Origin of the sequence: Arenibacter amylolyticus, from assembly GCF_002150785.1 — a bacterium.
In the GTDB taxonomy this organism is placed as follows: domain Bacteria; phylum Bacteroidota; class Bacteroidia; order Flavobacteriales; family Flavobacteriaceae; genus Arenibacter; species Arenibacter amylolyticus.
The window spans coordinates 115,343-173,013 of the sequence record NZ_MTAZ01000007.1 but is presented as its reverse complement, the minus strand read 5'-3'; the positions used below and the strand labels follow the sequence as shown (position 1 = coordinate 173,013).

General features: G+C 43.2%; 36 protein-coding genes and 1 pseudogene (2 of these 37 running past the window's edge). 33 read left to right on the top strand and 4 right to left on the bottom strand.

The genetic code is table 11. The features are described 5' to 3' along the window. The 3 genes from BV214_RS04840 to BV214_RS04830 all read left to right on the top strand — a co-directional run. Positions 1 to 1,461 carry the 3' end of an efflux RND transporter permease subunit gene (locus BV214_RS04840; protein ID WP_086476346.1) on the top strand. 2,340 nt of this gene lie to the left of the window's left edge, so 1,461 of the gene's 3,801 nt are visible here — the last part of the coding sequence; its start codon lies off the left edge, out of view; the stop codon is at positions 1,459 to 1,461. Positions 1,462 to 1,467: 6 nt separating this feature from the next. Next, positions 1,468 to 2,706 carry a TolC family protein gene (locus tag BV214_RS04835; protein WP_245806747.1) on the top strand — a complete coding sequence of 413 codons (1,239 nt, stop codon included), beginning with the start codon at positions 1,468 to 1,470 and terminating at the stop codon, positions 2,704 to 2,706. A 149-nt stretch (positions 2,707 to 2,855) separates the two neighbouring features. Further along, positions 2,856 to 4,598, top strand: a complete 1,743-nt coding sequence (locus BV214_RS04830; protein WP_086476345.1) for an efflux RND transporter periplasmic adaptor subunit — start codon at positions 2,856 to 2,858, stop codon at positions 4,596 to 4,598. Between the two features lie 109 nt (positions 4,599 to 4,707). Here the strand turns inward: BV214_RS04830 and BV214_RS04825 are convergent, their stop codons facing one another. Next, positions 4,708 to 6,603: a CHAT domain-containing protein gene (locus tag BV214_RS04825; RefSeq protein WP_086476344.1), complete on the bottom strand. Its 1,896-nt coding sequence runs from the start codon at positions 6,601 to 6,603 to the stop codon at positions 4,708 to 4,710. Between the two features lie 3 nt (positions 6,604 to 6,606). Continuing rightward, positions 6,607 to 7,344, bottom strand: a complete 738-nt coding sequence (locus tag BV214_RS04820; RefSeq protein WP_086476343.1) for a hypothetical protein — start codon at positions 7,342 to 7,344, stop codon at positions 6,607 to 6,609. A gap of 355 nt (positions 7,345 to 7,699) precedes the next feature. Between BV214_RS04820 and BV214_RS04815 the strand changes: the two genes are divergently transcribed. Next, positions 7,700 to 8,845: a patatin-like phospholipase family protein gene (locus tag BV214_RS04815; RefSeq protein ID WP_086476342.1), complete on the top strand. Its 1,146-nt coding sequence runs from the start codon at positions 7,700 to 7,702 to the stop codon at positions 8,843 to 8,845. 9 nt (positions 8,846 to 8,854) lie between these two features. Then, positions 8,855 to 10,852 carry a tetratricopeptide repeat-containing protein gene (locus BV214_RS04810; protein WP_086476341.1) on the top strand — a complete coding sequence of 666 codons (1,998 nt, stop codon included), beginning with the start codon at positions 8,855 to 8,857 and terminating at the stop codon, positions 10,850 to 10,852. A gap of 22 nt (positions 10,853 to 10,874) precedes the next feature. On the opposite strand, the gene BV214_RS04805 is transcribed toward BV214_RS04810, so the two are convergent. After that, positions 10,875 to 12,083, bottom strand: coding sequence for a toll/interleukin-1 receptor domain-containing protein (locus BV214_RS04805; protein WP_086476340.1), 1,209 nt, complete (start codon positions 12,081 to 12,083; stop codon positions 10,875 to 10,877). 467 nt (positions 12,084 to 12,550) lie between these two features. Between BV214_RS04805 and BV214_RS04800 the strand changes: the two genes are divergently transcribed. From BV214_RS04800 to BV214_RS04670, 28 genes are all read left to right on the top strand, one after another. After that, positions 12,551 to 13,663, top strand: a complete 1,113-nt coding sequence (locus BV214_RS04800) for a toll/interleukin-1 receptor domain-containing protein (RefSeq protein ID WP_086476339.1) — start codon at positions 12,551 to 12,553, stop codon at positions 13,661 to 13,663. Positions 13,664 to 13,790: 127 nt separating this feature from the next. Further along, on the top strand, positions 13,791 to 14,804 hold the full coding sequence (locus BV214_RS04795; RefSeq protein WP_086476338.1) for a hypothetical protein: 1,014 nt from the start codon (positions 13,791 to 13,793) through the stop codon (positions 14,802 to 14,804). Positions 14,805 to 14,837: 33 nt separating this feature from the next. Further along, entirely contained in the window at positions 14,838 to 15,251 is a 414-nt protein-coding gene (locus BV214_RS04790; protein WP_086476337.1) for a hypothetical protein, read from the top strand. Between the two features lie 263 nt (positions 15,252 to 15,514). Further along, positions 15,515 to 16,204: a response regulator transcription factor gene (locus tag BV214_RS04785; protein WP_245806746.1), complete on the top strand. Its 690-nt coding sequence runs from the start codon at positions 15,515 to 15,517 to the stop codon at positions 16,202 to 16,204. A 286-nt stretch (positions 16,205 to 16,490) separates the two neighbouring features. Next, positions 16,491 to 17,099: a DUF4255 domain-containing protein gene (locus tag BV214_RS04780; RefSeq protein ID WP_176328456.1), complete on the top strand. Its 609-nt coding sequence runs from the start codon at positions 16,491 to 16,493 to the stop codon at positions 17,097 to 17,099. After that, positions 17,096 to 18,238: a hypothetical protein gene (locus tag BV214_RS04775; RefSeq protein ID WP_140157721.1), complete on the top strand. Its 1,143-nt coding sequence runs from the start codon at positions 17,096 to 17,098 to the stop codon at positions 18,236 to 18,238. The genes BV214_RS04780 and BV214_RS04775 overlap by 4 nt, the downstream gene beginning before the upstream one ends. A gap of 14 nt (positions 18,239 to 18,252) precedes the next feature. Next, positions 18,253 to 20,064 (top strand): phage tail sheath family protein, encoded by a 1,812-nt coding sequence (locus BV214_RS04770; RefSeq protein WP_086476334.1) that lies wholly within the window; start codon positions 18,253 to 18,255, stop codon positions 20,062 to 20,064. Between the two features lie 24 nt (positions 20,065 to 20,088). After that, positions 20,089 to 21,540, top strand: a complete 1,452-nt coding sequence (locus BV214_RS04765) for a phage tail sheath family protein (protein ID WP_086476333.1) — start codon at positions 20,089 to 20,091, stop codon at positions 21,538 to 21,540. Between the two features lie 46 nt (positions 21,541 to 21,586). After that, entirely contained in the window at positions 21,587 to 22,015 is a 429-nt protein-coding gene (locus tag BV214_RS04760; RefSeq protein ID WP_086476373.1) for a phage tail protein, read from the top strand. 5 nt (positions 22,016 to 22,020) lie between these two features. Next, on the top strand, positions 22,021 to 22,470 hold the full coding sequence (locus BV214_RS04755) for a phage tail protein (protein WP_086476332.1): 450 nt from the start codon (positions 22,021 to 22,023) through the stop codon (positions 22,468 to 22,470). Positions 22,471 to 22,483: 13 nt separating this feature from the next. Further along, positions 22,484 to 22,654, top strand: a complete 171-nt coding sequence (locus BV214_RS16720; RefSeq protein ID WP_176328454.1) for a DUF5908 family protein — start codon at positions 22,484 to 22,486, stop codon at positions 22,652 to 22,654. Next, positions 22,654 to 23,358, top strand: a complete 705-nt coding sequence (locus BV214_RS04750) for a CIS tube protein (protein WP_086476331.1) — start codon at positions 22,654 to 22,656, stop codon at positions 23,356 to 23,358. Before BV214_RS16720 ends, BV214_RS04750 begins: the two co-directional genes overlap by 1 nt. Positions 23,359 to 23,367: 9 nt before the next feature. After that, entirely contained in the window at positions 23,368 to 25,119 is a 1,752-nt protein-coding gene (gene vgrG / locus BV214_RS04745) for a type VI secretion system tip protein VgrG (RefSeq protein ID WP_086476330.1), read from the top strand. Positions 25,120 to 25,131: 12 nt separating this feature from the next. After that, a complete protein-coding gene (locus BV214_RS04740) occupies positions 25,132 to 25,422 on the top strand; it encodes a PAAR domain-containing protein (protein ID WP_086476329.1) in 291 nt (96 codons plus the stop codon). A 3-nt stretch (positions 25,423 to 25,425) separates the two neighbouring features. Then, on the top strand, positions 25,426 to 25,860 hold the full coding sequence (locus tag BV214_RS04735; protein WP_245806745.1) for a GPW/gp25 family protein: 435 nt from the start codon (positions 25,426 to 25,428) through the stop codon (positions 25,858 to 25,860). Then, the gene (locus tag BV214_RS04730; RefSeq protein ID WP_086476328.1) at positions 25,857 to 29,213 is read left to right on the top strand and encodes a baseplate J/gp47 family protein; all 3,357 of its coding nucleotides are present in this window, start codon (positions 25,857 to 25,859) and stop codon (positions 29,211 to 29,213) included. The genes BV214_RS04735 and BV214_RS04730 overlap by 4 nt, the downstream gene beginning before the upstream one ends. Before the next feature lie 15 nt (positions 29,214 to 29,228). Next, the gene (locus BV214_RS04725; protein WP_140157720.1) at positions 29,229 to 33,944 is read left to right on the top strand and encodes a hypothetical protein; all 4,716 of its coding nucleotides are present in this window, start codon (positions 29,229 to 29,231) and stop codon (positions 33,942 to 33,944) included. Between the two features lie 11 nt (positions 33,945 to 33,955). Then, positions 33,956 to 37,699: a peptidase associated/transthyretin-like domain-containing protein gene (locus BV214_RS04720; protein ID WP_086476326.1), complete on the top strand. Its 3,744-nt coding sequence runs from the start codon at positions 33,956 to 33,958 to the stop codon at positions 37,697 to 37,699. A gap of 42 nt (positions 37,700 to 37,741) precedes the next feature. After that, entirely contained in the window at positions 37,742 to 39,163 is a 1,422-nt protein-coding gene (locus BV214_RS04715; RefSeq protein ID WP_140157719.1) for a contractile injection system tape measure protein, read from the top strand. Next, a complete protein-coding gene (locus BV214_RS04710; RefSeq protein WP_217868593.1) occupies positions 39,130 to 40,509 on the top strand; it encodes an ATP-binding protein in 1,380 nt (459 codons plus the stop codon). Before BV214_RS04715 ends, BV214_RS04710 begins: the two co-directional genes overlap by 34 nt. Before the next feature lie 22 nt (positions 40,510 to 40,531). Then, positions 40,532 to 41,578 carry an eCIS core domain-containing protein gene (locus BV214_RS04705; protein ID WP_086476324.1) on the top strand — a complete coding sequence of 349 codons (1,047 nt, stop codon included), beginning with the start codon at positions 40,532 to 40,534 and terminating at the stop codon, positions 41,576 to 41,578. A gap of 344 nt (positions 41,579 to 41,922) precedes the next feature. Then, positions 41,923 to 45,381 carry an eCIS core domain-containing protein gene (locus tag BV214_RS04700; RefSeq protein ID WP_245806744.1) on the top strand — a complete coding sequence of 1,153 codons (3,459 nt, stop codon included), beginning with the start codon at positions 41,923 to 41,925 and terminating at the stop codon, positions 45,379 to 45,381. 293 nt (positions 45,382 to 45,674) lie between these two features. Further along, positions 45,675 to 47,180: a toll/interleukin-1 receptor domain-containing protein gene (locus BV214_RS04695; protein ID WP_086476323.1), complete on the top strand. Its 1,506-nt coding sequence runs from the start codon at positions 45,675 to 45,677 to the stop codon at positions 47,178 to 47,180. Continuing rightward, the gene (locus BV214_RS04690; protein ID WP_086476322.1) at positions 47,177 to 49,300 is read left to right on the top strand and encodes an nSTAND1 domain-containing NTPase; all 2,124 of its coding nucleotides are present in this window, start codon (positions 47,177 to 47,179) and stop codon (positions 49,298 to 49,300) included. Before BV214_RS04695 ends, BV214_RS04690 begins: the two co-directional genes overlap by 4 nt. A 211-nt stretch (positions 49,301 to 49,511) precedes the next feature. After that, positions 49,512 to 50,468 carry a uracil-DNA glycosylase family protein gene (locus BV214_RS04685; protein WP_086476321.1) on the top strand — a complete coding sequence of 319 codons (957 nt, stop codon included), beginning with the start codon at positions 49,512 to 49,514 and terminating at the stop codon, positions 50,466 to 50,468. A gap of 3 nt (positions 50,469 to 50,471) precedes the next feature. Continuing rightward, entirely contained in the window at positions 50,472 to 53,804 is a 3,333-nt protein-coding gene (locus BV214_RS04680) for an amidohydrolase family protein (protein WP_086476320.1), read from the top strand. 399 nt (positions 53,805 to 54,203) lie between these two features. After that, positions 54,204 to 55,379 (top strand): helix-turn-helix domain-containing protein, encoded by a 1,176-nt coding sequence (locus BV214_RS04675; protein ID WP_176328453.1) that lies wholly within the window; start codon positions 54,204 to 54,206, stop codon positions 55,377 to 55,379. A gap of 279 nt (positions 55,380 to 55,658) precedes the next feature. Beyond that, complete coding sequence (locus BV214_RS04670) at positions 55,659 to 56,594, top strand: BspA family leucine-rich repeat surface protein (RefSeq protein ID WP_086476318.1); 936 nt, start codon at positions 55,659 to 55,661, stop codon at positions 56,592 to 56,594. Between the two features lie 201 nt (positions 56,595 to 56,795). Here the strand turns inward: BV214_RS04670 and BV214_RS04665 are convergent. Then, positions 56,796 to 57,671: pseudogene (locus tag BV214_RS04665) on the bottom strand (IS1634 family transposase); it runs 629 nt beyond the window's last position.

The window sequence follows — 57,671 nt, the reverse complement described above, 5'->3', positions numbered from 1 at the left end:
AGATTAGTCGAAAATCCCAATAGAAAGTCGAGCGTTGATGTCCATGACGGGAATTCACAATATGCAGATCCCTCTAATGTGGAGATTCAGCACCTGATTCCAGACCAGGATGGGGAGTTTTATAGAAACTGGCGACCCGAAATAAAATCCTCGGACGATATTTGGAATGAAATAGTACGTGTAACTAAACTTCCGGGGGTTACTTCCGCGCCTAAATTACAACCTATTGAAACCCGTTTGGTAATGCTGCAGACAGGAATGCGGGCCCCTATGGGTATTAAGGTGATGGGGCAAGACCTTCGGAAAATTGAAGCCTTCGGGATAGCCTTGGAAGAAATTCTAAAACATGCTGAAGGGGTTAAGGTAGAAGCCGTTTTTGCAGATCGTATAGTGGGAAAACCCTATATGTTGGTAGATATTAAAAGAGACCGACTGGCCCGTTATGGGGTATCTATAGAAACTGTACAGGAAATTTTGCAGGTAGCAGTAGGTGGTATGCCTTTAACTCAGACCGTAGAAGGCAGGGAACGCTACTCGGTCAGAGTTAGATACCCCCGCGAGCTAAGGGCACACCCAGAGGATCTTAAGAATATTTATGTACCGGTGGAAAAAGGCAATCCGGTGCCCTTGGGAGAGCTGGTAGAAGTGCGGTACGAACAGGGTCCACAGATGATTAAAAGTGAGGATACCTTTTTGGTGGGCTACGTTTTATTTGATAAACTCGATGGGTTTGCTGAGGTGAATGTAGTAGAGAATGCACAGGCCTTGATTCAAGAAAAGATTGCCAGTGGAGCACTCATTGTTCCTAAAGGGATCAATTATGAGTTTACGGGTACGTACGAGAATCAGTTGCGTGCCGAAAAAACGCTATCGATCATAGTGCCTTTGGCCCTGACGATTATTTTCCTGATCCTTTATTTCCAATTCCGTTCGGTAGCTACCTCCCTAATGGTGTTTTCTGGGATTGCCGTAGCCTTTGCCGGTGGTTTCCTAATGATTTGGTTTTATGGCCAGGACTGGTTCTTAAACTTCAACTTCTTTGGAGAAAACTTACGGGATATGTTCCAAATGAATCCCGTGAACCTAAGTGTAGCGGTATGGGTTGGGTTTATTGCCCTCTTTGGTATTGCCACGGACGATGGGGTAGTGATGGCCACCTACCTCACCCAGACCTTTGATAGGAATAATCCAGAGACCATAGCAGAGGTACGTTCTTCAGTAGTGGAAGCGGGAAGTAAAAGAATTCGCCCGGCTTTAATGACCACGGCCACAACCTTACTGGCCCTGTTGCCCATTCTAACCTCTACGGGGAGGGGAAGTGATATTATGATCCCTATGGCCATCCCTAGTTTTGGTGGGATGCTAATTGCACTGATTACCCTTTTCGTTGTTCCAGTTTTGTTCAGTTGGAGAAGGGAAGCAAAATTGAAAAGACAACTAAGTACTCTTAATAATAAATAAGAAATAATGGAATTTATAATTAATACAAGACTTCGTTATCCCATAGCGAAGGTGCTAAGAGGAGGGATGCTCCTTGTGGTTCTGCTGTTTTTTAGCGGAGTTGTGCAAGGGCAAGAGTTGCATACGTTTATAGAGGAGGCCGTAAGGAATAATCCCACTATCCAGGCCTTTGAAAAAAGATATGCCATTTCCACGGAAAAAATATCCGAGGTAAACTCCCTGCCCAACACCCAGTTTTCCGGGGGATTCATGGTAGGTGAGAACCATATGCCTATGGCGATGCCAGACGGTGAGTTTACCGTAATGCAAATGTTTCCATGGTTCGGAACCCTTGGGGCGCGTGGTAATTATGCCACGGCCATGGCGGAGGCCGATTTTGTGGAGATTGAAATCGCAAAAAGAAAAATTGCGATGTCTCTGTCCCAATCCTATTACCGATTATATGAATTGGCAAAAAAACAACAGGTATTGGATGCCAATCAACAGCTCTTAAAGGTTTATGAGGAGTTGGCGCTAAGCTCGGTAGCGGTGGGGAAGGCATCTGCGGTTTCGGTATTGCGACTCCAGATGCGGCAGAATGATCTTAGCGAAAGAAAATTAGTGCTAGCGCAGGAGTATGAGGCAGAATTGGTCACCTTCAATAAAATTCTGAACCGTGAGAAAATCTCGGGGATTACATGGACGGATAGTTTAACACTTCCAGAACAGGAGGTAGCAATAGATTTTGCCAGTCTTAGCCTACATCCAGAACTGACCAAATTTGAGGAATTGCAGAAGGTAGTGCAGCAGTCAGAAGCACTCAACAAAAAAGAAAGTGCGCCAGATGTTGGGGTAGGGGTCAACTATATGCTATTTAACGAGGCGCCCAATATGATTATGCCTATGGTGTCTGTCTCCATCCCAATTTTTAATAAGAAGTATAAATCCGTCACTAGGCAGAATACGCTAAAGCAGGAGGAGCTAAGCATTCAGAAACAAGCGTCCAAAAACACCTTAGTGGCCCAATTGCAAACGGCTATAAAGAAGAGGAACGCCGTGCGTATAAGTTTAAATACACATGAAAAAAATCTTTCACAAGCACGGAATGCCACAGAAATATTGTTCAAGAATTTTGAAACGGGCACTATAGATTTTAGAGAGGTACTAGAGGTGCAAGAGCTGCAGCTGAATATCGAGATCAACCAAATAGAAGCTATTGGAGAATATTTTAAACAGCAAAGTATTGTTGATTATTTCATCAAATAAATAAAGTACAAGAAATATATAATTTAATATTATGGCGCTCGGGCGGGCTTTTCGCTATATCTTTTTAAAGGAAAAAAGGATGCCGCTGCAATCCCTAGCGCAAAACATACAATCTGCGAGCTGCAGGGGAAAAATTAAATAAGATTATCATGAAAAAATATATTTATTATATCGCAATTTTAGCTCTGGGACTCGTCTTGGGCTATGTGTTTTTTGGAACTACCAATGAAGGGGGAGACTCGCACGCCTCTCATAATATGGAAAGCACAGAAACAGAGGCTCAAATGTGGACCTGTTCTATGCACCCCCAGATTATGCAACCAGAACCAGGGGATTGTCCCATTTGTGGGATGGACCTGATACCTGCGGAAGCAGGTGCAGAAGGACTTGCAGCAGACGAAATACGAATGACAAAGAATGCCATGTCCTTAGCCAATATTCAAACCATGGTAGTGGGCAATGCCGCTGAGGCGGGAGGCAACTCATTAACTCTTTCGGGGAAAATTATGCCTAATGAAGAGGCGAATGCGGTACAAGCCAGTTATTTTGAAGGGCGGATAGAAAAACTGAACGTTAGTTTTACAGGAGAAACCGTCCGGAAAGGGCAGTTGTTGGCAACCATTTATGCGCCAGCACTTGTTGCGGCACAGCAGGAACTGCTAACCGCAGCTACTATTAAAGATTCTCAGCCAGCACTCTACAAGGCGGTGAGGAATAAGTTGAAACTGTGGAAACTATCTGAAAATCAAATCAAGGAAATAGAAACATCGGGAAAAGTACGTGAAAACTTCCCTATTTATGCCACGGTTTCTGGTACAGTCTCCGAAAAATTGGCCGAGGAAGGAGACTACGTCAGCCAAGGTCAGCCCATTGTTAAGGTCAGTAATCTGGAAACGGTATGGGCTATTTTTGATGCCTATGAACATCAGCTAGCCCAGTTGAAGGAGGGACAGAAAATAGCGATTACCTCCAATGCCTACCCCCAAAATGAATTTGAAGCAGCCATTTCTTTTATAGATCCGCGACTTAATACCCAATCCAGAACCGTTGCCGTTAGAGCAACCTTAAAGAACAACGAGGGAATTCTTAAGCCTGGGATGTTTGTGGTAGGTACGGTAAAAGGAGTTACAATGGCCTCGAGTGAAACACAGCTAAGCATTCCCGCATCGGCAGTGCTTTGGACGGGGAACCGATCCTTGGTATATGTGAAAACAAATCCGGACGAGCCCATTTTTGAAATGCGAGAAGTAGATCTAGGCGCTAAGAGTGGGGATAAGTATACCATTTTAGGCGGACTTACCCCAGGGGAGGAAGTGGTGGTCCATGGGACTTTTACGGTAGATGCTGCGGCACAGTTACAGGGGAAAAAGAGTATGATGAATGCTGGTGGGGATTTAGAGATGGATGCTACAGAGCAGTTGGCGGCCTTGGAGCGAGTAGCGGTTCCCGCTAAATTTCAAGCTCAATTGAAAGCCGTTTTTGATGCGTATATGGTAATAGAAAATGCCCTGGTCCAAGACAATGCAGAAACCCCTATGAAGGCGGCCAAGGAATTGCTTAATAGCATCCAGAAGGTAGATATGAAACTGTTAAAGGAAGCGCCTGCCCATAGCCACTGGATGTTGTTGGATAAGGAACTTCAAGAAGCTGCACTTGCGCTATCCAAGACCTCCGATATTAAAATTCAAAGAGATCATTTTGAGCACCTTTCTATCTATTTAATCAATGCGGTGAAATCTTTTGGTATCAATCAAAAGGTATATGTGGATTACTGTCCCATGGTGAACAATGATGCTGGGGCGTATTGGCTAAGTACAGAAGAGGGGATCTTAAACCCGTATTATGGGGCAAGCATGCTGCGTTGCGGAGAAGTTTCGGAAGTCATAGATTAAAGATTTAACCAACGGGGAAATACCGCTGCTTATGGAAGGTGGGAAGGAATTGAGACCTTCGCACCTTCCTAAAACCATATATTCCTATAGTAACGCGAATAGCTTTTCTTTATCGGCCTTCTAAGATATTTATGATCAATTGTAAAAAATCCCGATTTTTTACAAGCGACTCCCCAGGAATCTTAAACACTGGAGAGTTCCACCAATCCCTATAGCGAAGCAGCTGATGCTTTGTAGTGCTAATAGCCTCCTGTTTATTGATGGTTTTGGCGTTTTGGACCAATTCCTCTGTTAGCTCCACAATTTGTGCGCTAAAATCTTTTTCACTACTAGCTCTGCCTATCAAATAAAGCTCCAATAAACTACCGTAGGCCCAGACACTCTTTTTATCCTGAGCATGCTGGGTGGCAATCTCCGTAAATGCCGCCAATCTTGCCGCATACCAATAGTCTACCTTAGTGGCAATAGTACCTTCCAAAATATAAGCCAAGGAAAGGTATTGTACAATACTCCAATGATGTGATAAATTACGATCAGCGGCTTTCTTATACCATTTCTGGGCCGTTTGTAAATATTCTAGCTGTTTTGAGGTGGTGTCCACCTCAAAAATTTGAGATTCCCTAAACTCAACTTCTGCCAATCGCTTAAAGGCACTCGCCAATAGTCCGCTGTTTTCCAAGAAGGCCTGTTCCTTACTGCTGTCATTTTCAATTGCCTTTAGCTGTTCCCCCAGATCCCTAATGGATGCTTCTATCTGTACTTTAGCCCGTATAAAATCGTCTTTGGTGAGCTGGTGTTCCTTATTTGTCCTGAAAGTGCTGTTGGTTATACTGTTTAAAATTTTGAGCTGATATTCCATTTTCAACATCAATAGTTGAAATTCGTAATCGTTGGGTAGGTTGGTATAACTGACCAAGCTTATCCAATCATGCCGATACTCCTGTTCTGCGGAATATAATGTTGCTCTAATATCCCCTAAAATAGTACGAATATCCTCTGCCCGAAACAACCGCTTGTACAATTCCTTGGTAATTAAATTGGCCCCCTTCATGGATAATGGGAATTGAGATCCCAGAACTATGGGGACCCCGGCTTTAAAGGTAGCGTGTACCGGGTTGCGGTCCGGTTTGCTGCCATTGGTGAAATTGGCACCATCGCAAATCATATAATTCACCATAAAGGGCAAATTGTCCAAGGATTCAAATAGAAATTTAATTTCTAGAGCCGTAGTAGGCCTGTAGTCATTTTCTATTCCATCCTTGGAATGGAAGGCAATTCCATATTCGAAGTTGGAAGGTCGTTTGGGGTCAAATAATAAGGACCCATGCGCCAATAGATGGATATGGGTAAAGGGTTTATTTGTCTTATCCGCTTCCCGGACAAGTGCGGAGAACTCTTTAAAGGTAGGGTTGGCCAAGACCATGGGTTGGTGGTCCAACCCCCAATGGCGCAGGGCATAATTAAGGGATTGTTCGTGATTCTTAAAGGGAATGTCCGGAAAGGGAAGCCCCAAGTAATTTTTATGATCTGGCTTGGTATGTACAAATAATACCCGGGGAGTATGCGGAACTGAAATCTGGGGAGCGGTTTCCCGACGGAAATTACGGGTCAAAACCAACGGTTTGCCATTTCCAGAGGCAAAGATTGGTTTGTCCTTAGCGTCTAACAGCAATTCAAATGGAATTAAGGCCAATTCCGAAGGGTTTAGAAAAAGTTCCAGATGGGAAATACCTTCTAGCAGCCCATCCAGGTTATAAAATAAGGTGCGTAACTGATCACTGCATTTTTTTATGGCCTCCCATTTTTCTTCAGTAGTTCTTACAGTAGTCCCTTCGTACCTAAGGTGGTCCGCTAATTCCTCCAGTAGATCCAATTGTCCCATGGGGGTGTGTACCTGCTGTAAGGAGTTAAAATCCCCGTGGGAAAGTATATAGGGCTTGTTACCCATCAGGATTCCGGTCTGGAGATCGTCAAAACGGATGTATTCGATCTTAAGCGATTTCATGGTTTAAAAATCGTCCTGGATATCCGAATCAAAATTGTCTTCAATAGAAATATCGTCTTGGGTAAGTTGGTCGTCCCCAAGCAATTTAACTTTGTTGAAAAGGTTGATCTTAAAGAGCCTCACTCCAACTACGCCAGATTCTCCTATTACATCGTATGTACTAGCATTGGAGGACGACGTTTCAAATCCGCCCTCAGCCTTACCGCCTTCTATCGCCCCCAGAATGTGGGCGCTTCCCTTTATGCTAAAGTCGGATCCTGCCTCCCTTGCACAGATTATAAGGCAGTTTTCGCCAGTGTAGACGGCAGAGACTACCTTGTACTTTTTCCTCCAGTTAGACTTTGCGGCCAAGGCCAAGGCTACCTCATCTATATTTTGTAATTGGGCCACCGTTACCTTTTCTGCCTTTATGACCAGGGAGTTTTCCTTTTCAAACTTAAATTTCAACGCTGCCTCTGCATCCCCCAAGGCCGCAAAGGAATCGGTGGTTTTTCCGTCTGCACCCAATCGGGTGACCCGGGTTCCTTGGGTAGTGAAATTTACTTTGGTGGCAGGTCCGGGAGCGATGTCTAAAGTAATCTCCGGGTATTTGTTTTTTAGGTTGCCCAATGAGCGGAATACTCCGCCTTCAAAATAACCAAAATCCCCCACCGCGAGGGTATTGGTCACCGGTAACCAGGCCGCATGTGCACCGAGTTCTTTTTTTATGGCCTTTTCATAACTACGTGCTAATCCGCTCATAATACAATAGGTTTTAGGGTTATACGCTTACAGGTGTTGAGGCAGGCCCAATACCATTTATCGGCTTTTAACAGCTTTAAGAAAAAAAGGGGAGAGGATTATATCTTCTTAAAGTTATGAAAAATCTTGGGGATATAGCAGAAATCGACTGCCTATTATTGCGGAATTGGAAATAAAACTTTAACTTGTTAAGGCGTCCTTCATAGCCCATGGCTTCCTAATCCTTAGGACAGAATGTTATAAGGACCCTTCCCCCAAGCATGTGTCTCCCCACGCTAGTACTGGAACATTTTTGACAATGTAATGAACTGCTCAACAGCCTTTTCTTTACCGTCAAACTAAATAAAAGACCGCTATGCCAACTACAAATCCTTCCCTTTGGGGAAATCTGTCCCAGCGCTATGAAAAATCCCAAACGCGGAAGATCCTCGCTTTGGACGGTGGGGGAATTCGGGGTATTATCACCTTGGAAATACTATTGAAATTAGAACAGGATCTAAGAAGAAAGCTCAATAGAAAGGACGACTTCCGATTGTGCGACTTCTTCGATTACTTTGGTGGCACCAGTACGGGAGCTATTATTGCTGCCGGACTCTCCATAGGGATGTCTTCCCAAGAGTTGTTAGATTTTTACACCGATAAGGGGAAAGACATGTTCGATAAATCCTGCTTGCTAAAAAAATGGAAGTCGCTTTATGAATCCGGACCTTTATTGGAAATGTTGCAGGATACCTTTGGGAAGGATACCAATATGGACATTGCCAATGGAAAATTCAAGGCATTACTAACCGTAGTGACGATGAACCGGAGTACGGATTCCCCATGGCCGATTAGCAATAATCCCCTGGCCAAGTACAATGATAAAAAAAGACCCGACAATAATCAAAACGTAAAACTTTACCAGTTGGTAAGGGCAAGTACGGCCGCACCCGCCTATTTTCCACCGGAGACTTTGGAATGGGATGCCGCCGATCCCAGTAAAACCTTTGTGTTTGTGGATGGTGGGGTAACCCCCTATAACAATCCAGCATTTCTACTGTTTCGGATGGCAACACATCCTGGGTATAGGCTCAATTGGGAAAAAGGGGAAGATAAACTGTTGGTAGTCTCCGTGGGTACCGGAAGCGCCCCCTCTGGAGGGGAATATAGAAACCTGGGTAACACCTTATTGCAATTGCCCTCCAACCTTATGTATGCCATTCAGGTAGATCAGGATATCAATTGCCGTACGTTCGGTAGATGTGTTTTTGGGGATAAAATAGATCGGGAATTAGGGGATATGGTCAGCACCGATACCAAGGAGAGCAGGGACTTCCTATATGTTCGCTACAATGCCGATCTAAGTGAGGAGGGACTCAAAGAAATGGGGTTGGGACATATAGATCCGGAAAAAGTAGGGAAAATGGATTCGGTAAAACATATCAGCAACCTGCGGCAGGTGGGAGCCCAGACAGCCATATCTCAAGTAAACCTAGATCATTTGGGGCCTTTTGTAAAATAGAATAAAAGTATGGAAGCGTTTATTGTTAGGCCTTTTGGAATAAAGGAGGGAATTAATTTTGATGAAGTCCAGGAGCGCTTAATTCTCCCAGCCTTGGAAAAGGCCAAGATTAAGGGGTATACAACGGGGGTTATTTTGGAGGCGGGAAACATTCGTCAGGATATGTTTCAATTGTTGCTTACCAGTGAGGTGGTTGTTGCCGATATTTCTATCCACAATGCCAATGTCTTTTATGAATTGGGAATTCGCCATGCCCTTAGGGAAAAGAAAACGATCCTGATACGATGCCGAAAAGACGAAGTGCCCTTCGACCTAAAGACAGATCGGTACATAGCCTATGAACAGGATAATTTGGAATCCAGTGTAGAAGTGCTCGCGGAGGCCCTTAAACAAACCCTAATTTCCAATAGGACCGATAGTCCGGTATTCCTTATGCTTCCCAAACTTACTGCCCAAAATCCAGAACATTTTTTGGCAGTTCCGCTAGACTACCGCAAGGAAGTATTTTTGGCAAAAGAAACGGGACATAGGGGAAAATTGTCCCTGTTGGCTGCCGAAGCTAAGTTCTTTTCATGGCAAATACCGGCCTTAAGAATGGTAGGAGACATTCAATATAGATCCAAGTATTATACCGAAGCCAAGGAGGTATGGGAACATATCCGAAAAAAAAATCCGAATGACTTGGAAGCCAATGAATATTTGGCCACTATATACCATCGATTGGGAGATATAGAGGTGAAACAAAATTCGGATATCGCCCATCAATTACTGGCTAAATCGGAATTGGCCATCAATAGGCTGTTCGATCAATTTTCAATACTGAATAGGAATAAAAGAGCAGAGGCCTATGCCCTTAGAGCGCGTAACGAAAAAACGAAATGGGTGAGGCGTTGGATTATGCTGAAACCAGAGGAAATGGGAAAGGAAGCAATCCGATCGTCTTCCTTGCTTAAGGCTTATAAGAATTATTCCAAGGGCTATGATGAGGATTTAAATCACTTCTATTCCGGTGTAAATGCGCTAGGTCTCCTTAAAACATTAATAGCATTGGCACAACGTGAAGTCGCTATTTGGGAGTCTAAGTTTGATACGGCCCTGGATGCGAAAATTGCCCTGGATAGGTATGTGGAGGAATTTGATCAATTGGTCATAACGGTGAAAAGAGCGGCCTTCTCGGCAAAAAAAGCCCTGGAACGGGATAATCTAACCGATCCTTGGGTACTAATCACCTTGGCAGACCTCGCAGTATTAACCATTAATAACCCCGAACGGGTAAAACACCTATATTGCAGTGCTATCGAATCTGGATCTGATCTTAATTTTGATGCAGCTAAGAGACAACTCGTATTATTTCAAAAACTGAACATTATGTCCAAGAACGTTACGCCCGCCTTGGAAGTATTCGGAAACTCGGATGAATCGTCCAACAAGGTGAAAAAAGTGCTGCTTTTTACCGGGCATATGATAGATGGGGAAGATAGAAAAACTCCTCGCTTCCCTAAGGAATTGGAACCCGAGGTACGCCGTAGAATTAAGGAAGGCATAACAGAGATCGTTAACAAGAGCCCGTCGGAGCAGGAATGGATCGGTATTTCCGGAGGGGCTAGTGGCGGGGATATTCTATTTCTGGAAATCTGCAAGGAATTGGGAGTTCAAAGGAAAATGTATTTAGCACTCCCCCCGGAGAAATACATTGTAGAGTCCGTTCAATTTGCGGGGAGTAGTTGGGTAGACCGTTTTTATGCGCTGTATGAGGATGCGGATACGGAGGTAAGTATATTGGCCGAGTCCAAAGAACTTCCTGTGTGGTTATATGGTAAAAAAGGATACACCTTTTGGGAACGGAATAATTTATGGTTGTTAAACACCGCATTGTCCTATGGGGATCGTAATCTTACCTTATTGGCCCTATGGGACGGAAAAGGAGAAGATGGCCCAGGGGGAACCAAGCATATGTTAGAAGAGGTGAAGAAAAGAGGTGCCAAAACTAAGATTATACAACTATAGAAAACTTCCCCTTACAACGTTCTTAGAGTCCGGCCAACAGGGGACAATTGTACTGTCCGCATTGGGTGGTTACGGGGGGAGTGTTATTGTGCTGTACAATGGAAGAAATGAACCAATTGTTATTCTTTTTTTCCAGATATACAGTTTGAGGGGCATTACGCGAAGGTTGATGCACCAAGCATAAATGATCCGAGGTCCTATGCGTATGGGTAGACCAAGTTTCGGATACACTGGCCTCAGCTTTAAGCCCGTTGCCCTCCTGGTAGACTTCTATGTTCCCAATGGACTGATTTTCCAAGGTGTTCAGGTTGTAAATCCCCATCAAATAAAATTCGGATAAAATATCTTCATAATCCTGAAGGGCATCTTCGGAAAAAACCTGACCCAAAGGCGTAGGGTCCAAGGTGGCCATTGCCAGGGATTCCAGATTGGATCCCAATTGTATGGATTTTTTAATAGCAACAATTTCCTGACTGTAATCAGGTGCTTTCTTTTCTACAGTTTTAACGGGTTTAACAGCATTCTTATTCTCCTTCTCCGTAGGAATTGGATCGGTGGTAAGAAGTTGGGCTGGAATATTAGATTGATCACCGTTAATAGGCTTTTTGTCGGTCTGTGACTTCCACATAAAACCAATACCAAGGGTAATTAGAATCACAAAGGTAGTGACCACCACAGCCACTATGATTTTCTGTTTCCTTTTACGGGCTTCCTGTTCCTTTGGGGATCTACCTCTAATGCCAATGGACTCTATGGATCTTATCAATTCGTCCGAATCGTAATCCCAGCGTTGGTCCGTTAGTTCGTGCGACTGCCTCCTGACGAGCGATTTTAAATCGTCCGGTAATTCATCTTCCAAGGGCATCTTTGCCCCTCCTACCAATACGGGAATCACCCGGATATTCCGAGCTAAGGCGGTACTTACCTCCAAACGGACAAAATCTTGAGGGTCCTGGAGTCTAGGAACCCCATGGGCATCTTTCATACTTACCCAGTCCGGCCCAATGACTACCAATAACAAATCGCAAATACTGGTGGCGTGTTTAATACTCTCCACAAAATCAGTGCCCTTTTCTATGTCCTCAATATCCCTAAAGCATTGACTATGGCCAAAATGCTTCACCAGTTTATCGGCTATACGGCCACCAAATCCCGCACCTTCGCCACCCCTACGGTAACATATGAATATTCGAGGTCTGGATTTCTTTCCTAAAAGGGCCGATAGACTCATAGTACTTACTTAAATACTTGTTTCAATTACGCAATCAATAGTTCTGTAGACTTCCAAAGTGGTCGTAGGCGATAGCCGATAAATTGCCCCCTTCCAGTGTTGGATTACAGCTTATTAATCTTAAAGTCGGACTTCCGTGAAGACATCATAAGTTAGAAAGTTATTCCCAGTACAAAGTAAAAAAATGTATGAGTGGGTATAATTAATGTATAGTCGGTTTTCCAATGATAGAGCAAGAGAGGGAAAAGGATGAGAAATCTCATAGTGGGTATGGATTTTTACGTTTTGCCAGGTGATAACGGTCATTTTGTAATTTATTGCTAATCACACAGTATTTGTTGCTAAAAACACATATATACCGTTATTTTAATAAGGAAAATTGTAAATTATAGGGTGTTAGTAATAAATAAAGGAACTATAGATAGTTGGTTAAGATAATTTCTCTGTAGTTATAGGAAAGCAATTTTATGCCATCCATATATATATCATACGCCTGGGGTTCCGAAAGCGAAGCAATTGCGGAAGCGATTGAAAAGGAATTTCAAAAAAGGGGCCTACGTATTATTCGAGACAAAAATGATCTGGGATATAAGGGGCGTATCAAAACTTTTATGGAGGACATTGGTCGGGGAAAATATATAATTCTAATTATAAGCAATAAGTACCTCCGGTCCGAAAACTGCATGTTCGAGTTGCTGCAGATATTTAGGAACCGTGATTTTTATGAGCGTATTTTTCCGGTGGTCTTGGAGGAGGTAAAAATAGCCAAAGCAGTAGATCGGTTGGACTTGTTGAAGTACTGGGAAAATGAAACCGAAAACCTGAATGCAAAAATCAGGGAATTGAAGGAGCTTTCCAATATTCAGGGAGTAACGGACGATCTTAATCTCTATACGGAGATAAGGGGGAATATAGCACGACTTACGCATATTCTTAAGGACATTAATACCCTTACCACCGATAGGCATATTCAATCGGACTTTGAACAACTCTATGAACTGGTAGAGGAAAAAGTGAAGTTGGATTTGTTACACAATAAGTCAAACGAGGGAGATGCGATAGCGGATCAATTGCCCGAGCTTCCCGTAGGCACTGGTGCGGAAGAACCGACCAAAGAGAGATCCAAGACCATTAAACGAATGGCGCTGTTGGTGGCGGTTCTTGTGATAGGGGTGGTAACCTTCCAGGTAATAAATACCTCGGAGCCAATAAATGGAATGGAAAATGCCCTGGATACGATACTTGTAAACGAACACAAGATCGATTCCCCTCAGCATTTAAAAAAAGATAGCTCTGAACCTGATAGTAAAAAAGATGAGGTAATCAATGAAAAGGAGAAAACAGCGGTAGCCGATAAAAGCTACACGGTAAAATTGATGGTCCCCTCCAACATGGTGCAGGCCAACGTTTTAGTAGATGGAGAAAAGGCAGAAATAATCAGTAGAGGCCTTGTATCCATAACCGTGAAGATAAAAAAGAAAACGATGAGCCATCATTTTGAAATAAACGATGGTCTGGATAAATGCACTACCGATAAATTGATTACCAAGGACAATACACAGATACCCTTGTGCCTTTAAGGTGATTGTCTGTTAGTAGTACGCCATTTCCCCCCACCAGAAAATGTGTCGATTGTGCACGGGCTCCTTTGTCTTGGGCATCCAATACATTGTTGATATGGCAAGCTTGAACCAAAAATCGTAAAGAATGAAAAATATAGGCCTGGTGTTTTTTATGGGTTTATTCTTAATTGCTATTCCTAGTAAGGGGAAAGCCATGGTGCCCCCACCCAATAGTAACGATTCCATTGTTTACGTCTGGGATTTCAGCGTTTCGGAGCCGGCCTTAAAGCCTATCGCGACCATGCTGACCAACGATTTTGAAACCGAACTCATCAATTCGGGACTCTATACAGTATTGGAGCGAAGGCGTTACAATAGGGTACTGGCACATCAAAACTTACAAAGGGAAGTAAGGGACATTGCCAATATACCCAGTGCCTCCAAAGATAGCCTGGCGGCCAACAGGGCAGGGGTAGTCATTTTTGGAGAGGTAAAGGACGATATAGATAGCGGAGTCTACGAGGTTACGGTTACGTTCCAAAGTTTAAACGAAGTGATATTGAGAAAAGGGAGTGTTCTCATAGGCAGAGGGTTAATACGCGATAACCAAACCCGAAAAAAGTATATGAAGGAGTTGGTAGATCTGTTACACGCCAAAGAACTGTTAGCGGCAAAAAAAGAACAATACAATATTATTTCGGGGGTGTTGTCTACCTATATGGTTCGCGTAACGGATGTTAAAAACAGGTTTCAGGATATATCCCGTTTTGCCTTCAGCGACAAAAATTATTTTGAAGCTCTAGGGAAGACCATCTTTGCCTACAATGATGTTTTTGATCTCCTTACGGCCAATAGGGCCAAATATCATCTGGACTTTATAGCATACTGGGCAGAACCAAGGGGACGGGAACTGGAAGATATCTTTAGCAGTATCCTGGACGATATCCATATTACCTATATTCTGAAATTGGATAAGGTGCGAGTGGCTATTTGGGAATATGGTGAAAGTTCTGCCGGGAAAAATGAAAAACAAAAAATGAGGAACAGTATCCTAAAAAGTGTCAAAGAAACAACAGACGACCTTGGAAGGCAAATTGATATTATGCACGGAAAAATAAATCCGTTTCTATCCCACCTAAGGGTAGAAATCAGTGAATAATAGGTAAGTATTAATAATTTAAATCCAAAAGATATGAAAACTCTTAACTTGTTTAGAATTATGATTATAGCTATCCTTGTATTTGCATGTGTAGGCTGTAGCTCAAGTGACGGTGGTGGAACTGTTTTTATTCCCGGATTTAATGCCACATGGCCCGTAGAAGGAACCAATGGGGAATACCGTATGGACCTGCAGCCAAATGCAGCTAATAGAAACGTACCATCGGGTGTATTTAACGGGGAGGAACAACATGATAACGATACTATCCGGGATGGTAACCCCTTAAGCGGAAGTTTTAATGGTCTGGATATTGAATTTACAGTGACGAGGAAGAATAATGAAAAGATCCAATTTAAAGGAAAAATGATACCAGTAAGTGAAACCGACCATAGCATTACCAGAATCAATTTAAACTCTCCGGAAGGACCCATTTCCTTGGTTCCTTAATAGGGTCGCGTTGGGTTCTACTTCGTTTGTAATCTGGTTCTTATAACGCTAAGTGCTACAAATTTATGTGGTAGTGCCTTATCGCACTAAGCTAGCGGCTAGAAGAAAAAAATAATTTTTCCCAATGCAGGATATCCATAAGGAATGAGGGAAGTAAATGAATCGGTTTACGGGATCATTTATACAGAATTTGCGACCATATATACAAAACAATACTTCCGTTCCTTAAATGTTGTTTATCTTAAGATACATACCCCAGCAAAATGAAACTATCAGACATCAACACCTGTCTAAACCCAAATGCCATCTGTGAAGATGAACTGATGGTAAGAATTGCTAAAATTGTAGAGGTCTGTGAACGCTCCAAGAATGCAATGGTAGGTATCTACCTTATGGACAAGGCCCTTTTCCTTTATTGTAATCCCCGTTGCATATCAATTTTTTCCGATGACTTCTACAAATTGTGGGACGATGGGTGGGGCTATTGGTTCTCAAAGATCGATTTGGACGAGGTGGGGTGTGTTAAGGAGCTTATAACCAGCTATTTGATTGCTCCCAAACCCCAATCCCCACTGGTGCTCAAATATCATATTGCGTCCTTGGAGGGGAAACAAATCTGTGTGAAGCACGAAATTCATTTATACGACATAATTCATCGGAAGATCGCGGTTAACTATGTTTTTGATGTTTCTGTAAAGGAAGAGATCGAAAATTTTTTTCATGCTTCTTATAACCTGAACAACCCTTCCATATCCAATAAAAATAACCTCCAAATATCGGGAAGGGAACAAGAGGTGTTAGAACATATAGCCAATGGCTTCTCTTCCAAAGAAATTGCCGATAAGCTTTTTATAAGCAATCATACCGTAGTTTCACATAGGAAGAATTTAATCGAAAAATTTAAAGTGAAAAATACCGCGCACTTAATTAAAAAAGCGGCAGCATTTATCTGACCAATTAGGACCCCCATGGTCATTTTATGAAATTAAGAAAACAGATGGTAAAATCCCTAAAAATGGGGATTGATTTATAAGCTTAAAATTAGAATCTTTCTTAGTGAATCGAAAGATTCGGTCTATCCTCCTCCCAGATGATAGTGGCACACAGCATCAATTACTGTCGGTTATTTCATTGATCGATTCCTCAAAAGGAAGATTTATGGGATTTTCGTTTTGCCGTCAATGCTACTTTCTCCCTACCCGTCCCCCACGGATTTATTTAATTTTTTATGTACCTATTATGATACATTCAACCTTAAAGCTGTTAACCAGGTCTATTAATGACTATCTAAAGATCAAAAATAATCTTGATGAGGAAAAGGTGTTCCTAACACATGTATCCGGTGAGGCTGGCATTGCTATTCCGGATAAATCCCTTGGACTGTCCTTGGTGAATATTGAGGAGGAAAAAGTATTTAAGGAACAAAATGCCACATTTATCAATGCCGATGGAACGGTAGAATACAGAAATCCCGAATTAAAATTAAATCTCTATATCCTAATTTCCGCCAACTTTCAGAACCAAAGTCAAACCGACCCTACGGATGATTACTATGAGGGGCTTAAGCAGTTATCCTATGTAATCTCCTTCTTTCAGGCCAAAAACGTTTTTACCAAGGACAATACTCCTGTTATGGCCGCCGAAGATCCTAATATTAAAAAAATAATTCTGGAGCTGTACTCCTCCTCATTTGAGCAGATGTACAACTTCTGGAGTGTACTGGGTACCAAATACCTTCCCTCGGTATTGTACAAAGTGAGAATGATTACCATTCAGGAGGATGAATTGATCAGTGATGCCCTTCCCATTGAGGAAATTGACCTCCTGGCCAAAAACAAAATGCTGTGACCACAAAATACAACAGACTGTTTTCAGTATCCATGCAGCACAATTTCTATAAAAATGGTGTCCACAAGTCTCTTGTGCTAAAACCGGACACAACTACTGCTGTGCTGACCCGAAATGGGAAAATGTTGTTCAGGACACTTGGCAATGATGCCATTGTTCTTTTTAAGGCAGACGCAGATAAGACCTCTCCCTTTATTGATCTGGGGAAGGATGTTGTTTTTAGATACTACCTAACCTTAGAAAACAGCGAGGAGTTTTTTAATATCACCAACCTGGATGGTGTAAAGAAATACGAAGTGGGCAACAAACTCTACTTTACCAACAATCCCGCCAATGCCAGCACCCACCCCGATACTCCGGAGCTACTTACCCATAGCTTGATCGGCAAGGCATTTTCCCCTCTATTTACTTACTCTTTTTCATTGACCACTACCCATACCAAAACTAAGTTTAAGCTGACCGATCAAAATGGGAATTTAATATCGGTGGGCAAGGATCAGGAGGGCAACGATTTACCTACCATATTGAACCTTAGTAGGGACGACAATAAGAAATTTCACCAGCAGGTAGATCTAAGGAATAAACCCAATGGCATTTATACCATTACCATTAGGAACGATGCAGATGCAACAACCCTAAGGGAAGAAACCGTGCTTGTAGACAATGAGGCCCTTCAACAAGGTGTATTGGGGGTGGTAGACATCCGTTACGATTCGGCCACGGGCCACCTTTATGGGGCTACCGAGTATTATCGACTAAATTTTGAACGTAAAACGGCGATTTGGAAATATTTTATTGTCAACAAAACCAAAACTCAATTGGATTATGATGATGTACTCAATACATCCAGTCTCACCATTGAGGATTCCCCTACCGGGGGCGGTGCCCCGTATACCCATGTAGATTTTAACCTGGACGGTACTGAACCGCGAACCGATATTAAAGTAAAGGGATTTCATACGGTCGTCTTTAAATCCAGTGCTGAGATCCCAAGCTTTGAGGATCCCAAGCTAAACGTGGAACTTGTTCTCAAACCTTCCGACAAAAAAGTAGTCGCCCACCTATCCAATCCACCCATTAACACCGTGGAGAAAGATAATGGAGGAGTGATTGAGAAAGAAATATTTGTATTCATTTAAAGAGAATCAAAATTATGGCAGATTACAAAACACCCGGCGTATACATTGAGGAAATTAGTACGCTTCCAGCATCGGTAGCACCTGTAGCTACGGCCGTCCCAGCATTTATTGGCTATACGGAAAAAGCAATTGTAGATAATGTTGCAATTGATCCAGCAACCACTAGAACTCCCGTAAGAATAACCTCTATGCTCGAATTTATAGCGCATTTTGGTGGGCCCTTTCAAGAATATTACAGCGCATCCATAACCGATCCGCCCAGCGGGGAAACGGAAGTGGGGCTTAGCGTTTCCAGTATTGGAGCCAATGAATCCCCCTACGTGTTGTACTATCAGGTACGCATGTTTTACGCTAACGGCGGTGGTAACTGTTATGTGGTTTCCGTGGGTACCTATACCCAGATAGACGAATCCGATCCTACCACCATGCCAACGGAAATAGATGCCATAGCCATAGATGATGCGGCTCTCCTGGCCGGACTCAATGTCTGTGAGGAAATAGATGAGATCACCCTCCTGACCATACCAGAAGCCATGGCCTTATCCGATACCGATAGAAAGCCGTTGTTCGATACTATGCTGGTACAGTGTAATAAACTACAGGACCGGTTTGCGATACTGGATGTGGAAGCGGATGTTTCCTCTACGGTGTTTAACGACGGGAACAATTTTAGAAATGATAATGTAGGCCCGGATTACCTAAAATACGCTGCGGCCTATTATCCATCCTTGCATACCTTAATCGAATTTTCCTTTGATGAAGACAAGGTCCGGATCGTGGATACTACCACTGCGCCCAATGCGGCCCTTTGGAATGGTAAAATGCTGAGCAACATAAATTCCGGCCTGGAATCCGACGGTACCACCGCCATTTCCAAGGCGGCTTCGGCCACCATAACCGTATTGGACAATACGAGTATAGACGGTGATGTTTTTACCGTGGACGGAACGGATTTTACGGAAGGGACAGAGTTCACAAAAGGGGGGGACGCCAGCGCCACCGCAGGTCTTTTGGCCGCACAAATAGATACACTTCCCAATGTAAGTGCCATAAATAACGGGGCAGTCGTAGTAATCCAAGCCACTGCGTCCGGTGCTGCGGGCAATGGTATTGCGATTAATTACACCGATAGCGGTACCGGAATTGCTGCTTCTATCTCAGGGCCCGAACTGGAAGGCGGGGTTGATCAGTACCTGGATACCAACTTGTACAATCGGATAAAGAAAGAACTTCAGAAACACAAGGTTACCCTGTATCCCTGTGGCGCCATAGCAGGTATTTATGCTGCAGTGGATAGGGATAGAGGAGTGTGGAAGGCACCGGCCAACGTAAGTGTGAATCTGGTAAAGGAACCTACCATCCAGGTTACCGCCGCGGAACAGGGAGATCTTAACGTGGATGCCACTACCGGAAAATCCATCAATGCAATCCGATTTTTTAATGGAAAGGGTAACATTGTTTGGGGGGCAAGGACCCTGGCCGGTAACGACAATGAATGGCGTTATGTTCCGGTAAGACGCTTTTACAACTTCATGGAAGAGTCCATTAAGAAAGCTACGGAATTTGTCATTTTTGAGCCCAATAGTAAACCTACATGGGTGAAGACCAAGGCCATGATAGAAAACTTCCTTACCCAACTATGGCGGGATGGGGCCTTGGCAGGTGCCAAACCGGAACACGCTTTTTTCGTGAAAATTGGACTTGGGGAGACCATGACAGCCGTGGATATTCTGGAGGGAAGGATGAATATAGAAATAGGGGTGGCAGCAGTAAGACCTGCAGAATTCATCATCCTTAAATTCTCCCATAAACTACAAGAATCATAACATAATATATAAAAACATAACATTATGCCTACCTATAACACACCCGGAGTCTATATTGAAGAAATTTCGACCCTACCGGCCTCCATTGCGCCGGTTGCTACCGCTATTCCCGCGTTTATAGGGTATACGGAAGCTACCACCGACCAGGATGGTAACAGTCTTCTCTTTAGGCCAAAACGGATTACCTCCATGTTGGAGTATGTTGAAATATTCGGAGGTCCTGTAGGACAGGATATTACTGTAAATATTAGGGATGTTTTTGATGCTTCTGATGTTCTTTTGGAACGGAAGTTCTCCTCGGTATTAACGGGGGCGGCCTCCAATTACATCCTCTACCACAGTATGAACCTATATTTTGCCAATGGGGGCGGACCCTGTCATGTGGTCTCCGTAGGAAGCTATACCGATCCCATTATAGTGGGGGATGGATCGGTTTCCACAGTGGCAGGTGGTTTAACTGGTGGTATCACCGCTATCGAAAAAGTGGACGAACCTACGTTATTGGTATTTCCAGAAGCAACCAAATTGGGAACCCCAGGGGAATACGGTTTGGTAGTGGTAGCAGCGCTTAGCCTGTGCAACAAAGTACAGGATAGGTTTACCATTGCCGATTTTAAAGGGGATATAACCGATACTACCCAGATAGAAACGTACAGAGGTGCTCTGGGCATGAATTATTTAAAATATGGAGCTACTTACGGCCCAGACCTAAAAACGACCCTAAACCATGGGTATGCAGAAGACACCGTAACCATTAGTCACTTACAGGAGGACGGAGGCACGGGGAGTGCCTTACCAGGCGGTGCAGAGGACTTTAGTGGATTAATGACCGGTCTTGAGGCTGCCAACCCCAGTATCTATAGGTCCGTAGTCGCCGAAATAGGGAAGTTGTATGTAGATCTTCCTCCTTCCTCGGCTATTGCCGGGGCCTATGCCCGGGTAGATGCGGAAAGGGGAGTGTGGAAAGCCCCTGCCAATGTGGGACTCATTTCGGTCCTGGCTCCAAAAGTGTTGGTGACCAATGAAATGCAGGATAATTTAAATGTGGACCCCTCCACCGGAAAATCCATCAATGTAATTAGAGCTTTCTCCGGGAAAGGAATATTGATCTGGGGTGCTAGGACCCTGGCCGGTAATGATAACGAATGGCGCTATGTACCAGTACGAAGGCTGTATATATTTATTGAAGAATCGGTAAAGAAAGCAACCGAATTTGTTGTTTTTGAACCCAATAACAAACTGACCTGGGTAAGGACGAAGGCGATGATAGATAACTTCCTTACTGGTCTCTGGCGCGAAGGGGCCTTGGCAGGGGCAAAACCGGAAGCGGCCTTCTTTGTAAAGGTAGGCCTGGGCGAAACCATGACTGCCCAGGATATTTTAGAGGGAAGGATGAATATCGAAATTGGACTTGCAGCTGTAAGGCCTGCGGAATTCATCATCCTGAAATTTTCCCATAAACTTCAAGAGTCTTAATAGAAAAAAAATAAATCAATAATCATTAAATCAACACATTATGGCTATCAACTATCCCGTTTCGGTATTTCATTTTCAAGTAGAATGGGGCGGAACACGCATTGGATTTACAGAGGTGTCCGGATTGTCGGTGGAACTTCAATCCATAGACTATAGAGAAGGTAATGCTGCCGAATACCATGTCACCAAAATGCCCGGTATTCCCCAATATTCCAACATCACCCTAAAGAGAGGAATTTTTAGGGCAGACAACGAATTTTTCCAATGGCTCAATACGGTTGCCTTAAACCAGATAGAACGGAGAGATATCACCATCAGCCTATTAAACGAAGAACACGAGCCCGTAACGGTATGGAAGGTAAAATCTGCCTGGCCATGCAAGGTGGAAGGGCCTTCCCTTAATTCCACGGGGAATGAGGTGGCTGTAGAAACCATCGAGCTTTGCCATGAGGGACTTAATATAGAATTCGTATAGACAGTATGGCAAATTACTATCCACCGGTCGGTTTTCATTTTAGGGTAGACATTGAAGGAATTACATCCGATGGGAATGATATTCGTTTCCAGGAGGTATCCGGATTAAATGTCAGCGTTGGCGAGTTTACCTATAACGAAGGAGGAGAAAATCGTTTTGTCCATAGATTGGCCGATAGGATCACTTATGAAAAACTCGTCCTAAAAAGGGGATTGTTGATTGGATCAAAGCTGATCGCATGGTTTAGGGACGCGGTAGAATCCTTCTCCTTTGATCCCAAAGACGTACTGGTTACCCTTCTTAATGCCGAACATGAGCCCTTGGAGTCCTGGAGCTTTGTAAAGGCCTATCCGGTTAAATGGACTATTTCCAACTTTGGGGCACAGCAGAACGAAATTGTTATTGAAACCATAGAACTGAACTTCCAATATTTTAGACGTTTGGAGGTCTCCTAAAAAAGAAAGCCTTATGCCTGTCGAGATAAGAGAATTGATAATACGAACCACGGTAGATAAGCAAAACAAAAAGCCGTCTACCCATGTTTCCGGGGAGGATTGTACCACACCGCCCTCCGCCCAGACCAATCAGGTTAGGGTAGATGAAGTTTTGAAATTGATCAAGAACAAAAACGAACGATAATGGGATTGTTGGACGGGATTTTATTGAAGATGATGATCTTTTCTTACCATGCCGATAAAAATGGCATGCCGAAGGGACTTCCTATCCCGTACCCGGTGATGTACAATCCGGAGAAACTATCCAAAAATATCGCCATAAACTACCAAGGGCAGTGCGTGCCAGGAGATAATAGCCAAGAACAAAGCTATCATAGTAACCAAAGTGGGGAGGTCACGTTCCAATTTCTTTTTGATGCCACAGGGACTTCGGTAAATTCCATCAACGGGGAGGTGGCCAAGACCGTGGGAGGCGTGGATCTGGAAATAGCATTGTTTTTAAAGCTCACGGGAGACGTGGATCCGGAAGAACATCAGCCCAGAACCCTAACCTTGGTTTGGGGAACTTTTATTTTCAACTGTAAATTAAAGAGTGCCAAAGTAGACTATACCATGTTCAGCTCCATTGGCAGACCCTTAAGGGCTACTGTTACCGCCACCTTTGTAGGACATGAGTTTAGGGTAATCCAGGCAGCACTTGTTAAACTGTTCTCTTCGGACCTAACCAAAATCCATATCGTTAAAGCAGGGGAGACACTGCCTTTGATAGCAAGCAATATTTATGGCAATCCAAATTATTATATGGAAATAGCCAAAGCCAACAATTTGTCAAATTTTAGAAATATCAGGCCAGGGCAGGAAATAATTCTGCCCCCGGTCCAAAAATAAGAGAGTCCTATGCTATTAGCCGAATTAGATATTCCCACAGGTTCCGAATTACCCTCCTTTACCATTCTGGTAGATGGTACCGAATTGGACGGTAGTTTTGCCGTAAGCAGTTTGGCGGTAACCAAAGCGATCAATAAGATTCCTACGGCACAGATCCAATTGGTAGATGGTAACGTTGCCGAAGCCGATTTTTGGGCCAGCAATGAAAACACCCTGATTCCCGGAAAGGAAATTGAAATAAAAATGGGCTATAAGGGAGAAGAAGAAACCGTATTTAAAGGGGTTATTATTAAACACGGGATCAAAACCATGGGGGGCAATACCAACTCCCAACTTTCCATAGAAGCCAAGGACGTGGCCGTGAAACTTACCGTAGGACGTAAGAACAGGTATTTTTCGGATATGTCGGATAGTGACATTATGGAAGCTATTTTGAACGATTATGGCGATATAGCCCCCGAGATTGAAACCACCCCCACTACCCATGCGCAAATGGTCCAATATTATTGCACGGATTGGGATTTTCTGGTGACCCGAGCGGAAACCAACGGGCAATTGACCATGGTTGATGATGGGACCATTAAAACAGCAGCCCCTGATTACGGGCAGCAAGCGGTGGCCAATCTTTCCTATGGGCATAATATCCTGGAATTCGATTTTGAAATGGATGCCAGAAACCAGTTTTCCGCTATTGAGACCAGGGCTTGGGATACGGCCAATCAAGAAATTGTAACCAGTGGCAACCAACCTCAGAATATCACCGAACTAGGGAACCTGTCGTCCACGGAACTGTCTGCTACCATTGGTGTGGATCCCCTAAATTTTCAACATACCGGAGCTTTGAGTCCGGCAGAATTACAAGCGTGGACCAACGCGCGAATGTTGAGGAGCCAATTGTCGAAAATTGTTGGCAGGATTAAGATTTTGGGCAATAATGTAATTAAACCGGGTAACCTGATCAATCTGGAAGGCCTTGGGGATCGTTTTAACGGAACGGCGTACGTATCAGGGGTTAGTCATACTTTTTCATCCACTTGGAATACCCACTTGCAGATAGGGTTGGACCCAAAATTCCTGACCGAGAGTTATGATGACGTACAGGCCATCCCCTCTGCGGCACTTTTGCCTGCCATTAATGGGCTACATATAGGGAAAGTTACCGCCGTACACGACGATCCCATGGGAGAAAACAGGATCAAGGTAAAACTCCCCATGATCAGTACCGAGGAGGAAGGGACATGGGCACGGATTGCCACCTTGGACGCCGGGGACAATAGGGGCACTTTCTTTATGCCGGAACTGGACGATGAGGTTATCGTAGGCTTTTTGAACGATGATCCCCGAAATCCTATCGTGATCGGTATGGTACACAGTAGTGCGAGACCGGCGCCGTTCACGGCCACGGAAGAAAACGATGAGAAAGGATTTGTAAGTAGGAGTGAAATGAAACTGGTCTTTGACGATGGCAAAAACCACATCCTTCTGGAAACTCCCAATGGTAACAAGATTTTATTGTCCGAGGAAGAGGGGGCCATTCAGGTCGAGGACGAAAACGGCAATAAGGTTACCCTGGACAGTGGGGGTATTTTGTTGGACAGCGCTGGGGATGTAAATATCAAGGCCGGGGGTGATGTCAATATAGAAGGGGTCAACATTAACCATAAGGCACAGGCTGCGTTCAAGGCAGAGGGGTCTTCCGGAGCAGAAGTCACCTCTAGTGGAACGGCCACCATAAAAGGTTCGTTGGTACAAATAAATTAAAGAAGAAATTAAATGGGAGCACCTGCGGCAAGAGTTACGGATATGCATGTATGCCCCATGGTAACGGGTACGGTACCCCATGTAGGCGGCCCTATTTTGCCGGCTGGGGAACCAACCGTACTCATAGGGGGACTGCCGGCAGCAAGGGTAGGCGATATGGCCACGTGTACCGGGCCGCCGGATACCATCGTTGCTGGTTCCGGTACGGTAATGATAGGAGGGATGCCTGCAGCTAGATTGGGAGATTCTACTTCCCATGGTGGGACCATAGTATTGGGAGAATTTACGGTATTAATAGGATAGCAAATGGGAAAAACAGGAAATGATCTTATAGATAACAAAGGCTTCCTAGGGAGGGGATGGAAATTTCCTGTCGAATTTACCTTGGGGAACAATGGTGCAACCTTGGTGCAACACGAGCAGGACGTTAGGGAAAGTCTTATCATTTTGTTGACCACGATCAAGGGGAGTAGATTATTGCGGCCCGACTACGGAACCACGGTAAGGAGTTTAATTTTTGAGCCGTTAGACACCAACACGGCGACCTATATCTCGGAGGAGATTAAAAAGGCCATTTTGATCCACGAACCAAGGGTCTTTGTAGATAAAATAGAAGCCGTTCAGGAATCATTAAATGGTACTATTGAACTGACCATTGACTATACCATAATTTCGAGCAATACCCGATCCAATCTGGTATTTCCGTTTTATTTAAATGAAGGAACAAATATTTTGGAATGAGCGAAAATTGCTTTCATAACAACCCCTTGAGAAGGGATGGCACAAGCCAACAACAGCGCACCTTACATACGCTGCTTCCATCCTATGTGGCCGTGGATGAACGGAGTATGAAAGACCTATTGTCCTTTGTTCAAAATTTTGCAGCGGAAATTAAATATTATAACAGTGAAAATTCGTCCTGGGATAGTGTAAACTCCAAACATTTTGATTGGACACCTTTCTTTGAGATTACGGAAGCGGATTGGACTAGGTTTTCATTGGAAGCGTATCTGGCCCAGCTTAGGATAGATCAGTTTGCCATGCCGCACGAGGCATTGTTCTTTGGTTTTCTGTATATGTTTAAGGTGGTACAGGCAGACATCAATACCATCACACAGAAACACCTGGAATTTTATTACAAGGAGGTACTACAATTAAAGGAAAAACCAGCGGAGCCTGATAAGGTTTCCATCATCTTTGAACTGGCCAAACACGTGGATAGTCATTTGTTAAAGGCTGGGACTTCGCTAAAAGCCGGAAAAGACACAACGGGTACGGATGTTATTTACAAACTACATGAGGACACCGTTATCAATAAGGCTGAGGTGGTAGAAATAAAGGCCCAATTCGCCAATATTTTTGATGAATGGGACGGAAAGGCCAAATATCCCAAAACGGACCATAGAATATATAGTTCCCCAATAGCCAATTCTGCCGATGGGCAAGGCGAGGAAATTGAAACCGAAGAAGGATATTGGCGGGTATTTGGACGCCCTTCGTTTATTACGGATGTGGATAATCCCTCCGGATTAAAAGTGGCCGACCGCCCAGAGGGGCACCTTGGTTTTGCCATTGCCAGTCCCATTTTGTTTTTAGCGGAAGGTCAGCGTAGAATTACCCTGGAAATCGGAATTGACGCAAATGGGCCCGACTTGGACTATTCTAAATTGGGTCTGCAAAGCTTTAAGCTGCTGCTCAGCGGGGAGGAAGAATGGCTATTGGCAACGGTAGAAACCGTACGGGAATCCAGACCCAATTCCGGGAAATTGTTGATAGAATGCCGGCTAAAGGTAGATCAGGCTGCCGTTGTCGCTTATGATGACACTGTTTTCGGGGAGAATTTTGATACCCAATGGCCCCTTTTAAAGGTGCTTATCCATACAGCCGATCTAAGCTCCAATTCGCCCTATAAGGGATTGAAGGGGATTTTGGTAGAGACCTTAAAAATTACGGTGCAAATAGAGGAGGAAGGGGAGACCCCTGGTATTCAGAATATCATCGTCCAAAATGATCTTGGTAAACTGGATCCCACCAAATCCATGGCCATTTTTGGAAGTATTCCTCATTTGGGCAGTAAATTTTATATCGGTTCCAAAGAAGTATTTCAAAAGAAACTGGAACAGCTGGCCCTAAAATTCCAATGGGTAGATCTTCCCCAAAACTCACAGGGTTTCAGTAGCTACTATAAGCATTATCATGTGGAAGGTACTACCGATAACAGAAGTAATACCGCATTTAAGACCAAGATAGAAGTGCTTAATAAGAAGGAATGGGAAGTGATTGCCAACGATCAACAACTTTTTACCACAACAAACGGTTCGGATATTTCCACCAGCACCAAATTACCCGATTCGGAAACAAAGAGTAAGATTTCCAATATGAGCCCTGGCCTTTTATCTATAGACCGTAAGGTAAACAGTAAGGATTTTGAGGAGTATGATCCCAATCTTGCAAAGGGATTTATGAGACTTACCCTAAAAGGGATGGATTTTGGGCATAGGGATTTTCAAAATGCCTATACCTATCACGCCATACATATGGCAAATGGTACTAGTACAAGCAACAATACCCTGCTCTTAAAGTCGTTACCACCCAATAAAAATGTCAAAGATACCTTGGAATCCAAAATTATCCAGAATACGGACGAATGGACCCTCCCAAATACTCCCTATGTCCCCACAATTGAATCCCTATCCCTTTACTACAAGTCATCGGTAACCATTAATCTAAACAGTACGGTCACCGCGACCGAGGAAACCGAAATTGCTGAAAACTTTTTTCATTTAATGCCTTTTGGCAATTATGAAGTAAATAGGGAGAATCCTTCAAACAGCCTGTTCCCGATGATCACCGAAGAAGGGAACCTCTATATAGGAATTGAAAAGCTACATCCTCCTCAAACGCTATCCCTGCTTATTCAGGTAGCGGAAGGCAGTGCCAACCCGGAAAAGGAAAAGCAAACGGTGCAATGGAGCTATCTTACCAAGGAAGGGTGGAAAGACTTTGATCAATATACCATCCTGTCCGACGGAACCAATGGCCTGCTCACTTCCGGAATTTTGAAGTTGGACATTCCCCGTGCCATTGCCACTGGGAATTCCAGATTGTCTCCCAAGCTATATTGGATAAAGGCCGGTGTGGAAAAAGATACCGATGCCGTATGTGATATAATCGCTGTTAGGGCTCAGGCCCTTAGTGCTTCTTTTTACGATAGAGGCAACGACCCAAGATTTTTGGAAAAAGCGTTGGAAGCCGGTACTATAGCCAAACTTAAGGATGCGGATGCTGCCATTAAAAAATTGGAACAACCCTATGCCTCGTCCGATGGGAAACCCCCGGAAAGGGAAAGAGCGTTTTATACCAGGGTAAGCGAACGACTGAGACATAAAAACAGGGCGATTACCATTTGGGACTACGAACACCTTATTTTGGAGAAATTTCCCTTGGTCTACAAGGTTAAATGTATTAATCATACTCGTTTCGACGGAACCATTACCAACTTTAGTGAAATAGCTCCAGGCCATATTTCCTTGGTAATCATCGCCAATGTGCAGAACAAAAATGCGATAGATCCCTTGCGCCCAAAGGCCAGCTTGGATCAGCTTAGTCAGATTGCCTCATTTATAGAGGCTCTGAAGCCGCCCTGTGCCAACCTTCATGTGAAAAACCCCATCTATGAGGAAATTAAGGTAGCTTTTAATGTGAGGCTCCATCAGGGGAAGGACGTAGGGTTCCACCTTGCCAAACTTCAACAGGAAATCAAAAACTTTTTATCCCCTTGGGCTTCGGACTGTTCCAAAGACATTGTCTTTGGGGGGAGAATTCATAAATCCGTCATCCTGAATTTTGTGGAAGAAAGGTCGTATGTAGATTATGTCACCTGTTTTAAAATGTACCATATAATAAAAGAAGATCCCGAAAATAATCCCAATAAGGATGTAGATGAGGCTATTGCGTTAACATCGGTATCCATTATTGGTTCGGCAGATAGCCATACCATCCTGGAAATTCCATCGGATGGGGCGGATCAATGTTTATGTGATGATAATATTATTTTAAGTACCAATGAATTGACCGTTAGGGACAAGTGCTAAAAAAAAGATGCCACCATGAACAAATCCAAGACTATATCGAAGTTAGCACCGGCTTTAGAAAGCATGGATTACGAGTTGCTTCGAGAAATCGGAATTCGGCATATCCAGGAATTGGCGGGCAAGTTATGGACGGATTACAACACCCATGACCCCGGAATTACCATCCTGGAGGTACTCAGTTATGTGCTCACCGATGTCGGATATAGAATTAATTACGATATTAAGGACATCCTGGCCCAGAAATTGGGAAGTCCGGATGTTTACGATATAAAGAATTTCTATACGGCCGGTAGAATTCTGCCCGTTTGTCCTGTGACCTTTAATGATTTTAGGGAAATCATGATCGATGTGGAGGTGGTAGACAACAACGGATCCGATCCCCAATATTATGGGGTGAAAAATGCCTGGATCCATAAATCCCCGGATGCCGAACATGCCATTTATGTGAACCAAAAGAAGAGTGAACTTAGTCTGGCCCCCATCCCTAATGCGGCCATGCAGAAAAAGTTCTATGTGAAAACACTCTATGATGTTTTGCTGGAATTTGATAAAAACACGGATTATGGGGATCTAAACGAAAATACCATAGCAGGGGATTTTATACTCTATGAATTCCCTGCCCTTCCCATCTTGCAGGGAATGAAAGTTGCCGTCAGGATTTCTTTTCCTAGCTGGGACGACCCTGTGGATTGGACAGATTATAACGAGGTACGGAAGGCTGTGAGGAACGTGAGTTTAAAGTTCTTTCATATGGCCAATGGCTATGGTCTTACCTATGATCTGGCCCAAGATAAAAAAGTGGTCCTTTCCGTAGCCTCAAATTCCAAACCTATTCCGGCCGTGGAGAGCCTTATCACCCAACTGAACCATTTCCTATATGATCCTACCGCAGGTTTGATCGTAAAACACATGGAAAAGTTGGCTTTGGTGCACAAGATCGTGGAGGAAGTCAAAATCAACCTACATCGAAACCGAAACCTTTGTGACGATTTTTTCCGGGTCAGTGCCCTAAAGGTAGAGGAAATCCTTCTCTGTGCAGATATCGAATTGGATAACCTGGCCGATGTGGAAGAAACCGAAGCCGCCATTTTTTACGCTATTTCAAATTTTCTTTCCCCCACCGTATATTTTTACACCCTTGAGGAAATGTTGAACAAATGTGCCATGGAAAACACCTATGGTATAACCGCGATATCACCCGGAGAAAATACGATTACCATCAATGCGGCACTTAAGGAAGACGTTGGCAACGGCGATACGGTTTCCATTACCGGGGATGAGGTCCTTGCCGGGGAATTTACCGTAAATTGTATCAGGGAGAATCAATTGAATCCCGCCTTTACCGATATTCATATAGAAGAGGAAATAGCCTCCGACACCTTTTCGGAAGAAGCTGTACTATTTGTTGGTAAGCTTGATGAAAATCTATGTTTAACAGTCGATAAGATTTTCGAAGGCCCTAAACTAAGCCATGGATTTATTGATGCTAAGGAATTGGAGGCCGCGCAGCTGACCAAGGTAATCCACGTTTCGGATTTAATCCGTATTATCATGGATGTACAGGGTGTAAAGGCGGTACGGAATATACAGATCGCCAACAAACCACAGGACAATGATGACGGTATTGAGGAGAAAAGTGTAAAATGGTGTTTGGACCTGGCTTGGGAACACAATTACGTACCCAGATTAAGTTTGGATAAATCCAAAATTACCTTCTACAAGGATCAACTGCCCTTTCTGGCCAATGATGAGGTGGTAAGTACCCTAATAAACAATTTGGAGGCGGCGGATAGGCCCCAAAAGATCCGGTACCCAAAAATGGATATCGATCCCCCCTTGGGAGCGTTTAAGGATATTGAAAACTACGTTTCCCTGCAGGAAGAATTTCCCGATATCTATGGGGTGGGAAGCTCGGGCATTCCCAATCTATCGTCCTTAAAGGGACTTAAGAAGAGCGAGCGATTGGGAAAGGTAAAGCAGCTAAAGGCATTTTTAACTTTTTTTGATCAGTTGATCGCCAATGAACTGGCACAACTAAATAGCGTAAAAGATCTTTTCTCAATGAATGGGGATAAAAATGCTTTTGGGGAGTACAAAATTGACCGTACCTATTTCTCAAAACCTCTTCATGAAGTTATCCCCAATGCATCAACTTTATATATGGATGCTGCCGGGCATTCGGAAACCCTGAAGGGAATGGTAGAAAGTGAGGAGCTGTACATTAAAAGGCGAAACAAGTTTTTGGATCATTTATTGGGAAGATTTGCGGAGACCTTTACGGATTATGCCATCTTGGTGCATAAAGTAAATAAAGAGACTGCCGGCTTGGACCTCATAGAGGACAAATTACAGTTTCTAGATCGCTACCCGGCCATCAGTGCCGAAAGGGGAAAAGGTTTTAATTACCTACAACCCTTTTACCAATGGCATATAGGCAACATCTCCGGAGTAGAGCAGAGGGCCTCCTTTTTATTGGGAATTCAGGAAAAGGAATTGGCAACCCTTAATTTCGGTCCCAATTTCTCCATAAATACTAGCTGGGGCTACTCCATTACCGATGATGCTGCGGTTCCGCTATTGGTACAAAAGGATAGTTTGGAAAATGAAACAGCGGTGAAGGAATTGATGGAAGGCCTTATTATGGTGGGGCTTTATCGGGAAAATTATACCATTTTGCCAGCCGAAGGCGGTAAGTTTTTCTTTCAACTGAATGGCGAGGATGGGGTGTTGGGAATTAGTGCCAAAAACGACTATGATTCGGACACGGCCGGAGGAGATGCAGATACTGCCATTACCCAGCTTATGGCAATTTTAAAAAAGGAGTATTTTGAAAATTACGAAGCCAATAGAAAAAATCTAGGCTGTCCCACTAACAACTACTTCACCTATTCCCTTACGGCAGACACGAGCCCTGTGGCTCCCAATTTACCCACTTATACCCTGGATTATGTGCTGTATTCCAAGGCGTTTAATTTCTCAAATCCCTTCGAAATACTGCATGGGAAGATTACCGAGGAGGTAGTCTTGGAAGAAACGGAAACCTTGCCGCTCACCGAGGAACAGGTTTTAAAAAAGGGAGGTGAAAGGATTGCCAAATTGTTGTGGGAGGTGGTGCATAACGCTTTGGATAGGGAACGTTACGTGCTGGATGCGGCCCTATCCCCCTATCGTTTTCAACTATATAGTAAGAAGGGAATACTTTTAGGGGCCAGTTCTGAAAAGGATTTTAATTCCCTTTTGGCAGACCAAATTAAAAATAGCACCGATCCAACGCTTCAAATTTTAGGTTCTACTTCCAACGATGGTCTATACACCATAATGGATACGAATGCCATAGGTCCAAATTTGGAGATTGAGTTGGCCGAAGCACTACCTTCACCCATATTTGACGGGGAAGCCATCTGGGAAGAAGCCTTTGGACTTCAGGAAGTGAATAGTGAGGAAAGGTATGTGAAGGCCGATGCAGATATTGGCGCCAATTTTATGGTGGGCGATCTTTTTGAGATTAGGGGTTCCCAAAAAAACGATGGCGTCTATACCATACGGGAAATATCCAATGAAGGTGGCAAAACAATTTTGGGGTTTTGGGAACCTATTTTTTCCGAGGTGCCGGACGGCGAAATAATAGATACCCATGTGTTTACCATGGTGGGAATAAGCGGGAACACGGTAACAGTGGTAGGTGGAGAGGATGAAAAGGCCATCGGGAAACTAATTGACTTTATAAAGGAACGATTCTTTAATAAGGAGGGAATGCATTTGATAGAGCATACATTGCTCCGTCCCCGAATTAATGAGGAGTTGTTTCTTCCGTTGGAATCTAGGCAATTGGTTTCCCTGGGAAGTAGTACGGCCCAACTGATTTTTCCCAAAAGAAGCGATATTGTTAAGGTAGATTCCAGTAACAATACCCTGATGGTTTCCGATAATCTAAAGGCCGAAATTGTTGGGCAATCCATTTATATAGAAAATGGTCCTTACGATGGAATGGAACTCGGTATTGTCAAAATTACCACACAAGGAGGTAAATCCAAGTTAAAGGTCAAGGAAGATTTAAAGTTCGATTTGCCAAAACTTCCCTTCCAAAATGGTACGGTACGTTACTCGGTCCAGACAGCGATTACCAAGATAAAACCCATCACCAAAAGAATAACTGTTGGCGACGCCTCGGCAATGGCACTCATAGAAGGGGATAGGGTACGTATTGAAAACCCGGGGAATGACGAAAATGAGGGGCAATACACTGTCGGGATGGTAGAGGAGAATGGATCGGAATTGGACATTACCCTAGTTTCAAAACTGCAATGGGTAATAGACGATCTGCTGCCCATCCATTTGGATCAAGACTGCGAAGCCTGCCAAATTAAGGATGTATATTCCTGTATAGCTACCGTGATTCTTCCCTATTGGGCCGATAGGTTTATAGATCTGGACTTTAGAAAATTTGTAGAAAAGACCCTCCGGTTGGAAACCCCGGCACATATACTACTCAATGTCTGTTGGGTGAATTGTGAACAAATGGAGGCTTTGGAACACGCCTATAAATCTTGGCTCCTAGAGATCAATAGGCCCGTTGGGAGCAAGTCCGATCGCTCCGTAGCGTTAAACAATTTTATAAAGGCACTAAGTAAGAGCAGAAATATTTATCCCACCGGGACCTTACACAGTTGTGACGAGGAAGAATCGCTGGAAGGTGCCATCATTCTGAATAATTCCGTTTTAGGAACCTAAAAAAATAAGTCATGAGCACACTAATAAACAATTATCCCATTTTTGAAGATAACCAGGTACTTACCAGTGGGCAGCTCAATCAGCTACATAAATATCTGGATCAACAGACCAGGTTAACCCGCTCTTGCCTTATTGGGATGGGGATCGCCTGCGGTTTAGAATTGGAAGTAACTACCGGACAAAACACAAACGTGGTAATTCATGAAGGAATCGGCATTAGTTCGGAAGGCTTTTTAATTAAGTTATGCCCGGAGAGCGGGGCGTGTACCACGGTGCAATACCGAGCGTATAATTTGCCGGAAGGGGTGGTCTATACCCCTTTTCAGGATGCAATATTTCAACAGGATGTTGCGCTTTACGAACTGCTTACCGAGGAGGTGGAAGTGGATGAAGACGAGCAGCTTATTTCCCTGACTAAAAATTTTCTCAATGATAAGGTAGCTGTGTTGTTCCTGGAATGTTTGGACAATGATCTTAAATCCTGTCTGGGGAAGAGCTGTGATGAATTGGGAATTGACCGCATTTTTAACCTTAGAAAACTACTCATCAGTGTAGACGATCTAAACAAGGTCAATAGTAGGACCAACGGAGGTAGACAGGACGACCTGTTTCTAAAAAAAGATGATTTAAGGGACCTTGGTCTACCTAGGGTATTGTTTGATGATTTGGAAACCAAACATTATTTCCCTTTTGCCTTTGCCTATGTAGAAACAATGATTAAAGGGTTTACCCCCTTAAAGGCCCTATTAAATGCTACTTATACGGTTTACGAGCCAATCCTAAACAAGAGTTATGGAGAGAACCCTTTCTCTTCCTCAATCATCGAAAATACCTTTAAACAATTGGAAGCGTATTTGGCAGGTGGTCTCACTCAACCTAGCTGGTGGGGGGTACAATATGTCTATGATTTTTATAAAGATCTCATCCTGGCCTATGAGGAATTTAGGGAAACTGCCTACGCTTTAATGCTCCAGTGCTGCCCGGACATGAATAGGTTTCCAAGACACCTGATGTTGGGAAAAGTGATAAATCAGCAACCTGCCAAATGTGAAGTAGATGCGTACAGACATCGCTTTACCCAGCCACCTATTTTTAACCTACATGGACAACTTCTGGATAAGACCATATCCCTACATAAAAGAATAGTATTACTATTGGAAAAATTTTCCTTTGATCGCCTTCAGAATATGGGTAAGGTGGAAGTTAAGGTAACCCCAAGCTGTGAGAAAAAATCGAGCTTGTCCATGCGCAGCATTCCGTTTTACTACGATTCCAAAAGTACTAGCAATTTTGAGGCCTTGGAAAACCTGGAAGTTGAATGGAACTTTGAAAGGAAACAACGTCAATGTCAATTGTGGGAAAAGGAAAGCGATGCACTAAACCTGTCCTATGACAATAATTCAATGGCTCCGGAGGGAAAGACTCCCTTTACTACGCCCTTGCATTTTGATTTGGACCAATTAAATTTCCTTCGTTTGGAAGGAATCCATGGCAGGGGAATCCAGGAAACCATGGCTGGACTTAATAAAATAAAAACGGAGTATAACCTAAATTTCGATATTAAAACCATCTATTTTGGTGACGAATCCGTGGTCCATGAAAAATTATTGGGACTTCGGGACTGCCACTATAAGGATTTACAGCCACATTATGCCATTTGGCGTGGCAAGTTGCTCTATTTTTTAGGAAGTTTTTCGCGATTGATTTCAGGTTCACGCTTTCTTCAGCGTAAGAATAAGACCAAAAACGACAGTAATATAATGTCTGAGAAAGACACCTCCGAATTATATGAAGAACTTAACAAGGTACGTGGTGTTAATTTAGGTTTGGACAACAATAATTGGTACCGTGCAATGGATGAAGTTCACTATAAGACCAAGGAGGCCAATAGGGCCGAATGGATTAAAAGGGAGAAAGAGGCTCCAGGTGGAAGTGCTGCCGGGGTAAATAGTGTAACTGTAGATAGTCTTCATGCACAAATCGACGCGTGTTTAATAGCCATACGCAATCGTACTCCGGAAAGCTTTGAGGCCTTTAATATGACGGCGTGGTTGGAAGCCTATAAATGTCCGCTGGACCTATTTACCAACTTTCTAAAGTTGAAAGCGGGTGAAATTCCCAACAATGGTAATCTAACAAAAGTACACGTGGTCCTAAGATTGATAGCAGCAGTTCAGGAGTTGATGAGGAATCTTTTTATTTATCCTTATATCGATATTCGCGTACTTCACAATACCCTAGTCAATAGAATTTCTGCATATCATCAACAGCATAGTTTCGGGGAGTTTTTAAAACATCACCCAGGGTTGGAACACAAGGCCGGGGTAGCACAGGGACAAACCTTTGTGTTGTTATATCAAGACGGATTTTCGGATAGATTTCGGGCAGAAATGAAGGGTGTATTGGAAAAATGGACAAAGGAAATCAAAACTGATAAACTGGATATAGATGCCTTTTTTAAATTAAACGAAGAAGGTGCCGGGAGAGTTCTTGCCGATTTCACGCTGCCTTATCAATGTTGCGATCCCTGTACATCGGTGGGGGTAGTGACAGCTCATTTAGATCCGTTGGCGGTTCCTATCAATGAAATAGTCCCAACAAGGATAAACAATAACAAGGAGGCTCCTATTCAATACGAAGTAGTGGAAGAACACATGCTCCATTCTATGTACGAACCGGAACGATATCGAATTAAGTTGAGCGGCAACAATGGGAAGTATGGGGAGGCCAAATTGAATGTGAGGCCCCATCCTTTTGATCCGCATAAGGAAATACAAACCTTTATTTACAGTGTAGATGAAAAAAAAGTTTTGGCGGCTTCCGGAAATAATACCAGTGCCTATCTCATAGAAGATTTTCCCTATACCATAGAAAAGGTGGGGAATACGGAGTTAAGGGATTTGGACTCCTCCAACATCACTATTATTATTCCCATCATTCCCAAAGGGGATATCACCATTGGTATAAAAGGCTTTGTATTCTATAAGGATGAAAAAGGCAGGCAAATCTCTATAGAGAACGCCGATGTATGGACCTCCATGGGAGGTAAGGATATTGGAGCCAAAACCGATAGCAAGGGGATGTATAGGCTCACCGATGAGGCCATGGTAAACGGGACTTATGAACTTCTAGTGGCGGCCAACGGATTTCACAGGGTGAAAATTTCCAAGGTGGTGGTAAAAAATGAGATGACCACCCAGGATGTAGAATTGATTCCAGGTACCAAATTAAAAGGGGGGCTTAAGGAGTTAATCAATAATATAGGGTTTGTAGAAGATTCAAGAGAGGCCATTCTCCTAGCCGATGAATATAAGAGAAGTGGAAAATTATATCGCGAAATAATGGAGAAGGCTATTGCCAAGGAAAGGGAAAATATAAAGACCCTAGTAGCCGTAGAAAAGGTGATTACTACATTTAATGAGGAAGCGGAAATAAGCACCGAGGAACTTAACAAGACCTATCTGAAGAATCGGGATCTTCTTCTTAAGGAAATGAACACTACAACGGATAAAACGACAAAAACCAACAGGGCCAATTCCCTAAAAGTCCTTACCAATAGTTATATGGATCGCTTAATTATCAACGAGGGGAAAAATATCAGTGCCGAGAGTGAAAAAACCCTGAGCAACACGGCCAAGGCATTAAAAAAGGCCGGGGTTAATATGGAGGGTGAAATGAAAGAGTGGTCTAAGAGCAAGTCGGGGGTACTAGGGAAGGAAATAGTAGCGAACATTACGAAAAACTTTAAAGTATAAAAATTGTCCTATGTAGATAAACATAGTATCAAACAACAAGTCTTGGACATCAACATCGCAAATGTGGATGACCAAGAGGAGGTTGCTATGGCAATTTCCAAGGTGTATAAGGAAAGCATAGAGGCTATTCTTTCCGATATCTGTGAAAATCTGATACCCGATAATGAGGTAGTTCGGATAGATACCATGACCATAGATATTGGGCATTTGGCATTTAATCGGCTGGAATCGGAATTTCCGAAAGCGGTGAAAAAAGCATTGAAGGAAAAACTCTTTCATCAGATTAGGGATAAAAAAGTTTCTCCCGTACCCTCCAAAATGGCCGTTCGGCAAAAGGTGAAAAACACCTTGCTCTATTATTTGAATACGGGCCAACTCCCTTGGTACTACGAAGGGGACCTGCCAAAACTGCAATCGGATTTCTCTTCCAAAGAGTTGGTCGCCATGCCCCAATTGCTCAGGATTTTAGGGCATGTAGAGGCCCGAAAACGAGCGGTCCGGTTTTTTTCGGAAAAGCAAATGTCGGACTTCCTTTTTAAATATTATCCCATGTCTAAAAAAGCAGTTTTGGACGAGCTTCCGCTGTTTAAAGGTTGTTTAAGCAAGTTGGGGAGGCCAATGCCCTTAGCGAATACTTCAATAGCCAAAACAGCAAAGGGCTTATTAGACGACCTAAAAACGGATGGGGTAGTCCGGATGTGGGTTATGGAACAACTTCTTGAGCAGCTTGTGTACCAATCAGATGCGTCTAGGGTGCGGCTAATCCAGCTACTGCCAACAACCTATCGAAAATCGGTTGTAGCGCTGCTTAAATCGGTAGATTGGAAGCGGGGAGACCTGTTTTCCAGGGAGGAGCGGCAATTAATGGAAATCTTGGTCGCCCCGCACCAATCAAGATCCCAAACAGCTACTAGGGGAAGACAGGTGAGAAAAAGGATGGTGACTCCCAAGGAATTGCCGATGGAAAATGGAATAGTCATCAATAACGCAGGTCTAATATTGGTTTGGCCTTATTTGGAAGCTTTCTTTACCGGATTAGGTCTTATGAAAGAGCAATTATTCCAGGATGAAAAGGCGTTTACCAAAGCCATCCATCTATTGCATTTCATGGTCTTTGGATCGGAAGGAGGAGACGAAACCCACTGGTTGTTGAATAAAATACTATGTGGGGTAGGGCCTACAGATTTTATTTCGGACCGCTTTGGTTTGACCAAAGGGGAAAAACAAGAATGTGAGCATCTATTGCGGGCCCTTATTGCTAATTGGCCGGCCTTAAAAAATACAGGTCCGGATAGTTTAAGACAGACTTTCCTACAACGGGATGGCCTTTTGACGCCCAAGGAGAATGGCTGGTTGATAAAAGTCGAGAGAAAGGGCTTTGATGTATTGTTAGACCGATTGACGTGGCCAATTTCGGTAGTAAAATTGCCATGGAACCAATATATAATAAACGTGGAATGGTAACCGACAAGATTAGAATAAACGCAGCGGATATTGGCATGGAGCTACAATGGTTAAAGCAGATCCTTAAAACAAGGTCGGACTTAAATGCCAATGAAGCAACCGAGTACAGGGATGTTATGGAGATTGCACCCCCTAATATTTCCGAGGGGACCTCGGGCTACGCCCAATTGGTTCAGGAGAATGGATTTGGATTTGTGGAAAGATTTATCCTAATCCTCGCTGCCGTCCCTTATATAAAACCGGAATTATTGGATGTGTTTATTCAAAAAAACAAGACTACCAATCAATTGTACACCGAGTTTGGCGGGAAGGTAAGCGATTCCCATTCGGGATTCCTGCCTACTGGGGAAACGGTAATGTTTATTTTGGCCGCCAATGATCTGGAAAGGCGCTTTGCCTTGCTAAAACCCTTTGAAGGCGATCATGTGTTTGCAAAGAAACAGCTGATATGGTTATCCGAAGTTTCGGGCAATACCAGTATCCTTAACGGGCAGATATGCCTTTCCCAGGAAGTGCTGGATAGGATAACTACCGGGGAAGTGAAAAAACCAACCTTTAGTAGTGACTTCCCTGCTAGACGCCTGGAAACCAGGATGGAATGGAAAGACCTTATCTTGGAACAAAGCACCCAGAACCAACTCAAGGAAATAGAGGTATGGTTAAAACACCATCGGCAATTGATGGTAGATTGGAAAATGGCGAACATACTAAAGCCAGGGTATAAGACCTTGTTTCATGGCCCTCCGGGAACTGGGAAATCCTTAACGGCCAGTCTTCTTGGAAAAAAACTAGGACTGGATGTCTATCGGATAGACCTCTCCCAAACGGTCTCGAAATACATTGGGGAGACCGAAAAGAATTTGGCCAAGGTCTTTGACAAAGCGGAGAGCAAAGACTGGATTCTGTTCTTTGATGAGGCCGATGCCCTCTTTGGAAGCCGAACAGCCACTAAAGATGCCCATGACCGGTATGCCAACCAGCAGGTATCTTATTTATTGCAGCGTATTGAGGAATACAACGGACTGGTGATCTTGGCATCCAATCTCAAAAGCAATATTGATGATGCGTTTTTAAGGCGTTTCCAGACCGTGATCAGATTTCCAATCCCCTCGGCCAAGGAACGCTATAATTTATGGCAAATGGCATTTTCCGATACCTGTCAATTGGAGAAAAGCATAAATCTTTATCAAATCGCGAACGATTATGAACTGGCGGGGGGCTCTATTGTTAATGCCGTACAGTACGCCTCTTTAATGGCATTGGATAGGAAGGGAACGGAAATATTTATGGCAGATATCGTTCAAGGGGTGAAACGGGAATACCATAAGAATGGGAGGACTATTTAGTAATAATTAAAAGAAGGTAGTTATGGGATACGGGACTTATTTAACAAAGCATAGGCCTGGGATAGTACAGCGAAAATTGACTGTCGGTCAGCCTGGGGACAAGTACGAACAAGAAGCAGATGCAATGGCGGATAAGGTAATGCGAATGCCGCAACCTGATGCCCCTATTCAGCGAAAATGTGAAGAATGCGAGGAAGAACAAGTGCAAATGAACCCTTTGGCGAGCTCAATTAAGCCAGTCATTCAAATGGTCCCAACGGAGGAAGAGCAGCCAAAGGTACAGGCGAAATCGGAGAGGGATATTTTGAATACCACCGCCGCCTTGTCTACTAAATTGAACCAAACAAAAGGTAGAGGTTCCGCACTTCCGGAGGCTACAAATCAGCAGATGAGCAATTCATTTGGTTCTGATTTTAGCGAAGTTCGCATACATACGGATTCAAACGCCATTCAGATGAATCGATCTTTAGGAGCTAGGGCTTTTACGCATGGAAATGATATTTACTTTAATGAAGGCCATTATAATACCACATCTACATCGGGAAAGCATTTGTTGGCGCATGAATTAACGCATACTATTCAGCAATCCAAGACACCCACCATACAACGATGGTTCAAAGGAACCGAAAGGGCCCCGGTCCCCAGTGGAACTACAAATCATGTGGGATCTATTGGCAGCGCACAGTGGCTACAAGGTCATAGAAATGCGGGTAATCCACTTTCCGAGGGCATTAGTTTTGTTTTCGTGGGCAGTTCTCTCTCTTCCGAAACTACCACCGACATAGCAACCAGATGTAACCTACAAGCTAGCTTTGAGGATAGAATTATTTGTCTGCACAATGAGGTGCATAGCGCAGTCTTGGCTCTAGAAGGTAGGGATGGGGATCTTACGGACGGGGATTATGTATGTAGAAATTATGCCTCATCAGTTCATGATGTGTCTCAGCAAATGGGCTTATCCCCAGACTGGGAGACCAGCACCACACATGCTTGGGTAGAGTTTACCGGGAACGGTAGGCAGTATGTAGTGGACGCCTATAACGAAATTCTATTTTCCTACCCAAGATAGATCTTAACCCTATTAATAAATAGATGGGAGCAAGTAATAACCGTAAGATTGAAAAATTTTAATGCATTGATAAACAGACTGGTGCCTAGAGTGTCGAAAATCTGGAAATTTGGGTGAAAAGTGTAACGCCAAATGGAATACGAGCTGCTATTTCTTTACCCAAACCTCAATGATCTTTTTAAAGACGGGGTAATAATGGGAGATGGGATAATGGGGAAACCTAGGTCAATGGCCACAGCAAGTAGATTTCTAAAAAAAAAAAATAAGGAATAGGACAAGTTCAATCAGAAAACACCGATGTCCCATAATCTATTTTCACTGTATACCAATAAAAAATAAATGAAGTGCAAGTTTCACAACATAAACATACCACTCAATCCAGATCTCAAACACATCCAAAAGTGTTTGTAGCCCCTACGCCAGTTGTTCAAAAAAAGTTAGCGATCGGGGAAGCTGAGGATAGGTATGAACAGGAAGCCGAAACCGTTGCCGATGGGGTGATGAGGATGCCTGCATCCCAAATTGCACCCCTACAGCGAAGATGCGAAACCTGTGGGGAAGAGGAAGAATTACGGATGAAACCGATACGTCCAACCATCGCCCCGATTTTCCAGAAACAGGAAGAGGAGGAATTGAGGATGAAACCACTAGCAACAATCAATACTCCCATTATTCAAAAACAAATGAAGGCAGAAAGTACTTTGCATATGGAGTGTACGTCTGCAGATACTATAATTCAAAAAGAAGATGGGCCTACCGGTACAGAGTCTCCAACCCCCAATACAGAAGTATCAGTTTCCGCTGCCGATACGTTGCCGAACCTCAGCCTACAGCTTCCTTCGCCGTTGATCCTCCGTGCAAATGGTGTTATGTACACTTCCCCAACCTTCCTTGTTCAGGGACCTAATGGGAGCATTGTAGATTTGGCGCCCTACACGGGTAATGGGTTGGTGGACTTTCCGTTGGCTGCTTTAGAGTCCTTGGGTATTCCTATTCTAAGTTACTTTCAGTTCCATCTGGGACGTGCAAGGCAATATTTGGGACAACATTTTGATAGTGCATACGGACTTAGCGGAGGTACCTCTTTTATCCGAAATGCATTGCACTACGGTTATATTACTGCCGATGATGTCACCCTATTCGGGGCTCCCAGTAGTTTTCACTTTGAGCACTATCAAGGCATTCCAAACCTGAACATTGTTGCCAATCCTATGGACATCGGTACAATGATCAATGTGAGTTACTTTAATTATCCGCTGGAAGAAGGTCAAAATAACCCAGCGGTATTGTTTACGATTACGGCTCCCTTTAACCAAAACCCTTTCGAGGCGTTTGTGAATCTGGGTGGTGCCATCGGTCATGCCTTAAGTGGTGACCTCTATAACCTGCCAAATGTCACCCATAGTTATCCCCGATTTCAAGGGGAACCCAATCGTGAAATAGGAACACCGACCACTACCACCCAAATAAGCCCCAAGGCTAATTCACAGTTAAATCCATCTATGGGTTTTGAATCAAAGTTTAACGCTAAAAAAGGAGGTGGACGATTCTTGCCTAACCCAACCCGCGAGTGGATGGAACATCGTATTGGTGCTGATTTCTCTAAAGTAAAAGTGCATACGGACCAAAATGCTTTCCAAATGAGCCGTCAACTGAATGCCAGGGCCTTTACCAGTGGTTCCGATATTTATTTTAACCAAGGGCAGTATAATCCACAAAGTTCAGCGGGGAAACATTTGTTGGCGCATGAGTTGACCCATGTGGTGCAGCAGCAAAATCCGATACCAAAGGAACAACCCCCTTCCATTCAAAAAACGGAGGCTAGTCTAAGGGCCGCGTTTGAAGATGTGCTGGACGATGTTTTTGTAAATATGGCAAATGTGTGGCCGGCCATTAGAAGTGAAAACAGTCAGACTGTCCGTGATGCGATTAAGAACGATCAAATTATGGAACGGAAGATCCGAAGAGAGGCGTCAGAAATGAAAATGTTAAAAACCTACCTGTTATTAACCTACCAGTTAGAAAGCAACTATCCGGTCCATTTTAGGGAAATCTTGGACGCCACCGATCGTTGGGGAACCCATGAGGCCAGAATAAACTCGGTATTAAGGGGTGTCACCCAGACTGAAAGGGAGGAGCTACAGGCAATGCCCGGGCTCATTGAGGTCCTGGAGGATGAATTGTCCGGGGACGAACTGGATACCTCCACCAGCTTACTTTATACTAATATTGACCCTGGGGATACAGGTAGTGATTCGGCCTCCGTGCAAGGCTATGCTATTTTGGAAAGTGGGGAACGAAAAGATTTAAATGTAGCTGCCCGCTCAGGATTTAGGGGAAGGGATTTTGATAGGGTCGTAGTTATGGTAAGAGAGGCCGCCAGTCATGAAGGAGGTGCCCATGGAGTTAATATCCTGGAAGATATTGCACTATGGGCCCTAATTGCGGAGGAATATGATCCAGAGGAAGTTTGGTATTTACGAATGGTTGCCAGGCACCAAGGGGTAGAGAATTTCGTTACCATATCCGGGCAAGCTAATCCGTATGTAAAAAATATATGGAAGTATATAAAGGGTTGGGGAACCAAAGAGGAAGAACTCATAGCAGAATTGACCCTTATAAATGGTAATGCACAAGCCAGAAATATTATTGTTGGGGATCCGTGGTTTGTTCATATGCTGGAGGAAGAATTGTCCGGTGAGGATCTGGATCTAGCAAGGACAGCCATTGGGATTCATGAGTTTACCCCCGCTACAAAACAAAAGGAACTGCTGAAGGCCATCAGGAAGGAAAACATGGTTGCCATCCGATCAATTCTTACCGATAATACCCTTAGTGCTACCCAGCTACGACGATTGGGGAGCGACCCAAAAATACTATCGGAAATGGGAGATGAACTAAGTGGTGTGGACCTTACCGAAACAGCTTTATTGTTAAAATATGGTAGTGCAGCCATGCCGGCCAACGTGGCCAGTCTCATCCAAAAATTTCGGGCTACGGAGATAAATGTCAGTGATATAGATGGTTTCCTTAGAGGGCTGAGTGCGGCTGATCAGAGGACAATCATTAATGAGCCCGGTGTTTATTTGTTGTTAATCAATTCTGGACTGTCTGGCAGTGATCGAAATTTGCTCCTTGCTGCGATTCGTTCCCACGATCCCTTATGGCAGACGGCTGGGGCCGAAGGTACGCATCGTACACGAAGTGCTTCAAGAATTCCGGTGACACTACCTGTACATTTTACCTCCAATGAGATTCGAATACCCTTAAGGTTCAATATTGATGATTCGGAACTTCCTTCCGATTATGAGTTTAACAATGCAACCCTGGAAGATTGGGTCCGAATTATAGATGAGAACTGGAACAACAGATTTGTACTTAAGAGTGGTAGCAAAAGGTTACGACTGGTATTTGCCAATTACATGGCCATTGGTCTATCGAGCCCTGACAAAACCATTGTTTTGGAAGATGATATAGGAAGGTCTGCGGTTTGGCGAAGGAGCGGAAGGATGAAAGTTTACTTGAGGGGTGCCAACGGTGATGGCTTTGACGACTCTACCATGGCGCACGAATTTGGACATATCGTTGGCAATCCCGATGAATATAATTTAACTCCCGCAGACTATAGTAGGTTAACGGGCGAAGCGGCCAGTGGAAGTAGAGGTGGTACCGATGTAGCAGGCATGATGGGAGACCACAGGGCCAGTACGGAACTCGATGATAGGCACGTAGAAGTGGTCAGGAGGATTGTAAACCTCGTAAGGGATACTACCGTTTACCCAACTCCTTTTACCATCGTATAACCTCTTGGAATCAATGGAGGTCACTGGAGGTTCTACCCTCGTCGTTTAGCGGAATAATTTAGACGTTTTAGCCTCATTTCGGCCTCTTTTTGCAAGATATTTCTTAAATTTAAGTCACATTAACCCAAGGATAAATAGTAAACTACCAATACTACCCCACCCAAGCTTTTGAGGTAGCCTTTACGTACTGATATTTCCCCCGATTATGCATGGAACAATGTTAAAGGAATTGGACATGCCCTGGAAGTCGACTTCCAATTTTATAGGGAACCAAAAAATTAAAGGAATACTGTATGGCGCTGATACCTGGTTTTGAATATGATATTTTTATAAGCTATGCCCATGTAGACAATGCAACATTCTCCGGGCAGGAAGAGGGCTGGATAAAATTGTTTTATGCCCATTTAAAACAGATGTTGGACAGGCGCTATGGCCGTATGGGTACGGTTAAGATTTGGTGGGACGACAAGAAACTGGACGGCACCAAACTTTTTGACGAGTCCATCAAAAACGGCATAGCACAGTCGGCCATTTTTCTTGTGCTAAATTCTCCAGGTTATAAGCAATCCGATTATTGCCAACAAGAGCTGGAACTATTTCAGGAAAAGGTTCAAAACGATCCTTATGGGCTTCAGGTGGCAGACCGATCCCGAATCGTTCACGTATTGCTCAATAATATCCCCTACGAAGAGTGGCCAACCCCCTTGAGGGGAACTACCGGATTTAGCTTCCATGACGCCCGGGAGAAGGAAGATTTCGGAGACCTGTTGGAGACGGATTCCAAAAATTATATATCCCGAATGCAGGATCTAAGGGACGGGATATGGGAATTGATCAATGATTTAAGGAGGGAGCGGGAAGAACGGACTTCAAATCCTACAAGGGTTGCCGATGCCTTTACCATCTATATTGGAGAAGTACCCGATACGTTGCGCACTTCCCGTAAACGTATTATCTCCGAACTGGAAAAAAAGGGTTATGAGGTTATTACCGGAATTCCGCCTCCGGATGAGGTAAATGCACATCGAGAATCTACCGAGGAAGCCATAAAAAAATCGGATCTAACGGTCCATTTATTGGATCAATACCCAGGGAGGGAGATTATAGGTGCCCCCCAATTCTGGTATCCCCAGAAACAAGCAGAGATCGCACTCGGGTTTCAAAATCCGCAAATGATCTGGGTACCGTCGGAATTGGATTTCTCCTCTATCGAGGAATTGGAGTATCAACGTTTTTTAAGCGATTTGGAAGCAGGGAAAGGAATGTCCAAGGGCGTGGAGTTTATTCGTGGGCCCAAGAGCCTATTGGCAAAGCAGATTGCAGACCTTGCGGAACAGATTAAATTGATGGAAGTGGAGAATCCTTCCACCGAGGATAAGTTATCCGTGCTATTGGATACGCATTTAAACGACCAGAATTATGCTTTCGATTTGGGGAAAGCATTGCTGGAAAACAATATTCAGCCTTTTATAAATCCCCAGGAGGATGATCCGCGAAAAAATATTGAGATCTTGGGCAATAGGATCGGGCAGGTTAAGAAACTCATCTTTCTCTATGGCAAGGTATCCCGTGAGTGGGTTCTTGAACGTATGAGTGCGGCCCTTCAACTGATTATCACCCGTAATTATCCCATTGAGGATTTCCTAATTTATATGGCACCGCCACACAAGGAAGACAACGATCTGTGGATCAATCAAAAGTTTCTGAAAATTAACATTATTGACAATAGCAATCAACAGGTTTTAGATGGTTTGGCACTGGAAAAGTTTATAAAAGCATTAAAACCTACGGGAGTATGAAGGGAGATTCATTAAATCCATATGTAGGCCTGCGGCCCTTTGACGTGGATGAGAGTTTGCTGTTTTTTGGTCGTAATGACCAGGTCATGGAGTTGTTGCAGCAGTTGCACAGCTACCATTTCGTTGCGGTAGTAGGGAGTTCCGGTTGCGGTAAGTCGTCCCTATTACGAGCGGGAGTCATTCCTGCTCTAAAGGCAGGCTATTTAATACAGGGAAGCGATCAATGGTGTATCGGGATTATGCGTCCTGGGCAAGCCCCACTTTATAATCTGGTAAAGGTGTTGGTAGGGTGGACTGATGCCGAAAGGGATCTTCAGGAAATTCCCAGACTTTTAAGTGCAATGGAAGTGGATGGGATAAGTCCCTTACTCCAGTTTCTCAAAAATATAAAACAACAGCAGCATAAAAACTTCTTTCTTTTAATAGATCAATTTGAGGAATTGTTCCGCTTTACCAAGGTTCAGAAAAGTGCTGCCAACAAAGACGAAGCGAATGACTTCGTAAATATAATGCTGGAACTCTCCAAGCAGCAGGAAGTCCCTTTCTATGTGGTAATTACCATGCGGTCCGACTTTTTGGGGGATTGTACAAAGTTTTATGGGCTGCCCGAGGCCATGAACAAAAGCCTGTTTCTGGTACCCAAACTAAATCGGGTTCAATTAAAAATGGCCATAGAAGGACCGGCAAAATTATATGCTGGCAAACTCAATCCCGCCCTAGTCTCCAGGCTTCTGAATGATGTAGGCCAGTATGAAGATGAATTGCCCTTATTACAACATGCATTGATGCGTATTTGGGATCACGAACTGCAGGAGGACAAAAGTGGGGAATTGGATATGCGCGATTATGAATATATAGGGGGCATGCAGGAGGCATTGGCAAAACATGCAGACGAGGCCCTGGCCGGCATGGATAAGAGACAGTTCTCCATCGCTAAGGAAATTTTTCAGTCCCTGACGACCATCGATGAACATGGCCGTAAGACCAGACGCCCTGTCCTGCTCAGCCAACTGGTAGAACTCACCGGAGCCAAGCCAGAGGAGGTACTTCGGATAATCCAATTCTTTATAAAAGGGAAACGCTCCTTTCTTATTGTAAATGACGTAGCCGATACAAGGGATAAGGTGATAGATATCTCCCATGAAAGCCTGATTAGGGAATGGCAACGGTTGAATCGATGGATGGATGAAGAAGCAGAATCGGCCAAGATCTATCTGCGGTTGGTGGAAGCTGCCGAGCTGCACCAACAGGGAAAAAAGGACTTTCTTAGCGGGAGTGAGCTGGAACTGGCCCTTGAATGGAAAAATAAATTTAAACCTACCAAGGTATGGGCAAATCGTTATAAAGAAGGATTTGAGTTGGCCATGGAGTATCTCAAGGCTAGTGATGATCAAAACCTGGAAAATCTACGATTGGAGGAGGCAAGGTTAAAACAGGAACTAAGAAGTAAAAAAAGACTCCGCGCCTTATTCTATTGGATTGCAGCTTTGGTGTTGATTTCTGCAGTAACCCTTTTTACGACCTTTAATTATAAAAAGTTAAAAGAAAAAAGTGAGGCAGCGGAAAAATCTGCGAACAAACTTGCTAATTTAAATGACAGTATTGCTAAGGTAGCTCTAAAGGAAAGGGATGAGGCAACGGCACAACTGGAAACCTTAAAAAGTGCCCAGGATTCCATTGAGAATATCATCGCGCAATCCGGGGCTGATAACGCTACTAAAAATAGGTTGACCCAAGTTTCCGCCAACCTAAATACCGCCATAAAGCAATCTGAACAGGACATTAGAAGGAAGGATTTACAGGTGAAAAGAACCAATGAGGCCAGTAATTCGGATGCGATTTTGAAAACCCTGAAAACGCTTCAATCCGCTAACAGGGGGGAAATGACCCCCGAGGAATTGGGAGATGCCTTTTACTTTCTTACCAAGACCAAAATTACGGCTTGGACTCCAAGTTTAATTGCGGAAGCGGAAAAAACGGTTGCTGAAATACAAAAGGAAGTCCGAGCAAAGAAATATACCCTTGATTCGAAAGCGATTTCTCAAATGAAACTATTTATGGCACATTTTGCGGAAATCAAGGAGTATGGTAAAAAAGCCTATTCCAAAACAGCCAATTAATTCCTTCCTTGGAATTACCATCTATATCACCAAAGGGAATACTAAGTAGCTTAATCAACACCAACTAGCACCATTTATACACTCATAGGCACCAACTATGCAGTTGTACCCAATCTATTGAATCAAATTGACTAAATTGTTACTGCCGATGGCACTTTTCTCCCTGATAGTACTGTGATTCCCCCTGTTAGAATAGCTAAAATATAATCCTATGTCGTTTGCCTTGGATAAGCTTATCATAAAGGACCACTACCAGAAATCGATCCAAGAACTGGGAGAGCTGCCGGTTGCTGCTTTAAAAGGGGTGTCCCCTAAAGATGCGGCTCTTTTACAGGAGGCGTTTAATATTAAAACCATTAATGACCTAGGCGCCAATTCTTTTTTTCTTGCTGCCCAAGGTATACAACGTGCAGCAATGGACAATGAGTACGATCCAGGTCCACCGCCATTTTGGCTTCAAAAATTCTCCGAACTTTCCGATGACTATTATCTACACCATCCTTCCCAGCGTTTTAGAACGGCCTTTGGGGGGGTGTTGTACAGAGGAAGACTGGACAATACCGCTAGGGTGTTGATCATTGGTCAAGACCCATCAACCGACGAAGCGATTGCCAGAAGAGCATTCGTGGGATCGGCAGGACAACGGTTACAAAAATTTTTAAACAAGGTGGGCATCACCCGGTCGTATATCATTATAAACACATTTGCCTATAGCATTAAAGGGCAATTTGATACGGAAATGCGGAGAGTCTCCTTGGAACCTACGCTTAAAACATTTCGGGATGATTTGATAAATACCTTCATCAAAAAAAATCCCATCCAAGCAATTTTAACTTTTGGGGCAGGAGCCAAGCACGCCTTGAATCATTGGGAGAATTCCAAGAATATTACGGTTTTTAATTTGGTACATCCAACAGCTCCGGAGCAAACTACTCATCCCAGTTGGAATGACCAGTTAGCGCCTATTGCAGATTTTTTGACACCGGATGATGCTTCCGCATTGGATCTTAGCCCGTATTCCGGAAATTGGGACCAAACGCTGCATATGGCCGATATCCCTAGATATGATTTGCCCTACGGCCTTCCTTATTGGCATGGCACACATGGAACCAATAGCAAACGAGACCCCGCGGATAGGGTGAAAAATATAATTTGGCAATCCATCTAACCCATGCCCAACCATCCTATACATCCCAATTTTAATCTTAAGTATGCTCTAGAGGGCAGGATCGTTACTATGGATAAGGATAGCAGGGTTCTGGATAGGGGGAGGGTATTTGTGCAAAATGGGAACATAGTGGGCATTAGGAAAGTGAATGAAGGACTTCCCGACGGCTTCAAAAAAGCAGATGTCATAAAAGCCGGAGGAACCATTTATCCGGGAATGATTGAGCTTCACAACCATCTTCCCTATAATATATTACCCTACTGGATAGCGGATAAACAGTATAGGAACCATTCCCAATGGAAGGGGATAAAAGGCTATCGTATTAATGTAACCGGTCCCATGCAAACCTTGGGCAAATCCCCCGGATTTCCGCAGGCAATTGTTAGATATGTGGAATGTAAATGTCTAGTGGGTGGGGTAACTACCTCACAGGGGATTACTTTGGCTAATTCTAGCCTTACTAAAAAGGTTTTCCATGGGGTTATCAGGAATGTAGAAGAAACCAATGAGGACGCCTTGCCGGAAGCGCTCACCAAAATTGCCGATGTTAGACCAGGGGGAGCCCAGGCATTTAAGGACTCCCTGTCCGAAATAAAGACCCGATTGTTGCATCTTGCGGAAGGAGTAGATGAAAGGGCAAGGTCCTTTTTTACCAACCTACGGATTTCCGATGGTCAATGGGCCATCACCCCAAAGGTAAACGGGATACATTGTGCCGGCTTAGAACCTGAAGATTTTAAGGTTTTAGGAGATCATGGAGGGTCCATGACCTGGTCCCCAATGAGTAATTTGGTGCTTTACGGTGGTACGGCCAATATTAAAGCGGCCAAGCGCAATGACATATTGATCGCTTTGGGATCCGATTGGTCGCCCAGCGGGAGTAAAAATCTATTGGAAGAGTTAAAAGTTGCCTATCTGGTAAGTCAATACGAATATGATGCGCCTGTTTTTTCTAATGAGGAATTGGTGCGTATGGTTACTTCCAATCCTGCCCGTATACTGGGATGGGAAGGAGCCTTAGGATCACTGGAAACGGGGAAAAAGGCAGATATGATTGTTGTTCATGGCTACAAAGGTGATCCGTATTACAAGTTAATTCAGGCTTCGGAAATAAGTCTTTTGGGAATTTTTATTAATGGAGTCCCTAGATGTGCCCAAAACAGAATTATAAAAAAATTTGATTTTGACCCCCTACATATAGAAAAATTTAAAATAGCGAATTCTACCAGATACCTCTACCTGAAGGAGTCGGACCCCGATAATATTCTCCAGGGCGTGGCTCTTCAAGCAGCCAAGGATAAAATAGCACGGGGTCTCAATAATTTAAATGAGCTGGCTGCCAACTTGGAGCAGGCCAATGGGAGCCCTTTATTGACTGCATCGGATAACCCCTTGAATACTGAATGGATTTTAGTAACCGATCATCATGAGGGTGCCGATGCGGATTTGGACGAGGCGCAATTGGAATGGGGCGGGGGCATCCCCTTCAGTGAAATTGCCAAACCGCTTCCCTTGGACAAGCTAACGGTAATGGAAGACGATGAGCATTTTAGAAGAATGGCCTACCATCCCTTACCGGCATATATAAGAAAGGAATTGCCGGATTTCTATGACCGGTCGTCTTTGTCCCTAATGCACAGCGATTATAATATAGAGGGACTGAAATTAATAAACTTGGAGGAACCCATTCCCTTGGAAACCTTCGAGAAAATGTCCAGTAATTTATCCGTGGGGGAGAAATTGTGCATTTTGGACCAGGTGAAACTTATCCTTGGGGAAGTATATGTGCATCAGGTACTTAAGAGGTCTATGTATGCCGTACATCCAATACACAGAATTGATTTAATGAAGCGCAACATTAAAAATGATGCCAAATATCATCCGGAGCGGTTAGAGGACGACTATAAGTTTCACCAGGAACTTCTACATATTTTCAGTTCCCTTAGAGACCTGCACACTAAATACATTCTTCCCAGACCGTATAAAAATAGGTTTGCTTTTTTGCCATTTCTTATTGAAGAATACTATCCCACTCCCTTCGATACTGAGCCTAAATATATCATCACCACTTATTTTAGGGATATCCTAATGGATAACCCGGATTATAAAACTGGACTGGAGGTATTGTACTGGAACAATATTCCAATAAAAAAGGCGATAGCGCTAAACTCCGAAAATCAATCGGGGAGTAATGAGGCAGCTAGGGATGCAAGGGGGTTGGATACGCTTACCATACGCTCTTTGGGGACTTCCAGTCCGCCAATTGAACATAGGGTCCAATTGGAATGTTTTGATCCCGAAACGGCTACATATTTGGAGCTCCAATTTGAATGGTTGGTTTCGTATCACCCGCCCCAATTTGATCTGGACAAACAGAAAAAAAACGCTACCATGTTGTCCTATGGTTTTGATTACGATACCTTGTCGGTTAATGGGTTAAAGGGAACCCTATATGGTGGGGCAACCAAAAATAGACCTCCCCAAAAAAAGAGTTCGTGGGCCCGTCCCAAGAACTACCCGGATTTAATGAAGGGGAAGGTTGTAAAAAAATCCTCGGAAGGTCTAAGTTTTGGGTATATCCGAATCTATAGTTTTGCCGCTTCCAATGCAGAAAAGTTTGTAGAAGATTTCATTTCCGTACTCAAAATTCTGGAGGAGGATCCTATAAACGGTCTCATATTGGATATTAGAGGGAATGGGGGCGGATTAATTACAGCCAGTGATCTTTTATTGGCACACCTAACGGAAGGGGCTATGGAATTTCAGTGCGCACAGTTCATTAATTCGGAACTGACGCTTCAACTTTGCGAGAAATATGGAGATAAGAATGATATCATTGATCTGTCGGATTGGATTCGTTCAATTAATCTTTCAAAAGTTACGGGAGACCGTTATTCCAGGGGATATCCAATTACGAAATTGGAAGGGGGGCAACGGTTGAAAAGTATTTTTCCCCAACCAAAGGTTTTAATTGCCGATGCCCTTTGCTACAGTGCGGCCGATATGTTCGCTGCAGGCTTTCAAGACCATGGCCTGGGGAAGATTATAGGAATCCACTCCAATACTGGTGCAGGAGGGGCAAATGTCTGGAGTCATGAAATATTGCGGGGTCTTATGGCAGATCAAGTTCTAGACGGAATTCCTCTGAAACCAATGCCAAAAGGAGCTAATTTAAGTGTAGCCGTCCGTAGAATTCTTCGTAATAATGGGGAACCAATAGAAGATCTGGGCATTGTGCCAGACCTAAGGCATAAGATTACAAAAAATGACCTGCTTCATGGAAATGCAGATCTAATAGAAACGGCCATGGATACCCTTTCCAATATTGATTTCTAAATAAGTATAAGTGATTTATTGGTGTCAATGAAGCGACATCACCACTAAGGGGTTGTTCCCGTACCCAATTATCTTTTAAGAGTATTGTAAAGTACGTAAAAGTTTATAGTAGCTAAAGATTTCCTTTAAATTAATGTTGGTGGTTTTTACTGCTTTCCGTTTATTTGAAGTGTCTATGTAAATGTTTAGACCCAGATCATGGATTTTCCATCGCGGGACTATAGAGAGTGATATTATTGATTAGGCCCTGTTTTTTTTGATTTATTCTTGGCTATATTGAAGGGATCTGAAACTGTGGTAGTTTCCAAGATAGCCTTTGTTTACAGGGAGCAAACTGGGGTTTAATCAATAAGCAAAGCGGTCTAATGAATGTGGCCCCTGAATTTTAAAAGTATTGTTTTGAGTAATATATTATTGATAACAGGAATTTTTGGTTTTATCCTAACAAGCATATTTTTCCTAAAGAAGTCTACCAACCCCAAGGCCACTGGATTTTTGGGTGGGTTTTACCTATTGCTCTCATTCTACACAGTTCAGGCCTATATCATAGATGGTGGAAATTTGGCACTAGCTCCCTGGTTTTTTTTATGGCCACTGATGCTTTATAATGTAATTGCCATCCCTGTTTACTTTTATTTTATAACAATTATAGAGGATGAATTTAAATGGAAGAATAGCTACCTATTATTATTTATCCCATTTATTTTAAGTGTGATTGATGTAAGCTACGTCTATTTGCAGCCAGATGCGCTATATGACAGTATGTTGCATGAGGCTATCACCGACCCAAAAAACAGACTTCATGTAAGTTATTGGTTGTTAAATTTAGATCAGCATATGCTTATGCGGCATGTGTGGCAGTTTTCCACATTAGTGTTGGTATGGCCCAAGTTGCGAAATTTTATTAGGGAAGATAATAAGGAAGACCAAAAGGTTATCTTGAATAAATGGTTGATGGTTTTTTGGGTGTTCTTGATGCTCTTTTCTATTTTGGCTATGTTATATGCTTTAGAAAACATGATGAGATCTAGTGTGTTGGAGTTATTGTTTCATTATAAAAACAGTAAGGCCCTTATACCATTGATACTGTATCTTATCATATTTTCCATAGGTGTTATTCCTATTTACTTTCCCTCAATTCTTCACGGTTACCCTCGAATTAAAAAACAGCCTGTAAAAATTGAAAAAGCTATCAATCCATCTTCTGAACAAAAATTTGGATTGGAGGAAACCAAAATAAAATCCAAATTGGAAAACTTGCAACAGGAGCGACGCTATTTGGAAAAAGATTTTAACGTTACCAAATGTGCTAGGGAATTGGAAATACCAGCACACCATCTTTCCTATTTTATAAAGAAATATTACGGGATTTCTTTTACCGCCTACAAGAATAAGTTGCGCATGGAGCATGCAAAAAAATTAATCGAAATAGGTTTTTTAGAAACTAATACCATAGAGGCCTTGGCTTGGGAATGCGGTTTTTCAAGTAGAAGCTCTTTTAGTAAGGCTTTTAAAAGTGAAATGGACCTTAGTCCAAGTGAATATGCGCTAAAATTTGAGGCCGATAGCTTATAGTGCACTTTTACAGCTTCTTATGGGATGTAATTCCATCTTCTAGTAGGTGTTCTTATTTGATTTGAACACTCTTTTTATCCGTTTAATAGCAATATTTCTCGTTTAATGTAGTTTTTTTGCAATCGTAGTTTGAAGTATAGAAAGAAAATTCGCACTTTTCTAGACGGTTTTATATTGACCAATTCTGACAAGTTGGTAACGGAAAAAAGCATGTAAAATATCTTTCTTATTTCACTTTAACGAACTAACCAAGAACCAAATTTTAGTGATTTGATTACCATGAAAACCCCAACCATTACATTGTTATTATCCTTTTTCTGTTTTTTAAGTTATGGTAGTTTATTAGCACAGGGCGAATTTATCACTACCTGGAAAACCGATAATCCCGGAAAAACCGATGCCAAGAGTATAGAAATCCCTATAGGGGAGGGAATTTTTAATTATACGGTAGATTGGGGAGATGGGTATAGCACTTCCCATAGGGGGGCTGCTAAGCATACCTATTCTAGGGCGGGGATTTATATTGTGAAAATAAGTGGCGACTTTCCACATATTAAATTCAGTTTACATTCGGACTCTAAAAAATTACTTTCCGTGGAGCAGTGGGGTAACCAGGTTTGGGATTCTATGGAAAAGAGTTTTTATAAATGTTCCAATGTGGTAATCAATGCCGCGGATGCTCCTAATCTTTCGAAGGTTAGCAGTATGCGAGGGATGTTTGACGGTGCCCGATCTTTAAATCAGGATATTGGTCATTGGGACGTTAGTGGCGTTACAGATATGGGGCATATGTTTAGTAGTGCTGTACGTTTCAATAAGGACATCGGATCCTGGGATGTTGGGAAGGTAAGAGATATGAGTTTTATGTTCCATGGTGCAAAATCCTTCAATCAAGATATTAGTGGCTGGGATGTAAGTAGGACTAATAAGATGGAAATGATGTTTATGAATTCCAGATTGTCTACCGCTAATTACGACAAGCTCCTAAAAGGGTGGAGTATGCTAGACTTACGGCGTGGAGTTTCATTTTTTGTAGGTGAGACTACCTTTTGTGAGGGAACAACCGCTCGCCAATTGATTATGGATAAATTTGGATGGTCCATCATAGATGCCGGTAAGGATTGCCCAGCTGAGCCCTATACCACCACTTATAAAATAGGCAAACCCCGTCCTGGTAATGCCAGTCCTATCAACATAAGGAAACGATTTCTTTAGTGGCAGTTTACACCAAGTGGCAAGGCGCTTGGCTATAATTTGTATCTCCATCAATATTTTTTGTGATGGGATTTCTTAGGGTTAATGGCATTTCTATTCTTACTTATCCCGTATTGGGTTTTTGGGATTCGGCATATTCGCTGGGAGGTACTTTAAATTCTGCCTTGAAGGATCTTGTGAAATATTAAGGAGTAATAAAGGTTAAGGTGGATTGCAAATCAATAGCCGCACTATTTCTTCTTGATCTTTTGTTTTTAGTACCATTCTTTGGTGTATTGTTTTAGAGTAAGGTGTTTGTACCCCTACTTTATAGATGGTTTTGATGATATCAATTGCTTGCTCTGCACTATAATTTGCTTGCTTTTCTTTTAATAGCCTCTCCAGTTCCTTATAAACCTTGCATGCTGCGAAGGAAATGGATATATGCGTTAATATTCGTCTTTTCAACCGGTGGTATATTGGACGTATTTGTAAATCAGATTTTGAGATGCGAAAGGTCCGTACTGCTGAATAACTTCTTCCTTGCTTAGAGATGCATTGGTTATGTATCCTTTAAGCCCATCCCATTTCTTATCAGCTTCATACTTGTCGTAATTTATGGAGATATTTACATCTCCCTCCATTTTCAGGTATTTGTTATAACCTCGGTTATTAATGTTTTTTTTACCAAGCTTACCTGATGTAATGGATTTTTCAAGCTTCTCTAACCCTCTTTTACGATTTTTTGCATCTTTTTTAGCGCGGCTACTCCTATAACTTATAATAAGCTTTTCTGAGCCTAACATCGGGATAGCTGCACTTTCCTTGTTATGGAGATCGAGATCTAATAACTGGGCTGTCAACTCGCTCCCTAGGTTCTTAATCCGTGCCCCTAAAATATATTGATACCCTTCTTCTTTAAGGCATGCAATGTTCTTTTTAGACATTAATCCAGAGTCCGCTACAACAATGAGTTGTTGTGTCTCGTACTTGTCTTTAAAATGCTCCAGAACGGGCATCAGGGTGTCTCCTTCATACTTGTTGCCTTCAAAAACTTCATAGTCTAGAGGGTAGCCATTTTGACTTACCAGCAGACCT

What these genes read in the sequence shown, in the direction of transcription:
- BV214_RS04835 (WP_245806747.1), top strand. Translation starts at nt 1,468, where the DNA reads ATGGAATTTATAATTAATACAAGACTTCGTTATCCCATAGCGAAGGTG.
- BV214_RS04830 (WP_086476345.1), top strand. Translation starts at nt 2,856, where the DNA reads ATGAAAAAATATATTTATTATATCGCAATTTTAGCTCTGGGACTCGTC.
- BV214_RS04825 (WP_086476344.1), bottom strand. Translation starts at nt 6,603, where the DNA reads ATGAAATCGCTTAAGATCGAATACATCCGTTTTGACGATCTCCAGACC.
- BV214_RS04820 (WP_086476343.1), bottom strand. Translation starts at nt 7,344, where the DNA reads ATGAGCGGATTAGCACGTAGTTATGAAAAGGCCATAAAAAAAGAACTC.
- BV214_RS04815 (WP_086476342.1), top strand. Translation starts at nt 7,700, where the DNA reads ATGCCAACTACAAATCCTTCCCTTTGGGGAAATCTGTCCCAGCGCTAT.
- BV214_RS04810 (WP_086476341.1), top strand. Translation starts at nt 8,855, where the DNA reads ATGGAAGCGTTTATTGTTAGGCCTTTTGGAATAAAGGAGGGAATTAAT.
- BV214_RS04805 (WP_086476340.1), bottom strand. Translation starts at nt 12,083, where the DNA reads ATGAGTCTATCGGCCCTTTTAGGAAAGAAATCCAGACCTCGAATATTC.
- BV214_RS04800 (WP_086476339.1), top strand. Translation starts at nt 12,551, where the DNA reads ATGCCATCCATATATATATCATACGCCTGGGGTTCCGAAAGCGAAGCA.
- BV214_RS04795 (WP_086476338.1), top strand. Translation starts at nt 13,791, where the DNA reads ATGAAAAATATAGGCCTGGTGTTTTTTATGGGTTTATTCTTAATTGCT.
- BV214_RS04790 (WP_086476337.1), top strand. Translation starts at nt 14,838, where the DNA reads ATGAAAACTCTTAACTTGTTTAGAATTATGATTATAGCTATCCTTGTA.
- BV214_RS04785 (WP_245806746.1), top strand. Translation starts at nt 15,515, where the DNA reads ATGAAACTATCAGACATCAACACCTGTCTAAACCCAAATGCCATCTGT.
- BV214_RS04780 (WP_176328456.1), top strand. Translation starts at nt 16,491, where the DNA reads ATGATACATTCAACCTTAAAGCTGTTAACCAGGTCTATTAATGACTAT.
- BV214_RS04770 (WP_086476334.1), top strand. Translation starts at nt 18,253, where the DNA reads ATGGCAGATTACAAAACACCCGGCGTATACATTGAGGAAATTAGTACG.
- BV214_RS04765 (WP_086476333.1), top strand. Translation starts at nt 20,089, where the DNA reads ATGCCTACCTATAACACACCCGGAGTCTATATTGAAGAAATTTCGACC.
- BV214_RS04755 (WP_086476332.1), top strand. Translation starts at nt 22,021, where the DNA reads ATGGCAAATTACTATCCACCGGTCGGTTTTCATTTTAGGGTAGACATT.
- BV214_RS16720 (WP_176328454.1), top strand. Translation starts at nt 22,484, where the DNA reads ATGCCTGTCGAGATAAGAGAATTGATAATACGAACCACGGTAGATAAG.
- BV214_RS04750 (WP_086476331.1), top strand. Translation starts at nt 22,654, where the DNA reads ATGGGATTGTTGGACGGGATTTTATTGAAGATGATGATCTTTTCTTAC.
- vgrG (WP_086476330.1), top strand. Translation starts at nt 23,368, where the DNA reads ATGCTATTAGCCGAATTAGATATTCCCACAGGTTCCGAATTACCCTCC.
- BV214_RS04740 (WP_086476329.1), top strand. Translation starts at nt 25,132, where the DNA reads ATGGGAGCACCTGCGGCAAGAGTTACGGATATGCATGTATGCCCCATG.
- BV214_RS04735 (WP_245806745.1), top strand. Translation starts at nt 25,426, where the DNA reads ATGGGAAAAACAGGAAATGATCTTATAGATAACAAAGGCTTCCTAGGG.
- BV214_RS04730 (WP_086476328.1), top strand. Translation starts at nt 25,857, where the DNA reads ATGAGCGAAAATTGCTTTCATAACAACCCCTTGAGAAGGGATGGCACA.
- BV214_RS04725 (WP_140157720.1), top strand. Translation starts at nt 29,229, where the DNA reads ATGAACAAATCCAAGACTATATCGAAGTTAGCACCGGCTTTAGAAAGC.
- BV214_RS04720 (WP_086476326.1), top strand. Translation starts at nt 33,956, where the DNA reads ATGAGCACACTAATAAACAATTATCCCATTTTTGAAGATAACCAGGTA.
- BV214_RS04710 (WP_217868593.1), top strand. Translation starts at nt 39,130, where the DNA reads ATGGAACCAATATATAATAAACGTGGAATGGTAACCGACAAGATTAGA.
- BV214_RS04705 (WP_086476324.1), top strand. Translation starts at nt 40,532, where the DNA reads ATGGGATACGGGACTTATTTAACAAAGCATAGGCCTGGGATAGTACAG.
- BV214_RS04695 (WP_086476323.1), top strand. Translation starts at nt 45,675, where the DNA reads ATGGCGCTGATACCTGGTTTTGAATATGATATTTTTATAAGCTATGCC.
- BV214_RS04690 (WP_086476322.1), top strand. Translation starts at nt 47,177, where the DNA reads ATGAAGGGAGATTCATTAAATCCATATGTAGGCCTGCGGCCCTTTGAC.
- BV214_RS04685 (WP_086476321.1), top strand. Translation starts at nt 49,512, where the DNA reads ATGTCGTTTGCCTTGGATAAGCTTATCATAAAGGACCACTACCAGAAA.
- BV214_RS04680 (WP_086476320.1), top strand. Translation starts at nt 50,472, where the DNA reads ATGCCCAACCATCCTATACATCCCAATTTTAATCTTAAGTATGCTCTA.
- BV214_RS04670 (WP_086476318.1), top strand. Translation starts at nt 55,659, where the DNA reads ATGAAAACCCCAACCATTACATTGTTATTATCCTTTTTCTGTTTTTTA.